This window comes from Zoogloea sp. LCSB751 (assembly GCF_002028455.1).
Lineage (GTDB): Bacteria > Pseudomonadota > Gammaproteobacteria > Burkholderiales > Rhodocyclaceae > Zoogloea.
On the sequence record NZ_MWUM01000021.1, the window covers coordinates 1 to 57,158 of the forward strand.

Consider the following 57,158-nt stretch of genomic DNA (forward strand, 5'->3'; position numbering starts at 1 on the left):
GCGACGGCCTCCACCGTCGCGCTCTCCGGCGGCAGCAATCGCGCCACCGCTCTATCCTTGAATTCCTGTCCGTATCGCGCCACGTCGTTCTCTCATCATCGCCCCCGAGTTCTTTAGGATTCTATCGAGGCGGCAACTATTCTGGCGCAGGGGGTACCGCCGCAGGAACTTCACGAGAAAATTCGTACGTTGTACTCGCGCACCTTTTGCAGGAAGTAACGAGGGGTAGTCGTTATACAACAGGAGAAATTTGATGAAGCCCAGTTTGATGCGTTTACTGATTAACTGTACTTCGGTTGCGACTGGACTTGTAGCCGCGCCAACCATCGGTTATGCGGTGGCAATACCAATGTCAGAGCTTTATTCGAATGTTGTGACAGGTTCTGGTGTACAGAGTTCAGTCTCTGATAGTTCAACCGTGTCATACACCAGTGGCTCATTGAATTCGTATGCTTCAACTGGCTTTGGCGTCAATCGTGCTTACGCACAAGCCGCGGGTCCTGGGGCAGTCGGAGCCAATTCCGTTTGGTATGACAGCTTTTCGTATAATGGCAGCGCGGGCCCCACGGTTAACGTAAATTACAGCGTTGTTCTGACCGGTAACAACCTTCGAGGGACGGGGGCGGGGGGCTTGGGTGGGGGTGAATACGATCTGATCCGTTATCAGTCGTACAACAGCGTTTCAACATTGTTGTCTTGGATCGAAGTACCAGCCAATGCCAGTAATTTGCGTTTGTTGGGCCCCGGCGCTGCATTGCTCGGATTCGCGAATCTCGATTCGCCAGGAAATTACGACTTGCTCTTTACCGGCTCTTTTTCTATCGCGGCAGGTGAGACTTGGTACATTGCGAGCATATTGTCGGTTGGTGCCGATACGGACCAAACCCTCGATTATGCGCACTCCGCTCATTTTGGCATCTCAACCACAAATGGCTTCCTAATCGATGCGGCTTCTGGTGCTGCGTACCCGAATGCAGTCTCGGCGGTCCCGGAGCCCGCCACACTTATATTGTCGTTAGTGGGATTGAGCGTTCTGGGTATGCGTCGCAATGCCCGCATGGGCTAAACTTGCCTTAGAGTTTCCCCCTTTCCACGCCGTCCCCGCATCCCGCCGTCGCCTGAACAGTGGCAACCGGGTTTGGAAGCCCGACGAATCCAGGAGGATACCGGCCGCATTGCGGCCGCTCTTGTTCGCCATGCTCTTGGAGCGCCCTGATTTCATGATCAATGGTGGATTGGCCCGACACGCTGCACGAATCGACCGGCAGTGCGAATGACGTTGGCCGTCACCGATCAGTTCATGGCCCGCCTTGCGCAGTTGCATGCGATGTTGGCGGTGACCCATAGCGATGCCGGCAACGCCTTCCGCCGCTGTCGGTCGGGTAGGCACTTGAAAGGTGGGTCGGATGCGTGGGAACCAAACCCTATGCATCCGATTCATGGGAAAACGAAAGCCGAATGGGCCGGAGAGTGGGTTTTCTCCTAATCCTGAGTGCCGTTTTTTTGCATCAACCTGCTGACCCAACAAGCAAGGCCATTTTATTTATCAAAATAGGCGTTGTTTTTGATAAATACCCAAAGAATTGGGGATATTAGCGCTGTCAGGAGAAACACCATCAAGGCGGTTTCTGCAGTAAAGTCCGCACCTTTTCTCATTCCGTCAGATTCGTAAAACATAATGCACACCGTTAGAAAGAACGCTATGCATGACGCGCGCCACGCAGAAAGTTGCTTCTTGCTCATTTCTTTCTCCCAGGCTTGCATGCCAAGTGTTGCCGTGATTCCTATTGCGCGGCTCAGGATTTCAGAACCGAATGCAATGGCCGTCTAATTTGTGCTCTCCAGCCCCAAGTTGCCAGCAGCTATCGCACGTAGTGTTCAGGCAGTTATCTTTCAGATAGGTTTCCATGGATCAATCCATTCCGCAAGACGCGCCAGCTAAAGATCCTAGGGTGCCACCCATTGCCGCCCCATCATCGTATTCGTTGCTCAAAATACCAAAAGGGAAACCGAGACTGCTACCCCAATAGATGCTATCAACGAAAAATGCCCTGGAGGCATCATCGTGAAATAGAGCTACGTCAATATGCTATTGACTTTATTCTGATGGGAAAATATGAATATTTGATATTCATATTTAAATGGCGAATATGGTGTAAGGATAATCGATTCCTGAGGGGCCAAGGCATGCCGGCAGTAGATGGTCTGGCAAGTTCGGGGCTGGTTATTCTTCAGGCGCTCTGGGGGGCATTCCGGTATGCAAGGGCTGTGGAACTACCTCGGTTTCGTCGTATTGCCCATCGGTGGCAGCTTGCCCGAGCACCGGATCGATCTCAGTGGCAAGGGCGCTGACGGAGAAACAGCGCCTTGCGGCGCTGTCGGTCGAATAGGCACTTGGATGAATCGGCCGGGGTAAACGGCAAGACCCGCCGTAGCGGGTCTCTGTCTTGAGCCGGGCGAACCGGATCAGGCGGCGTGCTTGGCCTTGCGGCGGCTGAGGCCGAGGCCGGCGAGGCCCATGGCGACGAGGGACAGGGAGACGGGCTCCGGCACCTTCGACGTGGATGTGACGTTCTTGACGTACAGCTGGCTGGACAAGCCGTTGTCCAGGCCGTTATTGACGCCAAAGGTCAGGTTGCCGGTGAAGGCGGTGCCGAAGTTGAAGGTGTGCCAGCCGGAGTTGCCGTAGTTGCCAACGGTGCTGATGTCCGACAGCACATTGATGGCGCCGCCGTCCAGCTGGTACCAGCTGTAATCGTTGAAGGGCAGGTAGTCGTTGGCCTGGAAGAACCAGTCAAACGAGGTCACGTTCGATACGTTGTTCGAGATGGCGCCGTAGGCGGTCAGGTTGGCCTGGTTGGCGGTGGCCGACGCATTGCCATTGGTGGTCCAGGTGCTCAGATCTGCAATGGAGGCCTGGGCGGCGGTGGCAGCGAACAGACCGATGGTGGCGAGGGCCAGCGTGAGTTTCTTCATTTTTCTGAATTTCCCGATTTAAGCAGCTTGTCGAACGGTGTGCGTCAATCTGCAGCGCTTGAAACAGTCCGGTTCATGTCTTCGGTCAAAGATGTTGAAGATATGAACTGGTCATCGGCTGCGGGCTGACATCGTTGTGTTGCCTTACTTGTAGCCATTCTGACCGATGCTTTCGGGGGCCACCGTCGACTAATTCACGCGGCCTGGGTCTGCTCGCGCGCGGGTGCGTGCTTTTTTCACGTTTGCCATTATTTGTATTTTCGCGGGATTGCCCGACCCGCTCTTCGTCGGGCAATCCCGCTCTGTGGAGGCTGGTGCCGGTGCGGATCAGAGCTTGCCGCTGACGGTGACGCCAAGCCAGCGGTCGGTGCCCGGGATGTACAGGTTCCACACTGGCTGGTAGCCGTAATCGACGTTGAACAGGTTCTTGGCCAGCAGGCTGACCTCGAACTTGTTGTCCGCCGTGCGGATGCCAACGGCCGCATCGGTGAGGCCGTAACCGTCCACCTTGCTGTAGCGCGACAGGGAGGGGTCGGTGAGGTAGCTGCTGGTGCGGTTGTAGTTGAAGTTGGCGAACAGGCGCTTGTCACCGAACACGTGCCAGATGTGCTCGGCGAACAGGTTGAAGCTGAAGGGGCCTACGCCGGCGACCCGCCGCCCGCTGACGTCGTAGTAGGGCACGCTGGTGCCGCCCAGTTCCAGCGGTTTGGCGGCGAACTTGAAGTCCACGTAGCGGGCGTCGTTGTAGGCGCCGGACAGGCGCACGCTGGTGTCGCGCACGGCGTAGGCCACGTCCACCTCGATGCCCTTGGTGCGCACCTTGGGCACGTTGCCGACGCCGCTGGTGTAGTACAGGGTGCCGTCGTTGTTGGCGCGGGTGCGGGCGTCGTCGTAGAAGTAAAGGTTGCTGATGTAGTCGCGGGTGTTCTGGTAGAACAGCGTGGTGTTGATGGTCAGGCTGCGGTCGAGCAGGGCCGAGCGCAGGCCGACTTCGAAGGAGTCGGTGCGTTCGGGCTTGACCGGCACCGAGGTGCCGCCGCTGGCGGTGGTGCCGACGATCTGCGAGATGCCGGCCTTTTCTCCGTGCTGCCACGAGAAATAGGCGGTCTGGGTGTCGCTGAGCTTGACGATCGGGCTGATGTTGGCGGCGTACAGCACTTTGCTGACGGACTCCGCCGCGGTCTGGCCGTACAGGCCGGTCAGCTGCGCGGCGCGGATGGCCTTGGCGTCGGCGATCTGCTGGCGCTGGGTGGGGTTCAGCGCGTCGTAGCTGGCCGCGCCGAAATACTTCTGTGCCGCGTAGTTGGCCAGCGCCAGCTGGGCGGCATTGTTGTTGCTGTTGAGGGCGCCGGTGGCGTTGCTGCTGAAGCCGCCGAGGGCCAGGTTGCTGACCGATACCGGATTGAGCTCGGCGGCGAAGCCCTGCTCGTAGATCTGGCTGTAGTTCACCTCATTGCGGCGCTTCTCGGCGGAGGCGCGCAGGCCGGTGTTGATGGTCAGCTGTTCGGTGGGGTGGAAATTCAGGCTGCCGTACAGTGCGGCGGTGGTGTCGTGTTTCTCGGCGTAGGAGTTGTAGCCCAGCCGGTCGAGGGAGTTGACCAGCAGGTAGCGGCCGGCACCGTCGGCATCAAGGCGCCGGTACTGGGTTACGTTGGCGTAGTAGGCGCCGGCGTCGGAGCCGAACTTGGTGCCGCGGCCTTCGCCACCGCTCGACTTGATGACGTCGGCGAGGAAGATCCCGGCCTGGTAGTCGAACAGGCCGCCGACCGGCGAGTTGATGCGCAGCTCCTGGGTCTTCTGGCGGAAGTAGCCGAGGCCCGAGGAGGGGCCGCGCAGGACGTCGAAGGGCGTCGGGTTACTGAAGTTGGGGCTGCCGAAGTCGAAGTGGTAGTCGCGCCAGGCGGTGATCGAGGTCAGCGTGTAGTCGTTGAGCTTCCACTTGAGCACGGCCGAGGCGCCCTTGGTGTCGTTGGCGATCGGGTAATGCTCGGCGCGATTGGATTCGTTGAGGTAGTTGTTGGCGTAGTTCCAGCTGCTGCTCTGGGTGAACCAGCGCCGGCTCAGGCGGCCTGTGTCCTGGAGGTCCTGATTGACGGCGATCGGCTTGCCGCTGGCGTCGAGGGTGTCGTAGAAGGCCGGGACGGCGCGTGGGTAGATGCCGCCATTGGAGGAGATGCCGTATTCCTTGCTGTTGGGTGTCACGTCTACGCTCAGGCGGGCGCTGAAGTCGCGGCTGGGGGTGAGCAGGAACTGCAGCTTGCCGAAAGTGCGGTCGATGTTGCCGTAGCTGACTTCGTTGCCGCCGCCGTTGCGGGCGCTGTAATACAGGTTATCGACGGTGCCGTTGGATTGCTCCCGGTACAGGGTGGCGCGCCAGGCCAGCAGGTCGTCGACGATCGGGCCGCCGAGCACGCCCTTGGTGATCAGCGTGCTGCGCTGGCCGTAGGTGATGGAAGCCTCGGCTTCGGGCACGAAGCGCGGCGCCTTGCTGGTGAAGGTGATCTTGCCCAGGCTGGCGCTGTAGCCACCGGTGGTGCCCTGCGGTCCGCGTGCCACGTCTACCGTTTCCAGGTCGTAGTAGCTGTTGAAGACGGCCATGTTCGACAGGATGTAGGGCACGTCGTCGACGGTGGTGTTCACGCTGGCATCGAAGCTCAGCGCACCGCCGGTGCCGAGGTAGCCCAGGCCGCGCAGGCTCAGCGCGGTGGTGGTCGGGTTGGTGCTGGAGCCGCCCCATTTCACGTTGCCGATGCGCTTCAGGATGTCCCGGTAGTTATTGACCTGCTGCTTCTCCAGTTCGTCGCCGGACACGACGGAGATCGATTTCGGCGTGTCCTGCAATTCAGCGAGCGGGGTCTTGCGACGGGATGAGATCACCACCGAGCCCAGGGTCTGGCCCGTTGCGGCGGGGGCCGCTTCGGGTTGCTCTGCTGCCACCGGTGCTGCGGTGGTGGGGGCGGCCACCGGTGCGGTGCCGTCGAGCTTCTGCTTCAGTGTGGCGTTCTCGGCACGCAACTGGGCGATTTCTGCCTGCAGGGCGCTGACCGACGGACTATCCGCGGCCACTGCTTGCAGCACCGGCCACGCCGCCAGCGCGGCCAGCAACGCAGCCCGTGCAGGAGACGGAAGGATGTGGCGCCCGGCCGGCAATCGTATGGCGTCGTGTGGAACGAAAGGATGGGGTCGATGCATGGACGTGCTCCCTTGTTGGCTTGCGTTGAATGAGGCAAGGCCATAGGCAAAACGCATGCCGGTGCTATTTCCCCGTGTCGAATATGGCTTTTTTCGGGCGGAAAGCGGGCTGGGATGAAAATGGATGGGTTGTTTGCTTATTTGGGAGCAAATGTTTCTGCCCGGAATCAAACAAATTAGATCGGCTCTATCTCAAATTCAACATGTCCCTCGGATGTTATTTTTTGATTTGAGTTTATTTGTTTTTCAAGAACCTATATGGAGTCGTGGGATTGTCGTATGGATATGAATTTATATTGAATGTGGGTGGTGGCCTTTATTGATAAAGGCCGGCTTATCTGGCCATTTGAATTGCGTTGTTGCCCGCCAGCCTGGGGGCTTTATTGGCCCGGTCCGAATCGTCGGCTTGCGTCCGGCCTATTACGCGGAATTGCGGGTCGTGCCGGCGGTCCGGTGGGTCACACCCACAGGCGATACATCCAGAACGATTCGTCCTCGATGAAGCGGCGGGCAAATTCGGTGGGGGCGAAGCCGGTGATGCGCCGCGATTCGCGGCTCATGTGGGCTTGGTCGGCAAAGCCTTCGTCCTGGGCGAGGGCGGCCCATTCAAAGGGGCGCCCGCTTTCGTAACGTTCCCGCGCCGCGAAGAAAATGCCCTCGGTACGCACCAGGGCCTGCCATTCGCGCAGGGAGCGTCCGCTGAAGGCCTTGATGCGTCGTTCGACCTGGCGTGGGCTGTGGGTTTGCCGCCATTCACGGGCCTGCAGCGCGAGGCGCTCGACCCAGTGGCGGCCGAGCTGGCGCAGTGACGGTGCAGTTGAGCTGCGCCCCTGCAGGGCCTGCCAGCGCGGCGCCAGATGCCGTTCCAGCACGGCCAGCGTGGCAGCATCGTCCGGAGCCCGGGCCAGCGCGTCGATGAAGGGGCGCCAGCAGGCGTCCAGCACCGCGTCGGCGGGGACGAAGCGATCATGGACGGCGGCCAGGTCCAGGCTGAACAGGGCCTGCGCCACATCGGGGGTGAAGCACACCAGACCGCCACGCCCGCAGCTCGGCGCCCAGCTCACCAAGGGACGCGACTGGCTGCCCGAGATGACCACCGCGGCGCCGAAGGGCTTCCAGCGGCCGCCGCCTGAATCCGGCTCGACGAGTCCGACATCCATCTCCTGGAACCAGGACAGGGAGATCAATGGCGAGGCCGGGAAATGGGACAGGCGCTGCGCATCGCTCAGCGCCACGCCGCGGGTGTCGCGGCACAGCACCGCCACGACCGCCGTCTGCAGGGTCGGCGGGGCGGGATACAGCCGGGACCGCGGTGCCTTGCCGTCGACAGGCAGCCGAGGTGCGCGGGTCAGCGGGTGGGGGCTGGCGGAGTGGGGCGGCGGCAATGACATGGGCGCACAGTATAGGCAGCCGCGGCGCTGCGGACATGTCGTTTGCGTTCAAGACGCGCCATACGGCCGAGCCAACAATGGCCGCCATGACTACACCGACCTCTTCCCGTTGCCCGCTCCATGCGGGCTCTCCGTCCCCGGCGCCGCTGTCCGGCGCGCCGGGATCCTGGCCACCCGGACCCGCCACTGGCCTCACCGGGTGGAGCCTGCTGCGGCGCATGTCGCGCGATCTGTTGGGCAACCTGTCCGCCTGGCAGGCACAGTTCGGCGACGTGATGCATCTGCGCATCTGGCCGGAGCATCAGATCGTCGTGACCGATCCCCAGCTGACGCGCGAACTGCTGGTGACCCACCACGATGCGCTGATCCGCTGGGAGCGCGGCATGCGCGTGTTCGCCCAGCTCCACGGGCACAGCGTGTTCATCGCCGAGGGCCAGGCCTGGCAGGACAAGCGCCACGCGCTGCAGCCGGCCTTCTCGGGCAAGGCCGTGGAGGCCTTCGTGCCGACCATTGCGGCCGCAACGGCGGCGGCACTGGAGCGCTGGCCGGCGGCTGGGGCGTGGCCGATCGAGAGCGCGCTGACATCGCTGACGATGGACGTGATCCTGCGCATGTTGTTCTCCAGCGAGATCGGCGACGAGGCGCGGATTGCCGAGCAGGCGGTGCGCACGGTCAGCGCGGCGGCCAATGCCGAATTCTACTGGCCGGCCAGCTGGCCCGACTGGATGCCCTGGAAGCGTGACAAACGGCAGGCGCTGGCGGCATTGAACGGTTTGATCGGGCGCCATGTGCACGCCCGTTTGACGCAGCCGGAAGATGCCTGGCCGGACGACCTGCTGGCGCGTCTGCTGCGCTTGCACCGGGAGGATGGACAAGCCTGGCCCTTGCAAGCCGTGCGCGACGAGTGCATGACGACTTTTCTTGCAGGACATGAAACCGCCGCCGCAACGCTGAGCTGGTGGGCCTGGTGCATGGCGGCCCATCCGGAGGCCCAGACGAAGGCTGCGGCGGAAGTCCGGCTCGGCCTCGGTGATCGGCCGCCATCCGCCGCCGATCTGCCGCAGCTGCCCTATCTGGCCCAGACGGTGCAGGAGACGCTGCGCCTCTACCCGACGGCGCCGATGCTCAACAGCCGGCGCTCGACCCGGCCGCTTGCGCTGGGGGACTGGCGTTTCCCGGCGGGGACGATGTTCATGCTGCCGGTGCTGCTGATGCACCGCGATGCGCGCTGGTTTCCGGAGCCGCTGCGTTTCCAGCCGGAGCGCTTCGGCCCCGCTGCGGCGGATTTTCCCCGCGGGGCGTATCTGCCCTTCGGCGCCGGCCCGCGGGTGTGCCTTGGTCAGCATCTGGCGCTGACCGAAATGAAGGTGATGACTGCGATGATCCTGCAGCGTTTTGCGCTGTCGGTGCCCGACGGCATGGCTGCGCCGCAGCCCCGCTTCAACGTGTCCCTGCGGCCGGCTCAGCCCCTGCAGCTGTGCATCTCCCGGCGTGTCGAGGCGGGGTGTTAGGGCCTGCCGGATCTCATCGGCCATCGGCCGAGCGGGTTGTGGCGACTGTTCAGGCCTGCTGCAACTCGGCTCTGGCGAGAAAACGTGCGAAATCGTCGGCCGTCAGCGGGCGGCTGTACAGATAGCCCTGCATCACGTCGCATTCGCAGGCGGCCAGGAAGCACCGCTGTGCTTCCGTTTCGATGCCTTCGGCAATGACTCGCAGGCCCAGGCTGTGGCCCATCGCGACGATGGCGCGCACGATGTTGCGATCGGCCTCGCTGGCGTCCAGATCGGTGATGAACATCCGGTCGATCTTCAGGGTGTCGATCGGGAAACGTTTGAGGTAGCCGAGGGAGGAATAGTCGGCGCCGAAGTCGTCGAGGGCGATGCGCACACCCAGGTGGCGCAGCGCGTCCATCACGGCGATCGTCTCGATCTCCCCATTGACGGCGACCCGCTCGGTGATTTCGAGCACGAGGCGTTCGGGCGGCAGCCCGGTCTGGGCCAGGATGTCCCGGATCATGTCGGTGAGACCGCGCTCGTGGAACTGGTTGGCGGACAGGTTTACCGCGATGTTGATCTGCGGCAGCCCATCCTCCCGCCAGCGGCAGATTTGCCGGCAGGCCTGCTCGATCACCCAGCGCCCGACGTCTACGATGAGGCCGGTGTCCTCCAGAATGGGGACGAATTCCAGCGGTGAGATCGGGCCCAGCGTGGGGTGCCGCCAGCGCAGCAGTGCCTCGGCGCCGACGATATGCCCGTCCGAAATGGAGGCCTTGGGCTGGTAATGGAGTTCGAACTCCTGGCGGGCCAGGGCCTGGTGCAGCGCGCTTTCCAGGATCAGCCGGCGTTTGCCGACCTGGTGCATGTCCGGGGTGTACAGCCGGTAGGTGCCGCCGCGGCGTGCCTCGACCTGCAGCAGGGCGGCGGTGGCGGCGAGCAGCATGTGTTCGGCGTCGTCTTCGCCGGTGCTGCGCGGACAGGCCCCGATCCGGCTGCTGATCGCAATGCGGTAGTCGCCGAGTTCGAAGGGGGCTTCCAGGGCGCGGTTCAGGCGCTCGGCGATGGCGGCCAGCGCCGCCTCCCCGTCGCAGTGGGGCAGGGCCAGCGCAAAGCTGCCGTCGTCCAGGTGGGCCAGGAAATCTTCCGGACCGACCTGCATGGCCAGGCGCCGGGCCATTTCCTGCTGCAATTTGTGGCCGGCGTCGGGCAGCAGCGCACGGATCGCATGGCTGCGGCGCCCCGCTTCGATGAGCAGCAGGGCCACGCTGCTGGGACCGCTCAACAGCGCTTGCAGGTGCAGTTCCAGGCGGGCCCGGTTGGGTAGGCCGGTGAATGGATTCTGTTCTGCGCGCTGTTGCAGGGTGGCCCGCGCCGTGCGCAGCTCGGCCTGGGCCCGGGCGTGGGCGATCTCCCGTTCGAGCACCGGCAGCAGCTTGGGCAGGTCGTGTTTGGCCATGCAGTCGCGGGCACCCCGGTGCATGGCCTCCACGGCCTCGGCGGTTTCCATCGTGCCCGACATGACGATCACCGGCATGGCGGGTTCGCCGCCGCCGGCCTCACCGATCATGTCGAGGGCGATGAGGGCATCCAGATCGGGCAGGTGGTGGTCGCAGACGACCAGGTCCCAGCCCCCCTCGCGCAGTGCGGCACTCAGGCCGGCGCGGTTGCCGACGCGGGTGAGGCGGGCCGAAATCGCGCTGTCGAGCAAGGCCAGGCGCAACAGCTCGGCATCGTCGTCCGAGTCTTCGACCAGCAGAATCTGCAGCACGGTGTTCTCCTTGGGCATCGGCTTGCCTACTCAGAGCAGGTACGGATTTGAATTGTCGGCGATCTTCTCACGCCTGGGCTTGCGTGTGGCTGACCCCACGGCGCAGGCCGCCCCCCACCGGCAGCTCGTCGAACCAGTTGATGAAGCGCATCACGTCGGCGCCCTGGTAGATGGCGCCGTGTTGCGGACAGAGCATGTCGATCGGCAACTGGCTGACCCGTTGGCACCAGTCGCGCTTGGCTTCGGTGGAGCCCATCCAGCGGCGGTGGAAGCCTTCGGCCTGGCGGATGTGGCGATCGAAGTCCTCCACGAACAACGGGTAGTCGCCGGACAGGCGGGCGGCACCCACGTCGCCGCTGAAGAGGATGCGGGCTTTGCGGTCGTACAGGTGGAAGTTGCCCGACGAGTGCAGATAGTGGGCCGGTACGGCTTCCAGGTTGAGGCGGCCGAGGCGGATCGTACAGCCCTCGTCGGGGATGTGGATGAAAGTGTCGCCCTTGCCGCCGAAATGGGGGACGAACTCGGACCACAGCCAGCTCAGGTGGCATTTGAGGTCCGGGTTGAACTCCAGCCACAGGGCCAGCGACGAGATGATGTCCGGGTCCTGATGGGAGGCGAACAGGGTTTCGATGTGGCGCGGATCGACGGCGGCGGTGAGGGCCGAGAAGACCGCCGAGAAGATCTCCGAGCCGCCCGGGTCGGTGAGCAGTGCGCGCTGGCCGTCGACGATCAGGTATTCGTTGGTGTCGATCAGGTAATCGGGGCGCGCCGGGTCGCGGGCGACAACGATCCACTGGTGGTCGCCATCCTGGAAGATGGGGGTGGTTTTTTTCATTGTTGTTCCTGTCTGTGTGGGGATGGCCTAGCCGGCGTGCTGGGTAAGGGCCCGGCGCAACTGCTTGATGGTCCCCAGGATGGCGAGGATGGCGTCTTCGATCTCGTCGGCGACCTGGCGCAGGCTGGCGGCCAGGGCCTGACCATAGACGGCCTCGATCTTGGCCGCCCGGGACAGGGCGATGCCGGTGTTGCACAGGCGCAGCGCATGGTCGAGCCGGTTGCCGAGGCCGAACCAGCGTTCGCTGCCATCGCTGTCGATGCGCGCCTGGCGGGCTTCGATGCGGGTCGCGGCGCCGGCCAGACGCGGCTGGATGTCGGGCGGGACCTGGTCGAGGTGGGCTACGTGCAGCTTGATGCGGGTGGATTCGGCGACCGAATGCACCAGGTCACCGATGAAGTCGCCTAGCTCGTGCATCTGCCGGTCGAGCTGGCCGCTGAACTGGCGCAGTTCGCCGGAGACGATGCCGAAGCCGCGGGCCTGGCTGCCAGCCTGCTTGGCGGCCAGCATGGCGTTGAGGGCCACCAGGTTCACCTGGCGGGACAGAGCCGTGACCTGGCGGATGCCGGCGCTGATCTCGACGACCAGTTGGAGGGGACGTCCGCCGGCGTGTGCGGGGGGAGGGACAGGTTCCATTGATATCTTATTGGGAGTGGCCGGCGGGCGGCGCGGTGCGGAAGTAGGCCACCAGCTGTTGCAGCTGCTCGGCCTGGGCGCTCATTTCTTCCGCGGTGGCGGCCAGCTCTTCGGAGGCCGCCGCGTTCTGCTGGGTGACCTGGTTGAGCTGGTGCATGGCGGTGCTGATCTGGCCGACGCCGCCGGATTGTTCCTCGGAGGCGGCGGCGATTTCCTGGACCAGCTCGGAGGTCTTGCGGATCGCCGGGACCATGGCCTGCAGCAGGTGGCCGGCCTGGTCGGCGAGGCGCACGGAGCTGCCGGCGACTTCGCCGATTTCCTGGGCGGCTTCCTGGGAGCGTTCGGCCAGCTTGCGCACCTCGGCGGCGACGACGGCGAAGCCCTTGCCATGCTCGCCGGCGCGGGCCGCTTCGATGGCGGCGTTGAGGGCCAGCAGGTTGGTCTGGTAGGCGATGTCGTCGATGATGCCGATCTTGTCGGCGATCTCCTTCATCGCGGCAACGGTCTGGGACACCGCGTCGCCGCCGGAAGCGGCTTCCTCGGCGGCCTTGGAGGCCATGCTGTCGGTGAGCTTGGCGTTGTCGCTGTTCTGGTTGATGGAGGCGGAGGCCTGCTCGACGGTGGCGGAGACTTCCTCGACGCTGGCGGCCTGCTCGCTGGTGGCCTGGGAGAGGCTCTGGGCGGTGGCCGAGACCTCTTCGGAGGCACTGCCGAGGCTGTCGGCGGTGCTGCGTACCTGGCCGATGATGTCGGACAGTTTCTCGCTCATGTCGCGCAGGGCGGCCAGCAGTTGGCCGGCTTCGTCCTGACCATGGACTTCGATGCGGGTCGTGAAGTCGCCGCGGGCGATGACCTGGGCTGTGCTCACGGCCTGCTGCAGCGGGCGGCGCACCAGGCGGCGGATCATGCCGTAGAGCACGACATTGAGGGCCAGCACCAGCAGCGCGGTGCCACCGAGGATCACCGCCGCCAACTCGCGGGATTCGCGGGTGAATTCGTCGCGGTAGGTGGTGACCATGATCTCCCAGCCCCACGGGGCGTACACATCATGCACGGCAACCTTCTCGCGGGCCTCGGTCTCGCCGAGTTCCTTGTTGAGCCAGGGATAGAAGGTGGTGCCCTTTTTCCTGGCGAGGACTTCGCGGATGAACTCGCGGCCGCTGGAGTCCTTGGCGCTGAGGATGTTCTTGCCCTCGGCGGCGGGGTGGATATAGACCATGCCCGGATCGAAGCTGTTGTCGAGCACGGCGGCGTAGCCGGTGTCGCCGATCTTCATGCTCAGGAACTTCTCGCGCAGGCTCTTCATGCCGTCGGTCATGTTCATCCCGATGGCGTAGGCGCCGATGATGGCGCCGCGGGCATCCTTGATCGGCTGATAGTAGGCGTAGTTGAACATGCCGTCGCGCTTGGATGGGCCGGCATAGGTTTCGCCGCGCAGCAGGCGCTCGTAGGCCGGGTGCTTGCGGTCGAGGCGGGCGCCGGTGTTGCGCACGCCGCTGGCGTCCTTGCCCGAGCTGGCGACGAAGAAAAAGTCGTCGCCCTGGCGCACCGAGATGGTGGCGACGAGGCCGGTGAGGGCGCTGAAGCGGTCGGCGGCCTCGTTGTCGTTGTTGAGGACCAGGCTGCCGCTCTTCAGCTGCGGAAGCTGCTGGCTGCCGGACGGGATCAGATGGCTGGCATCGACGCTCATCGGGCCGTTGTAGGGCGCGCGGTAGAGGGCCAGATTGCGTTCCATGCCGAGGCGCAGGCTGTCGTCGGCAGTGGCGATCATGTCGAGCAGGCGCTGGGTGGTGCGCTGCATCTCGGCAATGCCGCGATCCTCGAGATAGCGTTCGGCGTAGTGGCCGATGACGCCCGCGAGGAGTAGCACCATGAGCAGGGACAGCGCGCTTTGTACCGCGATCAGGCGGCTGCCGATTGCCATGTCCTTCCAGGACTTGAGTTGCATGACGGTCGTTCCTTGTGGGCGTCGGGGGCCGCGCTTCAGGCGGCCAGGGTTTCGGGTTCGCTGGCAGCCACCGAGGCGAGGCCGGCCAGCTCTTCCACCGAGAAGGTGCGGGCCACGTCAAGCAGGATCACGAAGCGCTCCCCGATCTTGCCCATGCCACGGATGAACTCGTTGCGGATATGCACGCCGAAGGAAGGCGGCGGCTCCACGTCGGTGGCGGGGATCTCCAGCACCTCGTTGACGGCGTCCACCAGCACGCCGAGCTGCTGGATGCCATCCTCGGTGTCCACCTCGACGATCACCACGCAGGTGCGCCGCTTGGGTTCGGTGAGGCCTTGGCCAAAGCGGGCCAGCAGGTCCACCACCGGCACCACCGAGCCGCGCAGGTTGATGACCCCACGGATGTAGCGCGGCATCATCGGGACCTGGGTGAGCTGGGCGTACTCGATGATTTCGCGGATCGACAGGATGCCGATCGCGAACAGTTCGCCGCTCAGGTTGAAGGTGAGGTACTGCTCCCGTTCGGCGGCGTGCGCGGGGGCGCCGGCGTTATCGTGTCTGGGTTGCATGCGGTGTCTCCGTTGGGGGGGCGGGGTATGCCGCTCAGAAGCGGACGAAGTCCTGCGGGGACAGGCCGGCACCGGCAACGGCCAGGTCGGCTTGAAGGTTGTCGGACTTCGCGAGCACGCGCTTCTTGTTTTTCTCGCCGCGGGGTTGCTGACGCAGGCTCGGCGCTGCGCCGGTAGTCTTGAAGAACTGGATCAGCTGTTGCAGCTGCTCGGCCTGGGCGCTCATTTCTTCTGCGGTGGCGGCCAGTTCCTCGGAGGCGGAGGCGTTCTGCTGGGTGACCTGGTTGAGCTGGTGCATGGCGGTGCTGATCTGGCCGACGCCGCCGGATTGTTCCTCGGAGGCGGCGGCGATTTCCTGGACCAGCTCGGAGGTCTTGCGGATCGCCGGGACCATGGCCTGCAGCAGGTGGCCGGCCTGGTCGGCGAGGCGCACGGAGCTGCCGGCGACTTCGCCGATTTCCTGGGCGGCTTCCTGGGAGCGTTCGGCCAGCTTGCGCACCTCGGCGGCGACGACGGCGAAGCCCTTGCCATGCTCGCCGGCGCGGGCCGCTTCGATGGCGGCGTTGAGGGCCAGCAGGTTGGTCTGGTAGGCGATGTCGTCGATGATGCCGATCTTGTCGGCGATCTCCTTCATCGCGGCAACGGTCTGGGACACCGCGTCGCCGCCGGAAGCGGCTTCCTCGGCGGCCTTGGAGGCCATGCTGTCGGTGAGCTTGGCGTTGTCGCTGTTCTGGTTGATGGAGGCGGAGGCCTGCTCGACGGTGGCGGAGACTTCCTCGACGCTGGCGGCCTGCTCGCTGGTGGCCTGGGAGAGGCTCTGGGCGGTGGCCGAGACCTCTTCGGAGGCACTGCCGAGGCTGTCGGCGGTGCTGCGTACCTGGCCGATGATGTCGGACAGCTTGTCGACCATGTCGTGCAGGGCCTGCAGCAGCTGGCCTGCTTCGTCCTTGCGGTTTACCTCGATGCGGGTGGTCAGGTCGCCGTTGGCGAGGGCACGGGCGATCCCCACCGCCTGGGCCAGCGGGCCGGTGATCGAGCGGGTTACGGTGACCGCCAGTGCAATCCCGATTGCAATCGCGATGGCACTCAGCACCAGCATGCTGGTGAGGGCTGCATCATAGGTTTCGCTGGCCTTCTTGGCGGCGATCTGCGTAGCCTTGGTCTCCTCGTCGACGAACTTGGCCAGGCTGTCCAGCCACTCCCGCTGGGCCGGGCGGACTTCCTTGAACAGGAGCGCGGTGGCTTCCGCCATGCGGCCCTGGCGGGCGGTGTCGAGCACCTGGACCTGCAGGCGCAGCACGGTCTGGGCGAGGCCCTTGATCTTGGCGGCGAGGGCGCGCTCCTCGTCGCTGGCGTTGGCGGCGAGCAGCTTGTCCAGCTCGGCTTCGCCTTCCATGTAGCTGTTCTTGCGGGCTTCGAGGCGGGCCGTCTCGGTCTTGGTGACGCTATCGTCCTGGCTCAGCAGCAGGTTGCGCAGGGCGATCGCCGAGTCACGCAGGTTATCGACCATGGCGTTGGTGACGCGGGTCTTTTCGTTGTAAACGGCGGTGATCTGCTGCACGCTGTCGTTGATGGTCATCATGCGGGTGGTGCCCGTGTAGACGATGGCGACGAGCAGGACCAGGACGAGCCCGAACCCGAAGGCCAGGCGTTGGCTGATTTTCAGATTGCTGAACATGGATGTTCTCCGGCTGGGAATTCAGGAAATGAGGGGTCAGGCGGCGGCGCGGTCGGTGACTTGCTGCATGAGGCGCGGAACGTCGAGGATCAGGGCGACCGCGCCGCTGCCCAGGATGGTCGACCCGCTGATGCCCTGGACGCGGCTGAAGACGCGGCCGAGGGGCTTGATGACGGTCTGGATCTCGCCGTGCAGGCTGTCCACCACCAGCCCGGCGCGTTTGCCGCCGTACTGCACGACCACCAGGTTGCGGTCGGTGTTGCGCCCGTCCTTGCCGGCCGGCAGATCTAGGGCGTCGCGCAGGCGGGCGTAAGGCAGGATCTGACCGCGCTGGTTGAGGTAGTCGCGGCGTTGGCCGGACTGGCGCTCGCCGGCAGGCAGTTCGATGCACTCGACCACCTGATCCAGTGGAATCACGAAGGAGGCGTCGCCGACGCCGACCAGGAAGCCGTCGATGATGGCGAGGGTCAGCGGCAGGCGGATGCGCATCGTGCTGCCCTGGCCTTCGATGCTGTCGATCTCGATGCTGCCGTGCAGAGCCTCGATGTTCTTCTTGACCACGTCCATGCCGACGCCGCGCCCGGAGATGTTGCTGAGCTGCTCGGCGGTGGAGAAGCCGGGGGCGAAGATCAGCTTGTAGACGTCTTCGTCGGCGAGGTTCTGCTGGGGGCTGACGAGGCCTTTTTCGACGGCCTTCTTCAGGATGCGCTCGCGGTTGAGGCCGTTGCCGTCGTCGCTGACTTCGATCAGCACGCCGCCGGAGTCGTGGCGGGCGTCGAGGCGGATCGTGCCCTGAGCCGGCTTGCCGCGGGCCACGCGTAGCTCGGCGGCCTCGATGCCGTGGTCCATGGCGTTGCGGACCAGGTGCATCAGGGGGTCGCCGATCTTCTCGACCATGGTCTTGTCGAGCTCGGTTTCGGCGCCGTTGATGACCAGACGGATGTCCTTGCCCAGGTCGCGGGCCACGTCGCGCACCACGCGCTGGAAGCGGTTGAAGGTCTCGCCGATCTGCACCATGCGCAGGTTGAGGGTGCTGTCGCGGACCTCCTCGATCAGGCGCGCCATCGTGGCGGTGGCTTCGAGCATGCGGCGGGCCTTCAGCTGGCCGGCGATCATGTTGGCGCCGGCGCCGGCGATGACCAGTTCGCCGACCAGATTGATCAGTTGGTCGAGCTTGTCGGCATCCACGCGCAGGGTCTTGGCGCGGCCGCTGTCGCGGGCCGGCTTGCTGCCGGCCGCGGGGGGCGCGTCGATGAGGGTGGGCAGGGCCGGCGCGTCGTCGGCGATGACGGGCACCAGGGCGGTCGTCGCGACAGGGGCGGGCGCCAGGGCCCGTTCCAGCTCGGCGGCCTCGAGGGTGCCGCAGCGCACCAGCACTTCGCCGAGGCTGGCCGGCTCCGGCGACAGCGCCGTCAGCATGTCGGCGTAGGCTCGCAGCGGGCTGTGGGGCGGCAGGATGTGGATGGTGGCGTCGTCGCGCACGAAGTCGAAGGCGCCGTCGATGTCGGCGTGGCTGGCTTCGCTCTTCAGGCTCAGTTCGAAGCCCAGGTAGCAGGTCTCCGGGTCCAGCTCGCCGAGGGCCGGCAGCGCATCCTGCAGGGTGACGATGCCCTCGATGTCGCCGAGGCTGCCCAGATAGCGGATGAAGGACAGCGGGTCCATGCCGTGCTGCAGGACTTCGTGGCTGAAGCGCAGGGAAACATGCCAGTTGCCGGTGACGGCGCTGTCGTCGCTGCCGCTCGCGGTGGGGGCGGCAGCAGGTGCTGCTGCGGCGGCGACGGGGACCGGCAGGGTGCTGGCAGTGGTGAAGCGGGCCAGCTGGCCGAGCAGGTCGTGGCCGATCGCGTTGACCACCGGGTCGTGGCCGTGGGCTTTGTCGGCGACGCGCTGGAGCAGGGTGCCAATATGGTCGCCGCTGGCCAGCAACAGTTCGGCCAGTGGGCGGTCGATGGCGAGTTCGTTGCCGCGTACGCGGTCGAGGACGTTCTCGACGGTGTGGGTGAAGCCGACCACCTCGTCGAAGCCGAAGATGCCGGCGGAGCCTTTGATGGTGTGGGCGGCACGGAAGATGGCGTTGACGGTCTCGCCGTCGCCCTCGCCGTTCTCGATCTGCAGCAGGCCGTCCTCCATCTGCTCCAGCAGTTCGCGGGCTTCGAGGAGGAAGGTCGGGATGGCCTGATCGATGTCCATGTTCATTGCTCTCCGCTGGAGGGGTCGGCGGCTGGCAGCAGCGCCTCGAAGCCGCACAGGGTGAGGCTGTCGCGGACCGGCGCGCTGCAGCGTTCAAGGGTGCTGGCCGGCAGGCTGCGCAGGGCGGCCAGCACCAGCTGCAGGCCGGCGCAGTCGATTTCGATGACGTCGCCCAGGTCGAGGCGGCAGGGGGGGGCGTCCGCCGGCAGGGCCAGCAGGGCGTCCCGGACGGCGGCGGCGGTGTAGATGTTCAGCTCGTCGCTGAAGCGGACGCGGGTCTGTCCGTCGTCCCGGGCGATGTCGAGGCTCATGGCGCTTTCCTGGATGCCGGCCGGCTGCTCAGGGCAGGACCAGCTTGGAGACGGCGTTGAGCATTTGCGCCGGGGCGAAGGGCTTGACCATCCAGGCCTTGGCGCCGGCGGCCTGGCCTTCGGCCTTCTTGGCTTCCTGGTTTTCGGTGGTCAGCATGACGACGGGGGTGAACTTGTAGCTGGGCAGCTTTTTCATCTCTTTGACGAAGGTGATGCCGTCCATGTTGGGCATGTTCACGTCGCTGATGACCAGATGGACCTTGCGGCCGTCGAGCTTGCCGAGGGCGTCCTTGCCGTCGCACGCTTCGACCACGTCGTAGCCGGCGCCCTTCAGGGCAATGCTGACGACCTGGCGCAGGGAGGCGGAATCGTCCACCACGAGAATGGTTTTAGCCATGGATGTACTCCTAGAAGAAGGTGATTTCTGACGGGTCGTCGCCGGCGGCAGTGCCACCGCCGGCGTGGATCTGGCGTTCTTCGGCGGTGGCGTAGCTGCCGGACAGGCTGGCCAGCATGCGGTCCACCGGCAGGGGCTGCGGCCAGCCGCCGTGGGCGACGTCGGCGTGGCTGGCGGCCAACTGGGCGGGCAGGGCGTCGATGCTGTCGCGGACGTGGCTGAGGATCTGGCTGACCCGGTCCTGGAACTGGAGCTGGACGAGGGCGTCGGAGACGTCGGACTTGATGCCGGCACTCTCGTTGCGCAGCGTGTGGCTGGACTCGACGAGGCCGTCGATGATGCCGCGGAAGCCGCCGAGCACTTCGCCGATGGCATCCTCCGAGGCTTGCAGCGCGCGGGCGTCATTGACGGCGGTGCTCTCGGCGCTGGCGACGGCGGTGGCGATGGCCTTGCTGATGGCATCCACCGCGGTGCCCATGTTGACGCCGGTGGTCTTGGACTGGCCGGACAGTTTGCGCACTTCGTCGGCCACCACCGCGAAGCCGCGCCCGGCTTCGCCGGCGCGGGCCGCCTCGATGGCCGCGTTGAGGGCCAGCAGGTTGGTCTGGTCGGCGATGCCGGCCACGTCCACCGCCATCTTCTGCAGTTCGACGATGAACTGCTGCAGGCGCTTCACTTCGGAGACCATCTCTTCCTTGTGGCGGTTGGCGGTCTGCAGGGATTCGATCAGGGATTGCAGGCGGGTTTCGCTGCGGGTGAACACGCCGAGCAGGCCGCCTTGGCCGTCGGCCGCACCGGAGGCCGCGTCGGCCGTGCGTACCGACACGTCGAGGCGGTCCACGATGGCGGAGAAGGCCAGGGTCAGGCCGACCACGGCGCTTTCCATCTGGGAGCGGCCGCTCTCGATCTGGCGGCTCCACAGGGGGAACAGGCGTTCGGCCAGTTGGTCGAGGCTGGCCACGTAGGGCGTCAGTTTTTCCACTTGGGTCGTTTCCGTTTGGCGATGGAGTTGCTGGGTTGCGCTGGCAGCGTCCTGGCGCAGGCCGTGGCGGATCGCCCAGCCGATGCCGCCGCCGACCAGCAGCGCCGCGCCTGCGGCGACGAAGGTCGGCCAGGCGGGCGCGCCGACCGCGGCCACGGCGACGGCGCCGGGCAGGCCGGCGCCGAGGGCCAGCAGCGGGGAGGCGGCGAGGCGCGTCATGGCCGCGCTCCGGCGTGAAGGCGGCTGGTGGGCGCGCTGTCGATGTGTCCGCTGACCGTCATTGCTGGGCTCTCCTCGGGTGGATCCGCCGCCTGCGCTGCCGCAGGGAATGGATGCCGTGCTGAATTTATCTGCGCGCATCTGCCGGTCGGATTGGGGGCCACCGTCATGCGCCTGGATTACGGACGCAATGGTGCCGATCGCCGCTGCTGGCGAATATCGGCGGAGGCTTAAAGTTTTTGTCGGAAGCGACCGGTCGCGTGTAGGAGGATTCCTAGGGCGAGCGGGGGGAAGGGAGGGATTTCAGCGGGATGCCGCGGAGCAGACGCCTGCGGCGGGGCTGTGGGGGCGGACGTCTGTGAGGGCGAATTCATTCGCCCGCCGCCGCTTCAGCGCAATTCGACGAGTTGGTGTTCTATGGCGTAGTGGATCAGCTCGGCGCTGCTGCTCATGCCCATCTTCTGCAGGATGCGCGACTTGTGGGTGCTGACGGTCTTGACGCTGAGGGACAGGCGTTCGGAGATGGCGGTGATGGTGGCGCCGGCGACGATCATCTGGAAAATCTGGTATTCGCGGTCGGACAGTGTGGTGTGGGGCAGTTCGTTGTGGCGGGCGCTGTATTCGAGGGCCAGGCGCTCGGCGACGGCCGGGCTGATGAAGACGCCGCCGCCGGCGACCTTGCGCAGCGCCCCGATGAGTTCCTCGCCGGCGTGCTCCTTGGTCAGGTAGCCGGCAGCGCCGGCCTTTATGGCGCGGACGGCGTACTGCTCTTCCTTGTGCATGCTGAGGACCAGGATCGGCAGCCGGGGGTACTCGCTCTTCAACTGCTTGATCAGCTCGATGCCGCTGCGGCCGGGCATCGACATGTCGAGCAGCAGCAGGTCGGGCGGCGCCTGGCGGACCTGGGTGATGACCTCGTCGCCGGTGGCGGCTTCGGCGCAGACCGTGAATTCCGGCGCGTCGCTGAGGACCTGCTTGAGGCCGGTGCGGACGATGCTGTGGTCGTCGGCCAGCATGAGACGGATCATCGGGGGCTGTCCTTGTCGTCTGGAGCGGATTCGCCGAGGGGCAGGCGTACCGCGATGGTGGTGCCGTGGCCGGGTGCGCTGCGGATTTCGCAGCTGCCGCCGAGGGCTTCGGCGCGCTCGCGGATGCCGAGCAGGCCGAAGGACGAGCGGGTACCGGCGGTGGCCGGGTCGAAACCTTTACCGTTGTCGCTGACGGCGATCTCGATGGCGTCGGTGTCCCGTTCGAGGGTGACCAGCACGCGGCTGGCGGCGGCATGGCGGGCGATGTTGGTGAGGCATTCCTGAATGATGCGAAAGGCCGCGGTGGCGCGGGGTTTGTCGGTCTGCAGGTCTTCGGCCGCGGCGGCGTCGAGCTGGCAGTCGATGCCGTGGCGGTGGCCGAAACCTTCGAGGAACCATTCGACGGCGTCGCGCAGGCCGAGGTCGTCGAGCATCACCGGGCGCAGTTCGGACGACATGCGGCGCACCCAGTCGACGGTGTCGTCGATCAGGCGCTTCATGTCGGTGAGCTTGTCGTGCAGGGGCTGGGCATCGGCGGGCAGGCGGGCGCGCAGCCAGGCGGCGTCCATCTTGATGGCGGTGAGCATCTGGCCGAGTTCGTCGTGCAACTCGCGGGCAATGTGGGTGCGTTCTTCCTCGCGTACCGATTGCAGGTGGGCCGACAGTTCCTGGGAGCGGCGGCGGGCGTCGCGCAGTTCCTGCTGGACCTGCTTGCGGGCGCCGATGGCCTGGGCCGCGCTGACGGCGCCGACGATGCGGCCGTCTTCGATGAGCGGCGTGGCGACGAAGGACACCGGCACCGGCGTGCCGTCCTTGTGCAGGTAGATGTCGTCCTCGATGCGCTGGGTCTGGCCGCTGCGCAGTGCCAGCAGGGTGCCGCAGCAGGCTGGGTCGGACGGCGGCGCGTCGGCGGCGGCGCGGTGGATGATGAAGTGGATCTGCTGGCCGAGCAGTTCCTCCTCGCTCCAGCCGAGCAGGCGCTCGGCTTCGGGGTTCATCCACAGCAGCGCACCGCGGGCGTCGGTGGCGAACAGGGCTTCGCCGACCGCGTTGGTGATGGCGCGCAGGCGCTTCTCGCTGAGGCGCAGAGCCTCCTGGGCGTGTTCGTGGTCGCGCCGGATGGCGGCCTCGCGCAGGGCCCGCTCGATAGCGGGCTGCAGGCGCGGCAGGTTGTCCTTGACGACGAAGTCGGAGGCGCCGGCCTTGATGAGGGCGGCGGCGGATTCCTCTCCGACGAAACCCGAAACGGCGATGAAGGGCAGGTCGCAGCCCAGTTCGCACAGCAGCCCGAGGGCCGCGGTGGCGCTGAATTGCGGCAGGTGGTAGTCGGAAATCACCACGTCCCACGGTTGGGTGGCCAGCGCCTCGCGCATGCGGGCTTCGTTGTCGACCCGCTGGACGACGATGTCCGGCCAGTGCATTTCGAGCTCCAGCAGGATCAGGTCGGCATCGTCGGGGGAGTCTTCGACCAGCAGGACGTGCAGACGGGCGGGTGGGCTCATGAAGGTTGGCGGTGGCGTGGCATCAGGCTTTATTGTCCCTTGGGCTTTCCCGCTGCGGCAAGGTGAAGTGGATCGTCGCCCCGGCACCGACGGCGCCTTCCGCCCACACCTTGCCGTGGTGGCGGCGGACGACTCGTTCGACGGTAGCGAGGCCGATGCCGGTGCCTTCGAATTCGCTTTCCGGGTGCAGGCGCTGGAATTCCTTGAACAGCTTGCGGGCGTAGGTGGGATCGAAGCCGGCACCGTTGTCGGCGACGAAGAAGACCCGGCGTTCTTCTTCCGTCCGGCAGCCGAAGCGGATCAGCGGCTGCGGGGTCGGGCGGGTGAATTTCCAGGCATTGCCGAGCAGGTTGTCGAGCAGGATGCGCAGCAGGCCGGCGTCGCCGAAAACCACGAGCCCGTCTTCGATCTGGGTCTGGAGCGGGCGGTCGGGATCGCTGCGTTGCAGTTCGTCGAGAATCTGGCGCGCGAGTGCGCTCAGATCCACCCGCTGCCGGCGCACGGGGCCGCGGCTCACGCGGGACAGCTTGAGCATGTCGTCGATGAGTCGGCTCATGCGCTGGGCGGCGCGCCGTACCCGGTCGAGATAGTCGCGGCCGGCCTCGTCGAGCTGGCCCTGGTGGCGGCGCTGCAGGGCCTGGCTGAAGCCGTCGATGCTGCGCAGCGGTGCGCGCAGGTCGTGGGAGACGGCTGAGCTGAAGGATTCCAGCTCACGGTTGACGTCCTCGAGGGCGCGGGTCCGTTCGGCGACCCGCCATTCCAGTTCTTCGTTGAGCTGGCGCAGTTCGGCCTCGGCCTTCTGGCGCTGGGCGTTCTGGTGGGCCGCGTCGAAGGCGAAGGCCAGGTCCTGGCACAGGTCGTCGAGGAGGGCGACGATCTCGGCGGTGAAGAAATGGGCTTCCGGCGCGTACAGATTGATGAGGGTGATTTCGTCCTGGTGGCGGATCTGGAAGGCCGCCGACGAGCGATAGCCGCGGCTCAGGGCGAGGCCACGCCAGGGGGCCAGGTTGGGGTCGGTGGCGATGTCGTCGCACAGCACATGGCGGCCTTCGCGGATCGCTCGCCGTGTGGGGCCCTGGCCGTCGGCCAGGACTTCGTAGATGGCCAGGGTCGCGTCGATGTAGCCGTCCTCGTGGCCCCAGTGGGTGATTTGAGTCGGTTTGCCGCCTTCCATGCGGCAGGTCCACGCCATCGCCAGGCCGCCGTCCTCGACCATGATGCGACACAGGGCCTGCAGCAACTGTGCGCTGTCGCGGATCCGCACGATAGCCTGGTTGGCCTTGCTGAGTACGGCGTAGAGGCGCGCCAGGTGGGCCAGTCGCTTCTTGGCCAGGACTTGTTCGGTGATGTCGAGGTTGGTGCCGATCAGACGTTGCCGGCGCCCGTCGACGTCGGCCGTGATCTCGGCGTGGCAGTCCAGGTAACGGATCTCGCCGTCCGGGCGGCGGATGCGCATCTGGTAGGTGCACGGCTGACGGGTGGCGATGACGGTGTTGATTTGTTCGAGTACGGCAGGCAGGTCCTCCGGAACGACCAGGCTCTTGAAGTGCTCCAGGCTTGCCACTGTTTCGTTCGGTTCATGGCCGAACAGCCGGAAACACTCGTCGGACCACAGTTGCTCGTCGGTATCGAGGCGCCATTCCCAGCTGCCCAGATGGGCGATGCGCTGGGCTTCGTTGAGGAAGGCGTCGCGGCGGCGGATCTTGTCTTCGGCGCGGATGTGTTCGGTGATGTCGTGGGTGACGCCGATCACGTTGCGTGGCGTGCCATCGGCACGGCGGAACACCTTCCCCTGCACGTGGACCCAGCGGCGGCTGCCGTCCGGCAGGATGAACTGGTGATTGATGTCCAGCGGGACGCCGCCGTTGAGTGTCGCCCCCAAGGCCAGTCTGACCTCCGGGTGTTGTTCTGGGGGGATGTGCCTGAAGATCGCGTCGATGGTGGACAGGTCTGCGGCCGGACCGAGCCCGAGTACCTCGGCGGCGTCTTGAGCCCAGGTCAGGGTGCCGCGGGCGATGTCGTATTCCCAACTGCCGATGCGTCCGATGCGCTGGGCCTCGTCAAGATGCAGGCGGGTGCGGGCCTGCTTGCTGACGGCAGGGCTGATGCGGCTGTACAGGAAGAGGGAGCCGGCGAGTACCAGGACGCCGGTCAGCAGCGCGGAGATCCGCAGTTGTTCGAGCAGGAGGTCGTGGATGTCTCCGGTGTCCAGCTTCTGCACGATGCCCAGGCCGAATTCGGGCAGTGGTGCATAAGCCGCAAGGACGGCATGTCCCCGGTAGTCGCGGGCGAGACCGAAGCCGGACTCCCCGTCCAGGGCGCGGGCGACCGGAATTCGCTCGCCGTTCACCACCTTGAGCGTCGTGAATACGTAGGGGGTCAGGCGGGTCGGGAAACAGTCTGCATGCGCGCCACTGGCTTTGCAGGCGACCAGTTCTCCGGAATGGCCAAGGGTGTCGGTATCGTTGAGAACGTCGGCGAGATGATCCAGGCGTACCTGGACGATGATTTCGTAGGGGGCCGGCGTGTCGGCGCCAACCGGGACGCGCACTTCAACCCAATAGGCCTCGTTCCAGAATAACCAGGTGCGACGGTCGATGCGCATGCGGTTGCGCTCGATGGTGGAACGGGCGCCGGTGGCGGCGAGCGTCCGGCCGTCCCTGCCGGTGACCCACAGGGCTTTCAGGCCCGAGCTCTGGCCGGCGTTCAGGATGCGTTGTAGTTCGGCGTGCAGTACCGGACCACCGATGCCGAGGCGGACAAGGTTTTCCAGGCGGGTCAGCTGGAGGCCTTGTTCGGCGATCGAGGTGGCGTGATGGATCGTGTTGCGCAGGACGCTGATGTTGGCCCCCAGGGCCGATTGCAGGGTGTGCCGGAAAAGGGACAGGGTCTGGCCGGCAAAGGTGCTCACGCCGATCAGCCAGGCGGCGATGGCGGCGATCAACAGCATCGAGCTGCCTACGGCGAACACCTGTCGATCCTGGCGATGGCGATAGAAGTTGCGCAGACCCGTGAGCTGCAGCAGGGTCCGGCCGAGCCCTACGGAGAGCGTTGCCAGGGCGAAGGCCGATGCCCAGTCCAGCGCAAGGTGCCGTCCGCCGAAGTCGAACAGGTCGAAACCGACGACACTGTTCAGTACCTGGGCGGCAGCGCCGAGCAGGATCAGCAGGCATAGCCACTGCAGCAGCAACTGCAGGGCGATGTGGGAGAACGGGCTGCGGGCTCTCGGGAGGCCGGCGAGGATGACCGCGGCGAGGAGCAGTGCGACGGCGCTGGTCGGTGATGGCAGGTCTGCCGCCGGAGGCGCCGTCTGCAGGGCGCGAATCAGGCTCAGGATGGCCAGGGTGCCGAGGGCGACGGCCAGCAGGGTTTGCCATGCCCTTTGCCGTGGGCATGCGGTGTTGGCGATGAGCAATCCTGCACCCGCCAGCACGAAGCCGATGAGGGCCGTACTGCCGGGAGAGCCCAGGACGGAGGACCCCACGCTCAGGTATGTGCTCCATGCAACGAGCATCAGGCCGGAAAGTGCTCCCGTCCAGCCGCGTCGATCTGCATGCACTAGCACACTCGGGTATCCATCCTTGGTCGCAGGGGTCGCAGACTACCACCTGCACAGGAGACCGGCAAAAGTGGCCGCTTTCCGCACGGTGATTTTGTGAACGTCGACAAGTGGGTCATAATTCTGCGGCTTTGTTGCGAATGAGCCTCGGCAAGTATTCGAAACTGCCGCTTCAACCGTGACAAAGTCAGTCTTTTCAATGCCTTCGTGCCCGTGCCCCTCATCTGACCGCGCGCCTCATTCAGGATGCCCGGCTGCGCCTTTGACATGACAACGGCGAAATGTCGAGGTTGGAATGGCACTTGCATGGGGACGACGTTTTTTTAGGTGATCTCTTCAATCCTCGCGGACTGGCGATCCTACGCCCAATTGTGGCGCATAGATCGTGAGCTTTTCGTCATGTCCGGCTAAACTGATAAGATCGTTTGCAACCGCCATTCGTATTGCCCGACTGATCCATGGCCGCTACGCCCGAATCCCCTGAAAAGGAATATTGCAGTACCTCCGAAGCAGCCCAGCGACTGGGCTTGTCCTTGGGGACCGTTCAGCAGATGGTCGAGAACGGCCAGCTTGAGGGCTGGAAGACTGCGGGGGGGCACCGTCGGATTCGCGTCAGTTCGATCGAGGAATTCCGCGCCCGCTCGATGGCGGGGGGCGGGCAGGGGCAGCAGAGCCGTGCGCCGGGCAGTGCGCTCCAGGTGCTGGTCGCGGAGGATGACCGCATTCTGCAAAAGCTCTATGAGCACACCTTCTCGTCATGGGGCCTGCCTCTCCAGGTGCGCCTGGTGTCCAGCGGGATCGACGGTCTGCTCGAGATCGGCCGGGAGGCACCGGATCTGCTGATCACCGACTTGCGCATGCCTGGCATCGACGGTTTCGAGATGATCCGCCGGCTGCGCGCCGATCCCCAGCTGCAGGATCTCGACATCGTGGTGGTCAGTGGTCTGACCGACGACGACATCGCTGAGCAAGGCGGCTTGCCGCCGGACGTCATTCTCTATTCCAAGCCGGTTCCTTTCCGCGAGCTCAAGGGCTACGTGCAGGCCAAGATCATGGCCTTGCAGCGGCGCGGACGAGGGGCCTGAGCAAGTCCCTCCCGTAGTGTGACCGAGAATTGATCGGCCCCGGCAGACCAGCGCTGCCGGGGCCGATCTTTTTGGCGTTGCCTTTGTTTGAGCGCTGACCCGCGGGATGTGCGGCGGGTGCCGCTGCAACCTGTCGACGTCCCGGTGGTTGTCGTCGCGGGCTGGATCTCGTCCTGTTCGTCGGGAATTGAAATCGATCAAGGTGCGGGCCTCGCGATGTGTTGATGCTGTGACCGTGTTGTTGCCTGACGGTACGAAAGTGGATGTATATGTCAGGATCTTATGTGACGATTCTGTTTGTGCGGTAGAATTTAACGATAATGATATATTTTGTGTTTATGCTTTTGTCGTTGTTGTGTAAGCTTCATGGTGCCACGTCCCGTGTTCCTGCTCATGTGCAGGTGAGGTATGGCCGGTGCTGCGGACCGTCTAGGTACCGCGCTTGATGAATGGTGACCAGGGGAGTCGATGAACCTGTCCGATGAGGTTGCCCGTGGGTGACCCTGTTTCCGAAGCGGCCATTACCGGTGCGGCGCTGGTGCGTCATCTGAACGATGCGCGTTTTGCCAGTTTGCGCGCGCTGCGTCAGTTGCTGCGTGCCCTCGATGCGGAACGGATCGCCATCGGGGTCCTGAGTCCGGACGGCTCCAGCCTTCAGGAGGAACTGGTGTGGGCCAGCGGTTTTGGCCGTTGCGGGGAGTCGGAGCGGATCTTGTCCTGCGCGGCATTCGCCAATGAAATCCGCGGCTGGCTGGCGTCGACGAAGGACGCACTGAGCATTGCCATCGATACGCGCTCGCCGGCCTGGCATGAGGTGCCCTGCGACCAGTTGTTGCTGGTGCGCGATTGCGCTGGTGCGAACGAGGGGGGCAGCCTGGTGCTGGCAGCCCAGTTGCGGGGCAGCGTTGTGTTGCCTGACGAAGCGGCACGGGCGATTGCCATCCTGCTTCGCGAATATGCCTGCCGGCGGGAGCCGGCCACGCTGCATGCCGGGGCGTAGTTTCTGTCGTTTCCCTTAGCCCTGTTTTCCCGAAACCTGCACTAGCCCAGTTCGCTGACGCCAGTAAGCCACGTCGATGGTCGCCAGGCAGTCCAGCAAGTGATTCCGGGCCGCCGTCAGGTGGGCTGCGGCAATTCCACTCAGCTCCGCGCCGAGCTGGAAATCTTCGCCACGCACGCATAGTACGAAGGCCGGGGGCGGCGGCCGGCGGATCTCCTCATACACGTGCAGCACGGCTTCCGGCGAGAGGGCGTGGGAGCTGATCGAGCGATCGGGAGCGGGATGGATCTCCCGGAACGAGTAGGGGGCCGGCGTACCGGTGCCCGCATCGATGAACAGCGCCAGATCCCGGTCGTCCAGGTCCAGGGCATGTTCGATCTGCAGCTGGAAATCGCTGACCAGTCTTACGTCCGGCAGATTCCAGCTTTCCAGTTCGGCCATCAGGCGCGGGCCGAGGGCATCGTCGCCCCGCGACGGATTGCCGATGGCGAAAACCACCAAGGCCATGGCTTCAGCCCCCGCTGACGGCCCGATCCACCAGGCACTCATCCTCGTCCACCAGTTCGACGGCCAGCGGCATCTTGCCAAGGGCGTGGGTGGCGCAGGACAGGCAGGGGTCGAAGGCGCGGATCGCCACCTCGATGTGGTTCAGCAGGCCTTCGGTGAGCTGGCGGCCGTCCAGGTAGCGGCGGGCGACCTGGCGCACGGCTTCGTTCATGGCCTGGTTGTTGTGGGTGGTGGACACGATCAGGTTGCAGTAGCTGACCAGATCGTCCTCGCCGACGCGATAGTGGTGGATCAACGTGCCGCGCGGTGCCTCGATGATGCCGACGCCTTCGCGCCCTTTCGGCCCGCTGGCGAGGCGGTCGTCGGACAGCAGGTCCGGGTCGTCCAGCAGGTCGCGCACCACTTCGGCGGCGTGCAGCATCTCGATCATCCGCGCCCAGTGGTAGGCCAGCGGTGCGTGGATCGGTTCGCCGTCGCCGCGGGCGATGAAGTCCTGGCGTTCGGCTTCGGCCAGCGGGCTGGGGATGAAGTCGCAGTTCTGCACACGGGCCAGCGGGCCAACCTTGTACCAGCCCTTGGCCGGGCCCAGCTCGCGGATGAAGGGGAACTTCATGTAGCTCCAGGGCTTCACCTCCTCGACGATGTACTGCTCGTAGTCGGCGCAGGGCAGGCCGTCGCGGACGATCTGGCCACGGGCGTCGCGCAGGCGCAGGTGGCCGTCGTAGAGGTCCATCGCGCCGTCGGCCCGCACCAGACTGAACAGGTGGCTGCGAAACAGGCCGAATTCGTCGTACAGCGGGCCGTTGGCTTCATGCAGGCGGCGGGCGAGGTGCACTGCGTCGCGGCTCCAGCTCACCACCTGGTCGGCGTCCTTGCGCAGCAGGTCGCGATCGTCCGTGCTCAGCGACTTGTTCACGCCGCCGGGGATCGCGCCGGTGCCATGCACGCGCTTGCCGGCGGTGACGCGGATGACCTCCTGACCGAACTTGCGCAGCAGTACGCCTTCCTTGGCCACGTGGGGATAGGCGGCGGCGACGCCGACGATGTTGCGCTGCTGAACCGGCGACTCGAAGCCGAACAGCAGGTCCGGTGAGGACAGGTGGAAGAAGTGCAGTGCGTGGGACTGCAGGATCTGGCCGTAGTGCATCAGGCGGCGGATCTTCTCGGCGGTGGGGGGGATCTGCATGGCGCCGACCACCGGGTCGAGGGCTTTGGACGCGGCCAGGTGGTGGCTGACCGGGCAGATGCCGCACAGGCGCTGCACCATCACCGGCACCTCCCAGTAAGGGCGGCCCTGGATGAATTTCTCGAAGCCGCGGAATTCGACGATGTGCAGCCGTGCTTCCTTCACATGGCCGGCGTTGTCGAGTCGCAGCGTGACCTTGCCGTGGCCTTCGACCCGCGATACGGGGTCAATGGCAACCCGGCGCAGGCTCTCCCGGTTGGCGGCAGTTTCCAGTTCGAAGCTCATGGTGCGAACCTCAGTCGTAATGCAGCAGCCCGCCGGCCAGCCGCGGCGTGCGGCCGGCGATCAGGTCGGTGAGGAACTTCCAGATCGCCGGGCCGGACGGCGGGCAGCCGGGCAGGAAGTAATCGATGCGGACCACTTCGTGGATCGGCCGTACTTTGTCGAGGGGCAGCGGTAGTTCCGGGTCGTTGGGGATCTGGCCGTTCTCGAGGCCGGGGCGGAACTGGTAGACCTCCCGCAGGCATTCGGACAGCGGTAGGTGATTGCGCTGCGCCGGCAGGCCGCCATTCACCGCGCAGGCGCCGAGGGCGATCAGGGTCTTGCAGTGGCGGCGGAATTCGCGCAGCACGTGGACGTTTTCGGCGTTGCAGACGCCGCCTTCGATGAGGCCGATGTCGCAGGGCCCGACGTCCTTGATGTCGGTCAGCGGCGAGCGGTCGAACTCGATGAGCTCGACCAGCTCGAACAGGTGCTCGTCGATGTCCAGGAAGGACATGTGGCAACCGAAGCAGCCGGCCAGCGAAGTGGTGGCGACGCGCAGCTTGCGGGCCGGGACGGGAGCCGGGCTCATGATTCCTCCTCCTTCAGCGTCTTGCTGCGGATCGTCTCGGTGTCGAAGGTCCGCTCGCCGATCGGCACCGCGAAGCCGCGGCCCTTGGGAAGGATCACGCCGACCGGGCAGATGCGGGCGGCCAGATCGTCCTTCGAGAAATCCGTGTCGGCCAGCCGGCCGGATTCCGCATTGACCGCCAGGTGCTTGTGGATGCCGCGGCCGGTCAGCGCGAACACCGACTTGCCGTCCACATCGCGGCTGGCGCGCACGCACAGTTCGCAGAAGATGCAGCGGTTGAAGTCGAGCAGCATGTCCGGGTGGGACGCATCCACCGGGCGCTCCGGAAAGAAGTGGCGGAAGCGCGGCGTGAGCATCTCGTACTCGTAGCCGAGGGCCTGCAGCTCGCAGTTGCCGCTCTTTTCGCAGGACGGGCAGAAGTGGTTGCCCTCGACGAACAGCATCTGCAGCAGGCCGCGTCGTTCGCCGTTCATCTCCGGGGTGTTGCTCTCCACTTCCCAGCCTTCCTTGGCTGGCGTCGCGCATGCGGAAACATGGCGGCCAGCGGCCTTGACGATGCAAAGCTTGCAGCTGCCGTGGGGCGGAAAGTCCTGGTGCCAGCACAGGCTGGGGATGTAGTGGCCGGCCTTGCGGGCGGCTTCGAGAATGGTTTGGCCGTCCTCAAAGGGCACCGGCTGGCCGTCGAGGAGAAACTGCTTGGTCATTTTTCTTCCTCCTCGTGGGTCTGCAGGTGGGCGCCGGGGTCGTCGCGGGCGGTGAGCTGGCGGGCTTCGGCCAGCGCGGCGTCGAGGTCGAAGGCCGGTTCGAAGTCGAGGGACACCAGGCGCCGCTCGTAGGCCGGACGGAATTTCTGCAGGGTGTCGATGACCGGATTCGGCGCGGCGCTGCCGAGGCCGCAGTGGCTGGCGTTCTTCAGCAGGCGGTCGAGCCAGTCGATGTCGGCCAGGTCGGCCTTGGCTCCATGGCCGTCGGCCAGCTTGTCCATGAAGCCCTGCAGCAGCGAGGTGCCGACCCGGCACGGGGTGCAGAAGCCGCAGCTCTCATGGGCGAAGAAATGCACGAAGGCGCGGGCCACGTCGAAGAGGTCGCGCGTGCCGTCGAAGATCATGAAGGCGCCGGCGGTGGGCACGTCCTCGTAGGCAATGCGGCGCTGAAACTCGTAGCCGGCCAGGCACACGCCGGCCGCGCCACCGACCTGCACTGCCTGGGTGTCGCTGGCGCCGCAGTCTTCGAGGATGCGCGCGATCGGCACGCCGAAGGGATATTCGTAGATGCCGGGTTCGGCGCAGTCGCCGGAGATGGACAGCAGCTTGGTGCCGGCCGACTGGGCGGTGCCGCTGGCGGCGAAGGCCTCGCCGCCGCCGAGGGCGATCAGGCAGGTCTTGGCCAGGGTCTCGACGTTGTTCACCACCGTCGGGCGGCCCAGGTAGCCCTTGGTGACCGGGAAGGGCGGGCGGATCCGTGGCGTGCCGCGTTTGCCTTCGAGGGATTCGATCAGCGCCGTTTCCTCGCCGCACACGTAGGCGCCGGCGCCCAGGTGGATGCGGATGTCGAAGTCGAAACAGGGCTCGTGCAGGATATGGCGGCCAAGCAGGCCGGCTTCACGGCGGCGGGCCAGCACGGCCTCCAGTTGCGGCAGTAGGTAGCGGTATTCGCCGCGCAGGTACAGGAAGCCTTCCGACGCGCCGACCGCCCAGGCAGCCAGCGTCATGCCTTCGAAGACCAGGTCGGCGTAGCTGTTGAGCAGCACCCGGTCCTTGAAGGTGCCAGGCTCGCCTTCGTCGGCATTGCAGACGATGACCTTGGGTTCGCCGGATGCATTGCGTGCGCTGGCCCACTTGACTGCGGTGGCGAAGCCGGCGCCGCCGCGGCCGCGCAGGTTGGAGGTCTGGACTTCCCGCAGCCAGCCTTCGCGGCCCATCTCGACGACCGCGCTCAGCGCCGCGCCCGGTTTCATGTCCAGGTTGAGCAGGCTGTCCTTGCGGCGGATGTTGTCGCTGATCTGGAAGTACTCGGCGGGCCACAGGTCGAGGGGGCGCTGCTGGCGGATCATCTCGGCGATCTCGTTGATGCGCCGGTGGGTCAGCTGGCCGATTGCCCGCCCATTGACGAGCATGCCCGGGCCCTGGTCGCACAGGCCGGTGCACGAGGTGGTGGCGATGCTCACCAGACCGTCCTCCGACAGCTTGCCCGGCTCGATCCACAGTTTGCGGCACAGTGCATCCATCAACTCGGCGTTGCCGAGCATGCGGTCGGTGATGTTGTCGGAAAACAGCACCCGGTAGCGGCCGACCGGCTGCGTGTAGAGGAAGCTGTAGAAACCGGCGACCCCTTCCACCCGGCTGCGCGGAATGTGCAGGGCCTGGGCGATGTGGGTGAGGGTTGGAGCCGGGAGCCAGCCTTCGAGATCCTGGGCTTCGATCAGGATCTGCAGCAACTCGGTCGGGTAGTGGCCGTGGCGCTGCAGAATGCCGTCGAGGGCGTCGGTCGGGGTGGCAGGGAGAGCACTCACAAGAACCTCCGGCTGCAGGAAGCAACGCGCCCAGTATGCGCGCCGGGAAGCCGGAATTCTTGCGCTAGATCAGGAAATTCAGGAAATCACCGCGCGGCGGATGCGTACCAGGCCTTCCTCCAGGCGGGCCGGCGGGCAGCCGAAGTTGAGGCGCACGAAGCCCGGCAGCCCGAAGTCCTTGCCGTCGGACAGGCCGACACCAGCCGCTTCGAAGAAGGCGGCCACGTTGGCGATGCCGCGGGTGGCGAGGAGTTCGCGGCAGTCTATCCAGGCCAGGTAGGTGGCCTCGACGGGCGTGGTGGACAGGCCAGGCAGGCTGTTGATGACGTCCACGACGCGTGCCGCATTGGCGCGCAGGGTGTCGAGCAGGGCCTCGCGCCATGGGCCGCAGTCACGGTAGGCGACTTCGGTGGCGACCAGCCCGAGCACATTGACGTGGGGCACGATGCCCGCCATCGCGCGCTTGTAGCGGGCGCGCAGGCCTGCGTCGGGGATGATCGCGAAGGCGCAGTACAGGGCCGGGATGTTCCATGTCTTGGACGGCGCCATCAGTGTGATGGTGCGTTTAGCCACGGACTCGTCGAGAGATGCGATGGGAATGTGCGGCTTGGCGGGATCGAGGACCAAGCCGCAGTGGATCTCGTCGGAGCAGATCACGAGATCGTGACGTTCCGCCAGCGCGGCGATGCGGCCGAGTTCGTCCCGGTCGAAAACACGGCCGACCGGGTTGTGCGGATTGCACAGCATGAACAGGCGCACGCCGTCGGCCATGGCAGCCTCGGTGCGGCTCCAGTCCCATTCCCAGCGCGTGCCGTGCTGGAGCAGCGGTGTGGTGACCAGGCGCTGCTCGAAATTGCCCGGCGCGTGCAGGAAGGGCGGATAGACCGGCGTGGCAGTGAACACCCCGTCACCCGGCTGGCCGACCGCGCGTACCGCGACGTTGAAGCCGGTGACGACCCCTGGCAGCCACACCAGCCACTCCGGCTTGATCTGCCAGGCGTGGTCGCGGGCGATGCCGTCGATGACCGCCTCGGCAACGCTGGGCCACGGATCGGCATAGCCGAATACGCCGTGGTCGATGCGCGTGTGGAGGGCTTCCAGTACCGCCGGCGGGGCAGCGAAGTCCATGTCCGCCACCCACATGGGAATCACGTCGCGGTCGGCGTAGCGCCGCCACTTGATGCTGTCGGAGCCGGCACGCTCTGGGCCGGTGCTGAAGTCGAAGGTCGTCAAGCCGGGATCTCGCTGAAGTGGAGGGTCAAACTTCCAGATGCTGGTAGAGCACGGTGGACAGGTAACGTTCCCCGAAGGACGGGATGATCACCACCACCAGTTTGCCGGCGTTCTCGGGGCGCTCGGCGACCTGAAGCGCGGCCCATACGGCGGCGCCGGAGGAGATGCCGACCAGCAGGCCTTCCTCGGTGGCCAGCTTGCGGGCGGTGTCGAGGGCGGCGTCGTTGGGCACCTGCACGATCTCGTCGTAGATCGAGGTGTTGAGGATGGCCGGCACGAAGCCGGCGCCGATCCCCTGGATCGGGTGCGGGCCACGCTGACCACCGGACAGCACCGGGCTGGCGGCCGGTTCGACGGCGATGACCTTGACGTCCGGTTTGCGCTCCTTGAGCACTTCGCCGACACCGGTGATAGTGCCGCCGGTGCCGATGCCGGACACGAAGATGTCCACCTGGCCGTCGGTGTCGGCCCAGATCTCCTCGGCCGTGGTCTGGCGGTGGATGGCCGGGTTGGCGGGGTTCTCGAACTGCTGCGGGATGAAGTAGCGGGAATCGGCGGCGGCCAGTTCGGCGGCCTTCTTCAGCGCGCCGGGCATGCCTTCGGGGCCGGGGGTGAGGATCAGCTCGGCGCCGTAGGCCTTGAGCAGCAGCTTGCGCTCGCGGCTCATGGTCTCGGGCATCACGAACGCACACTTGTAGCCGCGCGCCGCACAGACCATTGCCAAGCCGATGCCGGTGTTGCCGGAGGTGGGCTCGAGGATGATGGTGTCGGGCTTGATCTTGCCGGCCGCCTCGGCGGCATCGAGCATCGCTGCGGCGATGCGGTCCTTGACGCTGTGGGCCGGGTTGAAGAACTCCAGCTTCAGCGCGAGGGTCGAGCCGTTGGCGGGAGCCAGCCGGTTGAGCTTGACGAGCGGGGTGTGGCCGACCAGTTCAGCAACGTTGTTGGCGATACGCATGGTGGTTCTCCTTGTCGGGAAAGTGGTTATTGTTTCTCTAATTCATTCTAGAGCCGTTAGCCAGCATTCCATAGATCGAAAGCGCATATGCAAATAATTGCCAGGGTGCCTCGACAGGAGCATCGGGGCGGGTTTGCAGGGGGGCGAATGAATTCGCCCCCACAGCAAGTAGCCCACTGCAGGGCCTGCGTTTACAACCGCCGGATCTTTTCGAGCAGGGCGGTGGTGGAGCGCTGATGCTCGAACGGAATCGAATGCACCGAGCCGCCGCGGGCCAGGGTTTCGGGGGCGCCGACGATGCGCTCCGGGGCCCAGTCGCCGCCCTTGACCAGTACGTCGGGCTGGCATTCGAGGATGCGGGCGATGGGCGTGTCTTCGTCGAACCAGGTGACGACATCGACACAGCCGAGGGAGGCCATTACCGCGAGGCGATCCTGCAGCGTGTTGATCGGCCGGTCGTCTCCCTTGCCCTGGCGGCGCACCGAGTCATCGCTGTTGAGGGCGACGACCATCGCCGCGCCAAGCGCGCGGGCCTGGGCCAGGTAGGTGACGTGGCCACGATGCAGGATGTCGAAGCAGCCGTTGGTGAACACCAGCGGGCGCGGCAGCGCGGCGATCCGTTCGCGCAGCTGGTCGGGAGGGCAGATCTTGGCTTCGAAGGTGGGGGCGGAATACATGAGGGATGGACGGGTCGAGGTACTCGGAAGGTCTGTATGTTAGCTGCTGCCACGCTATGTGGCGCTGCGCGGACAGGGGTCAGTGATGGTTGCCGTAGCCGGCGAGGCCGATCATCAGCCGCACCAGCCCGTAGGCTGCCCAGTTGAGCAGGCGTTGCAGGCGCGGTCCGCGCTGCCAGCTGGCGGCGGAGATCTCCTGTCCGCCTTCGTGGATGGCGCGGATCAGGCAGGCGCGCAGGCGCTCGGCAAAGCCGGCGTCGCGGACCACGACGTTGGCTTCGCGTGCCAGCAGCAGGCTGAACGGGTCGATGTTGGAGGAGCCAACGGTGGCCCAGCGTCCATCGATGACGGCCACCTTGGCGTGCAGGTAGCTGCGGTGATATTCGACGATGCGCAGGCCGGCGGCCAGCAACTGGCCGTACAGGGCGCGGGTGGCGCGGTGTTGCAAGGGGTGGTCGGCGAGTCCCTGGACCAGCAGGGTGATCATCACGCCGCGGCGGGAGGCGTCCAGCAGCGCGTGGCGAAAGCGCCTGCCGGGCAGGAAGTAGGCGTTGGCGAGGATGATCTCCCGTCGTGCACCGGCAATGCCGAGCAGGTAGGCATCCTCGATGTCGCGCCGATGGCGAATGTTGTCGCGGACCAGAAAGGCGGCCTCCACGTCGCCGCAGGGCTCCGGCGTGACGGGCGGGCTGGCCGGCAGGCGCAGGCGCTGGCGGAAGGAGGCCCAGGCCACCAGCTCCCACACGTGGCGCACGCCGGCATGGATGGGGCCGAGCAGGGGGCCTTCGACGCGCACCGCATAGTCATGGCGGGGGGCGTCGAGGCTCGGCGCCTCGTAGTCGCTGATGATGTTGATGCCGCCGACAAAGGCGACCCGACCGTCGATGACCGCCAGCTTGCGGTGCAGGCGCCGCAGCCGGCGGCGGCGCAGGGACAGGGTGCCGACTTCGCGGCGGTAGATCAGTACGGTGACGCCGGCTTCGGTCAGCGGGGTGAGCAGCTCGGCGACAAATTCCCGGCCACCGAAGCCGTCGACCAGCAAGCGCACGGTGACGTCGCGGCCGGCGGCGCGCACCAGCGCGGCGGCGATGGACTGGCCGATATCGTCGTTGGCGAAGATGTAGGTCTCGAGGAAAACCTCGTGACGGGCGGCGTCGATGGCAGCCAGCAGGGCCGGAAAAAACTCGGTCCCGTTTTCCAGCAGGGTCAGCGCATTGCCGCGCAGCCAGGCGGTGCTCATGGGGTAGCGTGGTTCAGCGGAGGCGGATCTGGGCGGTCAGCGGGGCGTGGTCGGAAATCTGGCTCCATGGCGTGCCGTAATGCACTTCGGCCCGGTCGACGGCAAAGCCGCGCACGTAGATGCGGTCCAGGCGCAGCACCGGCAGGGTGCTGGGAAAGCTGCGCGCAGGGCGGCCGCGGATCGACGTGAAGACTTCGGTCACGCCAAGCGGCATGGTCAGGCAGTCGTCGGCGTGGTTGCGCCAGTCGTTGAAGTCGCCGGCGATGATCAGCGGTGCGCCGTCGGGAGCCAGGGTGTCCAGGCGTTTGACCAGGGCCGCCATCTGGCGCCGCCGGCTGCCGGCGGTGAGGCCCAGATGCACGCAGACGCAATGCACCGGCTGTGCCACGCCATCGACGCGGATCTCGCAATGGAGCAGGCCGCGGCTTTCGAAGCGGTGGTCGGAGACGTCCTGGTTGGCCTGGGACAGGATGGGGTGGCGGCTGAGGATCGCGTTGCCGTGGTGGCCGTGGTCATACACCGCGTTGCCCCCATAGGCGGTTTGCTGCCACACGTCGTGGGCGAGGAACTCATGCTGCGGCAGTTGCGGCCAGTCGGGGTGGCGGCTGGCGTGGCGCAGGTGCATGCCCTGGACTTCCTGCAGGAATACCACGTCGGCGCCCAGCAGGCGCAGGCGGTCGCGCAGTTCGTGGATGGCCAGGCGGCGGTTGAACTGGGAGAAGCCTTTGTGGATGTTGTAGGTGCAGATGCGCAGCGTGGTGCTCATTGCGATCTCCTTTTGTTGTGCATTCTGCGCCTGTCGCCGGCATGCTGCATCTTGCGCCGCTCCATGTAAAACGGCGCCCGTGGGCGCCGTCGTGGGCTGACGAGGGGGACGCTCAGGATACCGCGAGCATGCGCTCGAGGGCGACCTTGGCCAGCGCGGCCTCGTGTTCGGGCACCGTGATGCGATTGACCACCTTGCCGTCGGCGAGGTTCTCGAGGGTCCAGGCCAGGTGCTGCGGGTCGATGCGCTGCATCGTCGAGCACATGCACACGGTGGGCGCCATGAACTGGACGATCTTGCCCTCGTGCTTCACTTCTTCGGCGAGGCGGTTCACCAGGTTCAGCTCGGTGCCGACCAGCCAGCGGGTGCCGGGGGCGGATTCCTTGACGACCTTGATGATGTACTCGGTGGAGCCGACGAAGTCGGACTGGCGGCACACTTCCAGCGCGCTCTCCGGGTGGGAGATGACCTTGCCGTCCGGGTACTGGTTGCGGAACTTGATGATGTGGGCCGGCTGGAACATCTGGTGCACCGAACAGTGGCCTTTCCACAGCAGGATCTTGGCCTTCCTGATCTGTTCGACGCTGAGGCCGCCGTATTCCTGGTCGGGATCCCACACCACCATCTCGTCGAGGGGGATGCCCTTGTTGAAGCCGGTCCACCGGCCCAGGTGCTGGTCGGGGAAGAACAGCACCTTCTCGCGCTGCTTGAAGGCCCAGTCGAGGATGGTGGGGGCGTTGGTGGAGGTGCACACGATGCCGCCGTGTTCGCCGCAGAAGGCTTTCAGGTCGGCCGCCGAGTTGATGTAGGTGACCGGCGTGATCAGCGCGTCGGGGGTGTCCAGCACCTCGGACAGCTCGCGCCAGCAGCGCTCGACCTTGGCGAGGTTGGCCATGTCGGCCATCGAACAGCCGGCGGCGAGATCGGGCAGGATGGCCTGTTGGTGCGGCTTGGACATGATGTCCGCCACTTCGGCCATGAAATGCACGCCGCAGAACACGATGTATTCGGCGTCGGTTTCGGCGGCGAGGCGCGACAGCTTGAGGGAGTCGCCGGTCAGGTCGGCATACTGGTATACATCGGCGCGCTGGTAATGGTGGCACAGCAGTACGGCCTTGTCGCCGAGGCGGGCGCGGGCGGCGCGGATGCGCGCGTGGGCGTCGGCGTCGGCGAGGGTGTTGAAACGGTCGAAACTGATCGGTACGGCTTGCATCGATTGAGTCCTGTTGGTTCAGCCCTGGGTCCATGGCAGGCCGGCATGGCGCCAGCCGCCGACAACGTTGCGGTGCCCGCTGGCGTCCTTGTCGCCTTCGAAGCCTTCCAGGATGTTGTAGGCATTGGTGAAGCCCGACGCCGCGGCCAGCGTGGCGGCCGCGTTGGAGCGGGCGCCGCTGCGGCACAGGAACATCACCAGCGCTTCCTGATCGACCTGACGCTTGAACTGGGCGAGGAAGTGCGGGTTGGGCTCATTGCCCGGGTAGAGCATCCATTCGATCTCCACCGCGCCCGGCACGCGCCCGACCCAGTCCCATTCGGCACGGGTGCGCACGTCCACGAGCTTGGCGCCGGGGGCGAGCTGCAGCACTTCCCAGGCTTCTTTGGGTGTGAGGCTTCCCGCGTAGGGAGCGCTCAGGCCGCGGCCGCGCTCCTGCGCGAGGGCAAGGGTTTCGCTTAATTTTCCCATGGCGGACATCCGGCTAGAATGGCGGGCCTGCGAGTATACCCCCGGCCCTATGGGCTGCAAGTCATGTCTTTCGAAGCCCCTTCCACCGCCGCGCCGGGCGAGACCCTCGATGCCGAGCGCGCCCTCAAGGCCCAGCAGGCGACCTGGGTCAGCGTAGCCGTCAACGTCGTGCTGACGGTTCTGCAGATCACTGTCGGCCTGTTCTCCCATGCTCAAAGCCTGGTGGCCGACGGCATGCACACCCTGTCCGACCTGCTCGGCGACTTTCTCGTGATGTTTGCCAGCCGTCACGGCGCCAGTCCGGCCGACGAACTCCATCCCTATGGCCACGGACGCTACGAGACGGCCGCGTCGCTGGTGTTGGGGTTGATCCTGGCTGGCGTCGGGGCGGGCTTTCTGCTCACTGCCGCCGGGCGCCTGCAGAGCCTGGAAGTGTTGCCTGAACTGCATCCGATGGCCTTGTGGATGGCTTTGCTGACGCTGGCCGGCAAGGAAGGCCTGTTCCGCTACATGCTCGCGGTGGCCCAGCGCCTGCGCTCGCCGATGCTGGTGGCCAACGCCTGGCATGCGCGGGCGGATGCCGCCTCGTCGCTGGTGGTGGCGGTGGGCATCGGCGGCAGCCTGCTCGGCTACCGTTTCCTCGAGCCCCTCGGTGCTGCCTTGGTGGGCTTCATGATCCTGCGTATGGGGGCGATGCTCGGCTACGAGGCGCTGCGGGAACTCATCGATACTGGCGTGCCTCCCGATGAGGTGGCCAAGATCCGCGCGACGGTGACCGGGACGCCCGGCGTGCTTGATGTTCATGAGTTGCGCACTCGCCGCATGGCCCATCGGGTGCTGGTGGATGCGCACGTTCGTGTCGATGCGCGGATCAGCGTGTCGGAGGGGCATCGGATTGCCGAGTTGGCCCGTCACCGGGTGCGCAGCCGTCATGAGGACGTGCTCGACGTGCTGGTGCATGTGGATACAGAGGAAGATCAGATCGCTGCAGTGGGGCGCACGCTGCCCGGCCGAGAGGTGCTGGTTAGCGAACTGGAGACCTTGCTCGGCGATGTGCCGCAGGCTGCGCCAGCTGTCTTCCACTATGTTGGCGAGCGGGTTGAGGCCGAGGTGTATCTGCCTTTCGAGTGGTGTGCGGACGCCGATCGGCTGGCGTCCCTGCAGCAGCGGCTGCGGGATTACTGCAATGGTGCATCGTCCCACTGGGGGCGGATCGCGCTACTCTGCAAAATTGCACCATAATAGTGCCACATTTGTACTTATGCACTTTTGTGGTGCGAGTTTTTTTAAGAGCCCTGCGCATTAGCCTTGTGGCACAATGAAGTGTTTTCAATCGCGCACTGGCACGCTTGCTGCTTGTTGGTTTCGCCGACTGAATTGTCGTAATAATTGACCTTTATCCACTGCGCAGCAGCTTCAACCCGTTAGGAGTGAGTTATATGACCCCGCAAGACGTCATGAAGATCGTCCAGGAGAACGAAGTCAAGTTCGTCGACTTCCGCTTCACCGACACCAAGGGCAAGGAACAGCACGTCGGCGTGCCCATCAGTGCTTTCGATGAAGACAAGTTCGAAAGCGGTCATGCCTTTGACGGTTCCTCCATCGCGGGCTGGAAGGGTATTCAGGCCTCCGACATGCTGCTGATGCCGGATCCCAACACCGCCTACATCGACCCGTTCTTCGACGAGACCACCCTGGTCCTGACCTGTGATGTGATCGATCCGGCCGACGGCAAGGGCTACGACCGCGATCCGCGCTCCATCGCCAATCGCGCCGAGGCTTACCTGAAGTCCTCCGGTATCGGCGACACCGCCTTCTTTGGCCCCGAACCCGAATTCTTCATCTTCGACTCCGTCGAGTGGAAGGTTGGCATGTCCGGCGCCTACCACAAGATCTTCTCCGAAGAAGCCGCTTGGTCGTCTGATGAGAAGTTCGAAGGTGGCAACACCGGCTACCGTCCCGCTGTAAAGGGCGGCTACTTCCCGGTTCCCCCGGTCGATTCCTTCAACGACATGCGTGCCGCCATGTGTCTGGCCCTCGAAGCCTGCGGCGTGCCGGTTGAAGTGCATCACCACGAAGTGGCTACTGCTGGTCAGAACGAAATCGGCACCAAGTTCAACACCCTGGTGCGTCGTGCCGACCAGACCCAGATCACCAAGTACATCGTCCAGAACGTCGCCCACCAGTACGGCAAGACCGCGACCTTCATGCCGAAGCCCATCGTTGGCGACAACGGTTCCGGTATGCACGTGCACCAGTCCATCTGGAAGGACGGCAAGAACCTGTTCGCTGGCAACGGCTACGCTGGCCTGTCCGAGACCGCCCTGTACTACATCGGCGGCATCATCAAGCATGCTCGTGCCCTGAACGCGATCACTAACCCGCTGACCAACTCCTACAAGCGTCTGGTTCCGCACTACGAAGCGCCGGTCAAACTGGCCTATTCCGCCAAGAACCGTTCCGCTTCCATCCGTATCCCGTTCGTTAACAGCGAAAAAGCTCGCCGTATCGAGACCCGCTTCCCGGATCCGGGTGCCAACCCCTACCTGTGCTTCGCCGCGCTGATGATGGCCGGCCTCGACGGTATCCAGAACAAGATCCACCCGGGCGACCCCGCCGACAAGAACTTGTACGACCTGCCGCCGGAAGAAGACGCGCTCATCCCGACCGTCTGCTCCAGCCTCGAACAGGCTCTGGAAGCCCTGGACAAGGACCGCGAGTTCCTGACCCGTGGTGGCGTGTTCAGCAATGACTTCATCGACTCCTTTATCGCCCTCAAGAGTGAAGAAGTGAACCGTCTGCGCGTCGAAGTGCACCCGGTCGAGTTCGAGATGTACTACGCCATCTGATCTCCGGATCGGAGCCGGTCAGCGTGCTGGCCGGCTCGTGCGTTGAAGAAGGACGGGATTGCTCCCGTCCTTTTTTGTTTTTGGATCATGTGTTTGTATTTGCTCCGCCCGGCCCCTAAACTAGCTCCCGCTTCTGGTTTTCACCTGTGCCACCGATGAGTCTACGAATAACTTTGGTTCTGGCTGCGTTGTTGTGTTCGCCGCTGGTGCGTGCCGATATCTTCAAGTGTGTCGATGAAGCGGGGCATGTGACCTATACCAATAGCAAGACCTCTTCCAAAGGGTGCAGCGTGCTGGCCCGCGATCAGGCCGTGTCGTCGGTGTCGGGGGGAGGGCGTCCCGCAGTCCCTGCGCCGTCTTCGGGTGGGGCGGCCGGTGGTTCGGGTGGATTTCCGCGAGTGGATGTAGGGACACAGAAGGCGCGCGATTCGGATCGCCGCCGTATCCTGGAAGAAGAGCTGCATTCGGAGCAGGGTGCTCTCGATGCCGCCAACCGGCAACTGGCCGAGCAGGATGGCGCGCGTCGTGGTAGTGGTGATCGACAGCCGCCGCTGCGGGACAAGGTCCAGTTGCATGAGCGCAATATTGAGGCGCTGAAGCGCGAGATCTCCAATCTGCGCTGAGTTCAGGATGGGGCGAGGGGAGCCGAATGCAGTATGCTCGCCTGGTCTGCTTCTTGCATTGGGCCCTCGTATGCAAAACGATCAGCTCGACACAACGCCCCCCGCCTTTGCCGGTCTGGAGTTGCTGTCCTCGGCAGTAGTCCTGATTGACGACGAATTCGTGGTCCGTTACCTCAATCCGGGGGCGGAGAACTTGTTCGCGGTCAGCAGTCGGAAGATCGTTGGTTTCTCCCTGCGGCGCCTGCTCGGTGAGCCCGCCGGGCTCGACGGCGCGTTGAACAACGTGTTGCGCGATAACTGGAGTTATACCGGGCACAATCTGACGGTCAGCCGCCCCGGAATGGTGGCCCTGCACCTGGATTGCACCGTCACGCCGGTCGAGGCGGCCGATGCGCGACTCCTTCTGGAGTTTCGGCCAATGGACGCGCACCTGAAAGTGGCGCGCGAAGAGCAGCTTGCGCACCAGCAGCAGGCAAATCGAGAGTTGATCCGCAATCTGGCCCACGAGATCAAGAACCCCCTCGGTGGCATTCGCGGTTCGGCCCAGTTGCTGGAGCGGGAACTGGACGATCCCCAGTTGAGGGAATACACCCAGGTCATCATCGCCGAGGCGGATCGCCTGCAGGATCTGATGAACCGCCTGCTTACGTCGCACCGGATGATGCAGCCGTCGCAGCTGAATCCGCATGACGTGCTGGAGCGGGTCCGGCGCCTGATTCTGGCGGAGTTTCCGTCGGTTGAGGTGCGCCGCGATTACGACACCAGCCTACCCTATATTACCGGTGACCGGGAGCAGCTGATCCAGGCCATTCTGAACATCGCCCGCAATGCGGCTCAGGCGATGCAGGGGGAAGGGGAGATCGTCTTGCGTACCCGCGCGGCCCGGCAGATCACGCTGGCCAAGCGCCGCTTCAAGTTGGCATTGCAGTTGCAAGTCATCGATAACGGGCCTGGCGTGCCGGAGGAGATTCGCGACAAGATCTTTTACCCGCTGGTTTCCGGGCGCGAGAACGGCAGCGGGCTGGGGCTCTCGCTGGCGCAGAGCTTCATCGATCAGCACCAGGGCGCCATCGATGTGGACTCCCGTCCGGGGCGTACCTGTTTTACCGTTTTCCTGCCCATTACGCGGGAAGCGGATGGCTAGGATTTGTATAGTCGATGCACCTTAATGGTGCGTGAATCGTGAGGCAGAGTACTGCCGTGTTTCACTCTTGTGCGTGTGAATGATATGAATGCAGCCGTCTGGATAGTTGATGATGACCGCTCGATCCGTTGGGTGCTCGAAAAGGCCCTGGCTCGGGAGGAGATTCCGTACAAGAGTTTCGGTACTGCCGGTGAAGTGATGTCGGCGCTGGAGGGGGCATCCCAGCCGCCGCGGGTGTTGTTGTCGGACATCCGGATGCCGGGTGAGTCGGGTCTGGCCCTGCTGAGCAAGGTCAAGGCACGTTTCCCGCACATGCCGGTCATCATCATGACCGCCTACTCCGACCTGGATAGCGCCGTGGCGGCCTTCCAGGGGGGCGCCTTCGAATATCTGCCCAAGCCCTTCGATGTGGATCAGGCCGTTGAGCTGGTGCGTCGTGCCATCGACGAGAGCGCGCATCAGGCCGGCACCGAGGAGGTGCTCAGCGCGGTACCCGAGATCCTTGGTCAGGCACCGGCAATGCAGGAGGTCTTTCGCGCCATCGGACGTCTGTCCCAGTCCCACGCGACGGTGCTCATCAACGGCGAGTCGGGTACCGGCAAAGAACTGGTGGCGCGAGCACTGCATCGGCACAGTCCGCGTCGGGACGCCCCCTTCATCGCGATCAATACCGCGGCGATTCCGCGGGATCTGCTCGAATCCGAACTGTTCGGTCACGAGCGGGGGGCCTTCACCGGTGCCCAGACCATGCGCCGCGGGCGTTTCGAGCAGGCGGAAGGCGGAACGCTGTTCCTCGATGAAATCGGCGACATGCCGGCCGAGCTGCAGACGCGGCTGCTGCGCGTGCTGTCCGACGGCAACTTCTACCGGGTTGGCGGGCATCAGCCGATCAAGGCCAACGTGCGGGTCATCGCAGCCACTCACCAGAACATGGAGGACCGCGTCCGCCAGGGCCTGTTCCGCGAAGACCTTTTTCATCGCCTGAACGTGATCCGGCTGCGCCTGCCGCCGCTGCGCGAACGGCGCGAGGACATCCCGCCACTGGCGAAGCACTTCATCGCCCTGTCGGCGCAGGAGTTGGGCGTCGAGGCCAAGCGCCTGTCCGATGCGACCCTGAAATATCTGCAGAGTCTCGACTTTCCCGGCAACGTGCGTCAGCTGGAAAACCTGTGCCACTGGCTGACCGTGATGGCGCCGGGCCAGACTGTCGAAGTTGCCGATCTGCCTCCCGAACTGAAGGATCAACCGACCCGCGAGCTGCCCGCCAACTGGGGCGATGCCCTGATGGCGGAGGCGGATCGGGCGCTGGCCCAGAACCCGGGCGAGGTCTTCGACCGCCTCAGTCGGGACTTCGAGCGCATCCTGATCCGCCGGGCGCTGGCGGCCACCGGTGGGCGCCGGATAGAGGCGGCCCAGCTGCTGGGTATCGGGCGCAATACGATCACCCGCAAGATCCAGGAGCTGGGGCTCGAAGAGCCCGATCACGCCTGAGCAGGCAGGAGCGCAGTGCGCGACGGGTCGGACTCTGCCTGCCGGGGGCTTGTCGCCGCTCCGGCAGGGCGGCTGCGCCGGCTGCAGGTACTTCGTTTCTCAGCTTTCCTGCCTTGGCTCATAATGACCGGCTTGTTTTCAACTGCCGGGTAGTGATCCTTGGACCATTCAGCTTACGAGGCCCTCGACGGGGCAGAGGTGGCGGCCGCCCTCGGGGGCGATGCCGTCGGGTTTTCCGTGGTGCTCCTGCCGGAGTGCGATTCCACCAACAGCCGCTTGCTGGCCGACCCTCCGCCGGATGATGGGCGCGTGCACGTGCTGGCCACCGACTTGCAGACGGCCGGCCGTGGTCGCCGTGGCCGGGTCTGGCAGTCGTGGCCCGGCGCCAGCCTGACCTTCTCGGCCCTGTGGCGTTTTGCGCCGGGGGCACCGGTTCCTGCCGGGCTTTCCTTGGTCGCGGGGCTTGCTCTGGCGCGTGCGCTGGAGGATCTGGGCGTACAGGGCGTGCAGCTCAAGTGGCCCAATGATGTCCTGATCCATGGCCGCAAGCTGGCGGGTATTCTGGTGGAGTTGCTGCCGGGGCGCGGTAGAACGCCGGCCGCCGTGATCGGGATCGGCATCAACCGGCGCCTGCCGCCGGATGCCGGTGTCGACTATCCGACCGGGGTGACCGATCTGGCAGACTGCCTGAGTCAGCCACCGGGGCCGGGCCGGTTGCTCGGCCTGGTGCTGGTTCAACTCAATCGCCTGCTCGACATCTATGCCGCGGCTGGCTTTGGCGCACTGCGTGGTGCCTGGCAGCAGCGCAACGCATTTGCCGATCTGCCGGTGCGCATTCTCGGGGAAGCCGAGGAGCTGGCGGGAATCTGCGTGGGCGTGGACGAGGACGGAGCCTTGCTGTTGCAGACCGCCGGTGGTGTGCGCCGGGTGTTGTCGGGTGACGTGTCCCTGAGGGTGGTCTGATGGATCTGTTGCTTGACGTGGGCAACACCCGCCTCAAGTGGGGGCTTCATGACGGCGTCGGCTGGCAGGGGCAAGGGGCTGTCCTGCTGAGCGCACTGGATGGCTTCCGTGATGTGCTGGCGGGTCTGGGGCCGATCCAGGGCATGCTGGGTGCCAATGTGGCGGGTGCAACGGTTGGCGGACGACTCGGCGCGATGCTGGAGGCCTGTGCGCTGAGGTCCGCGTGGATCCAGCCCTTGGCGGAAGGCTATGGTGTCGTCAATCGCTACGTGGAACCTGCCCGTCTCGGTGCAGACCGGTGGGCGGCACTCGTCGGAGCTCGCGCCCTGCATGATGGCGGAGCGCTGGTGGTGACCTCGGGGACGGCCACGACCGCCGATGTGCTCGACGCCGCTGGTGTCTTCCAGGGCGGCGTGATCCTGCCGGGGCTGGACCTGATGCGCCTGTCCCTGGCCCGCGACACCGCTCAGCTGCCCTATTCGGACGGTCGCTTCGTCACGGCTCCGCGGCGTACTGCGGATGCCATCGTCAGTGGCTGCCTGCAGGCCCAGCTGGGGGCCATCGAGCGCATGTTCCGCCTTGTTGGCGGCGAGCCAGGGGCGGTCTGCCTCCTCAATGGTGGCGCGGCGGCGACGCTGGCGCCGCACCTCGAATGTCCGGTCCGGGTGGTGGACAACCTGGTTCTCGAGGGTCTGGCCCGCATGCGGGTGGTGGCCTGAAGTACCGCGCGGCGTTCCGCCAGACGGTGGTGCCTTTTCCGCGTGCGGCGGATACGTTAGTCTTGCGGACATGGTCCCACTGCGTGTGTTCGTCATCATCCTTCTGTTCGCCAATTTGCTCGCCCTGTCCTTGTGGAAGGGCTGGCTGGGTGGAGAGCTCCACCACGGGGAGCCGGAGCGGCTGAGCAACCAACTCAACCCGGACAGCATCCGCCTGGTTGGCGAGGAGCCGCGACCTCCGGTTCGTCGCACACCGGTGCCAGCGCCAGTGGTGGAGAGCAAGGTCGAGGAGGTGCCCATACAGGAAACCGTCGCGCCGCAGGCCTGCGTGATCTTCAGTGGCCTGAGTGCCGATCAGACTCGGGAATTGTCGGCCCGCATCGCCAAGGCCGGCTCCGGGTTCAAATTGACCGAAGGGCGCGGGGAAGCGCCCTCGTCCTGGTGGGTGCACATTCCATCGCTGGGCAGCAAGGACGCGGCGGACAAGAAAGCGGCCGAGCTGCGCAAGCTGGGCATCGCTGATCTCTTCATCATGCAGGAAGCCGGGCCGACCCAGTTCGCCATCTCCCTGGGCCTTTACAAGAGTGAAGTGGCAGCTGGTCGTCAGCTCGACGCCCTGAAGGAAAAGGGTGTGCGCAGTGCGCAGGTACTGGCGCGCGGAGGTGGTTCGTCCCGCCTCGAAGTGCGGGGTCCCAGCGACAGCCTGGCCACCGTGGTCAGCGATCTTTCCGAACGCCTGCGCGGCGTCAATCGTCTTGAGTGCACGCCATGAGCGGACAAGCTTTCGTTGTCGGACTGACTGGCGGAATCGGCAGCGGCAAGAGTGCAGCAGCCGATCTTTTTGCTGAGCTGGGGGCGGCGGTCGTCGATACCGATCGGATCGCCCATGCGCTGACCGCGCCGGGAGGCACGGCGATGGCGGCGCTGCGCGATGCTTTCGGCGCCGGGGTGATCGCTGAAGATGGTTCGCTGAACCGCCCGGCGATGCGGGCGCTGGCTTTCGAGGATCAGGACGTCCGCAAGCGCCTTGAAGGCATTCTCCATCCGATGATCCGCGCAGAGAGTGACCGTCAGTGTCGGCAGGCACAGGCGCCCTACGTGGTGCTGGTGGTGCCTCTGCTGATCGAGTCGGGCACCTACCGCGGGCGGGTGCAGCGTCTGTGCGTCGTCGACTGCCCGGAAGAAGTCCAGGTGGAGCGCGTCATGCGCCGCAGCGGCCTCGAGGCCTGCCAAGTACGGGCCATCATGGCCGTGCAGGCCTGCCGCGCCGATCGCCTGGCGGCAGCCGATGACGTGGTGGATAACGGCGATGGCCTGGCGCAGTTGCGCGAACAGGTTGTCGACCTGCATCGCCGCTATCTGGCGCTCGCCGCGCAGCTGGAGGGGGTGTGATATGATTCGCGCCGGTCAGACCGACACCTTCTCATTCGACATTCAGGCGCGCGCGTGATCACTTACGAATATCCGCTCAACGAGAGGATCCGGACGCTCCTGAGGCTGGAAGACCTTTTTGACAAGGCTGCGCATTTCCTGGCGTCCGATGGCGCTTTAGAGCACCACATCGCGCTGTTGACCGTGTTCGAAATTCTCGAGGTCGCCAGCCGGGCGGATCTGAAGGTCGATCTCGTGCAGGAACTGGAGCGCCAGCGGCAGATCCTGCTGTCTTTCCGCAACAACCCCCAGATTTCCGAAGATGCGCTGTCGGGAGCCCTTTATGAGATCGAGCAGGCATCGGCCTCCCTGCTGGCAATGGCGGGCAAGACCGGCCAGTATTTGCGCGAAAACGAATGGTTGATGAACATCCGCAGCCGTGCCGCCATTCCGGGTGGCGCCTGTGAATTCGATCTGCCGTCCTATCACCATTGGTTGAACCGGGATCCCGAGCTGCGTCGCCATGACCTGCATGCCTGGCTGCAGCCCCTGCTGCCGATCCGCGATGGTCAGGCGATCGTGCTGCGGCTGCTCCGTGCCAGCGGTCAGCCGGAGGAGCTGACCGCCCTGCGCGGTGCCTTCCAGCAGACCATGGGTGGCCGCACCGTGCAGATGATCCGCATCCGCCTGCAGAGCGGCGCCCAGTGTGTGCCGGAAACCAGTGCCAATAAATACGCCCTCAACATCCGTTTCATGAATGCCGAAACCGTCACCCGCCCCGGGCAGGTCGACATGGATGTGGCGTTCCAGCTGACTTTCTGCAATCTCTGATGGAAACGCCGCGCGCACCTCGTGAGGTGAAATGCCCGACCTGCGGGGCGCCCGTGGTGTGGGGCCCGCAGAGCCCCCATCGTCCGTTCTGTTCCGAACGCTGCCGGAAGATCGATCTGGGCGCATGGGCGTCCGATGCTTACCGGGTGGAAGGGGAAACGCCTCTGGATGACGAGGCGGATCCCATGCAGCGTTTCGGCCGCTGATCAGTCTTTCCAGATCGACCGGATTGCCGCGATGCCGTGGGCGCCAGCCGCCTTGGCGATATTGAGCTCGTCCACGTCCAGACCGCCGACGGCGAAGACCGGCAGAGGCAGGCTGCGTACCCGTTCCGCAAAAACGTCCCAGCCCAGGCCCGCCTGACCAGGATGGCTGGCGGTGGGTTTCACGGCGCCCAGCATCGCGTAGTCGAGGCCCAGCGCTGCCGCATGTTCGAGTTCCGCACGGCTGTGGCAGGCGGCGCCGACCCACTCGAAATCCGGCCGCGTCGCCGTACTGGCCAGCAGATGGCCCGGCAGGTGTACGCCGTGGGCGTTGCTGCGGCGGGCCAGATCCACGTCGCCATTGATCAGCGCGATGGCGCCCGCGGTGCGGCAGCGGGCGACGACCTCGCGGACAAAGTGTTCCCGCTCGCTTTCGGCCAGCCCGGCTTCACGGATCTGGACCAGGCGCAGCCCGTTGGCGAGGGCCTTGTCGAGACGCGCCAGCTGGCTGGTTACGCCGACTTCAGCCGCCTGGGTGATGCCCATCGTGCGAGGCAGGCGCAGTGCCTTCAGGATCGGGCCATTGGCGGGCAGCATCGGTTCGACGGTCATTCCGTCGGCTTGCTGCCACGACAGCGCGGCATGCACGCGGTCGTGAATTTCTCCGTGCCAGGCTGGCACCTCGAAGAAGTGCAGGCTGACATGGGCGTGCTCATAGACGTGTTCGCGGGTCAGCCACGGCCAGGCTTCGTCCACCTGCATGTCGAGTTCTTCGTGCAGTTCGCGGATCAGTGCATCGCGCGGGGTTTCGCCAGGCTCGACCTTGCCACCCGGGAATTCCCAGTAGCCGGCGTAGAAGGTGTCGGCGGCGCGCTGGCCGACCAGGAAACTGCCGTCAGGCCGGGTGATTACCGCAGCCGCTACATGGACGATCTTTTTCATGCTTCGAAGCGCCCTGCGTAGTCACGCGCAAACTGCCAGGCCACGCGTCCACTGCGCGAGCCGCGCAGCAGCGCCCATTGCAGCGCGTCGCCGCGTGCGGCCGGAATGGCCTCGGCGGGTACGCCGAACTCGCCCAGCCAGTGATTCACCACTGCCAGGTATTCGTCCTGGCTGAAAGGGTAGAAGGAGATCCACAGGCCGAAACGCTCGGACAGGGAGATCTTTTCCTCCACAGCCTCGGCGGGGTGGACTTCGCCATCCTTGTGCACGGTGGCGGCGTTCTCGGCGAAATACTCCGGCATCAGGTGGCGCCGGTTGGACGTGGCGTAGATCAGCACGTTGTCCGGTACTGCGGCGAGGGAGCCATCGAGGATGCTCTTGAGCGCCTTGTAGGCCGGCTCGCCGTCCTCAAAGGAGAGGTCGTCGGTGAACAGGATGAAGCGTTCGGGGCGCCCTTCCAGCAGTTCGACGATGTCCGGCAGGTCTACCAGGTCGTCCTTGTCCACCTCGATCACGCGCAGGCCGTCGGTGGCGAATTCGTTGAGCACCGCCTTCACCAGCGAGGACTTGCCGGTGCCGCGGGCGCCGGTCAGCAGCACGTTGTTGGCGCGCTTGCCGGCCAGGAACTGGCGGGTGTTGGCGACGATGCGTTCCTTCTTGTCGTCGATGTCCTGCAGGTCGTCGAGGCGGATCTGGTGCGGATGCGTCACCGCTACCAGCCCCGCAGCATTGCGCCGGCGGCGCCAGCGGAAGGCAATCGCGGCGTTCCAGTCGGGGGGCGTCGGGGCGGCGGGGAGGATGGCTTCGAGGCGTTCGAGCACCCGCTCGGCGCGGGTGAGAAACTGGTTCAGGTCAGTCATGGGGAGGGGGATCCGAATTCTTGTTCCTGGGGCTGCGCAGGGCCAGTCCGACGATGGCGAGCAGCACGGCGACGATGCCGAGTTCAAGACCGATCAACCACATGGAGTGTCCTTCTGTGCGCCCGGCCGGCGAACCGGTGGTTATACTGAAATGGTTGTTCTGCAAGCCGTGAGTGTACTCCATCCATGTTCCGTGCTTTTCCCCGCCTGTCCATCGTCCTGGTTTCGTCCCTGCTGGCCGCTTGTGCGAGCGCGCCCAAGCCGGTCAGCGATGCCGGTTGCACCAGCTGTGCCCCGGCCGCTCACCCTCCGTCTGCGCCGCCCTCTGCCTCGCCGCCTGCCGGGGCGCCTGCCGCGCGTAGTGGCGGCATCGTGCCGCAGGCCCTGAGCCGTCCGCTGTTGTCATCCTCGTGGTCCGACTTGCCGGGCTGGGGCAGCGATTCCCAGGACGAGGCCTGGCCGGCTTTCCTGGCCTCCTGCCGTGCGCTGGCGCGCCAGCCGGTATGGCAGGCGCCGTGCGATGCTGCCAAGTCCCTGGGGGCGCGTCCCAGTGCTTCGGCGGTGCGCAGTTTCATGGAGGCCCGCTTCAACCCGTGGCGGGTGGTCAATCCCGATGGCACCCAGGAGGGGCTGGTGACGGGGTACTACGAACCGTTGATCAAGGGTAGCCGGACTCGCTCGAGAGCTTTCCAGTGGCCGGTGCTGGGGGTTCCGGAGGATCTGCTGACCATCGAGCTGGGTGATCTCTTCCCCGAGCTTAAAGGGCAGCGGGTGCGCGGCCGCCTGGTCGGCAACAAGGTCGTGCCGTATTTCTCCCGTAGCGACATGGCGCGCCAGCCGGACAAGTTCGCCGGCAAGACGATCCTCTATGCGGAGGACCCCATCGAGCTGTTCTTCCTGCAGGTGCAGGGCTCGGGCCGGGTGCAGTTGCCGGATGGCGGCGTGGTTCGCCTGGCGTATGCCGATACCAACGGCTACGCTTATCAGTCGATAGGGCGCTGGCTGGTGGATCGCGGCGAACTCAAGATGGAACAGGCCTCGATGGACGGCATCAAGAACTGGGCGCGGGCCAATCCGGCGCGTCTGCAGGAATTGCTCAATGCCAATCCGAGCTACATCTTCTTCCGGGAGGTGGCCAGTTCCGCTGCGGGGCCGGTGGGGGCCATCGGGCAACCCCTGACGGAAGGGCGCAGCATGGCGGTGGATCCGCGTAGCGTGCCGCTGGGCGCGCCGGTTTTCCTGGCGACGACCTATCCCAACAGCGCCCAGCCCCTGCGCCGCCTGATGCTGGCTCAGGATACCGGCAGTGCGATCAAGGGCGGCGTGCGCGGGGATTTCTTCTGGGGCTTCGGCGCCGAGGCGGGTATCCAGGCCGGGAGGATGCGCCAGAAAGGCGAGATGTGGGTGCTGTGGCCGAGGGATCAGGTTCCGCGCTGAGCCGGCCGGGAGGCCGCCGCAGCAGGGAATAAGTTTTGCGTTATTTCATTGTTGGCTGGCACGGGGGGCGCCGGTATCGTGCTCCGGTTTGGAGCCGGCTTGCCGGCGCCGCAGGAATCACTCGCGGGAGAACATTGTGCCCCTCACCGAACTCGTCCATTACTTCAATAAACGCAACCAGCTGGCCTGCCCGTCGGCGCCGGAGCAGAGCTTCGTCATTGCCGATGGCCGGGTGCGGGCGCGCTTCGGCTCGATGTTGCTGGGGACACTGTTTCAGCCGGTGATGGCGCGGGACGGCGGTACGGTGATCGGCCACGAGGCGCACCTGGAAGTGCTGGAGGGCGATGCCGTTGGGCTGTCGCCGCAGGCGGTGTTTCTCGATGCCCGCGACGACGCCGAGCTGGTGCATCTCGACCGGCTGGCGCGCACGCTGCATGCGCTGAATTTCCTGCAGGAGCGCAACCAGCAGGGTGGCTTTCTGGCGCTCAACGTGCATCCCCAGCACCTGCGTACGGTCCGGGAACACCATGGGCATGTCTTCGAATCGATCCTGGCCCGTTGCGGCCTGACGCCGGACCGCATCGTGCTGGAGGTGTCGGACGATGGTTTCGAGGCCCTGCCTGGCCTGCTGCGGGCGATCTCCGGCTATCGGGAGCGGGGCTACCGGATCGCCATCGACAATTTCGGGCGCCACACGTCCGATCTGGAGCGCCTGGAGGCGCTGGCGCCGGATGTGGTCAAGCTGGACCGCAGCCTGATCGGCCACTCGGGCCACCTGAGTCTGGCCAGGAAGGTCATGACCGATCTGGTCTTGGAAATCCGCCGCCTCGGGGGGCTGGTGGCATGCCAGTGCATCGAGCATCCGCTGCAACTGGATGTCGCCCAGGAGGCTGGTGTTGACTGGCTGCAGGGCTATCTTTTTGGTCAGCCGGCCGCTGGTTGCCAGCCCATCGTCAAGCCGCGCCGTTCTCGCGCGGCGGCCTGAGCCGGGCCGGCGGGCGCGGCCTTCCGTCTGCCTCTTGCTCTACTTGCTGCCTGTGGCCTGGGTCATCGCCTGCTCGAGCTGTGCCAGGGGCACGGCGCCAGGCAGGCGGTTGCCGTCGGCGGTGAAGATCGTAGGGGTGCCGCTAACCTTCAGCTTCTGGCCGAGGGCCACGTTGCGGTCGATGGCGCTGGTGTCGCAGTTGGCGGCAGCGGCCGGTGGCACCTTGGCGGCGGTCATCCAATCGTTCCAGGCGGCGGCCCGGTCCTTGGCGCACCAGATATTCTTCGACTTCTCGGTGGAGTCGGGGCTCAGGATCGGGTACAGGAAGGTATAAACGGTGGCGTCTTTGAGACCCTGCATGTCCTTGGCGAGGCGCTTGCAGTAGCCGCAGTTGGGGTCCTCGAAGGTGGCGATGATGCGCTTGCCGTTGCCGCGTACCTGCTTGATGGCGTGGTCCAGCGGCAAGGTGCCAAAATCGATCTTCATCAACTGGGCCATGCGGGCCTGGGTCACGTTCTTGCGCGTCTTGGCATCGATCAGGCTGCCGTCGATGATGAAGCTGACGCCCGCATCGGTGTACAGCAGTTCGCCGGATTTGAGCACCACTTCGTACAGATTGCCGTAAGGGGTTTTCTTGACACTGTCGACGGCCGGGGCGTTGAGGAAGCTCTCCAGGTTTTTCTTGACCGAGACTTCGTCGGCCGCGTGGGCGACACCCGCTGCGAAAAGAAGGGCGGTGAGCAGCGAGCGTACGAAGGGGAATTTCATCCAGGATCTCCAGGAACTACGGGTTCAGTGGGCGGCAGGTTCAGAACCGGCCAGCGATGGCATAGCGCATCAGCGCATTGCGTACGACCGGCAGGCGGTTGGTGAGGTTCAGTCCGAAGTTGCGCAGTCCGGACAAAAGCGGGTCGGCGGGCTTGAACAGGCGGTTGAGACCGTGGGTGGTGTATTGCAGTAGAGCGGTTTCCTCGGCGCGTGCGCGGGCGTAGGCGCGCAGGATGGATAGCTCGCCCGGGTCGCGCCAGGCTGGCAGCGTGGCCAGTTGCTCGGCAAGTACGCGGGCGTCCTGGTAGCCGAGGTTGATGCCATGCCCTGACAACGGGTGGATCGCATGGGCGGCGTCGCCTATGAGGGCCAGGCGCGGTCGCACGACGGTTTCGACGCGCATCAGGCGCAGGGCGAAGGCGGCTGCCGGGGTGACCAGTTCGAGGGCGCCGAGGCGGTGTTGGCCGGCTTCGGCGACGCGGGCGCACAGCTCCGTCGGCGGCAGGGCCGCCAGTTCGTCGGCGAGGGCATCCGGGGCAGACCACACGATCGACATCTGTTGTTCGGGCAGCGGCAGGTAGGCGAGCACTCCGTCCTTGCGGAACCACTGGAAGGCCGTGTTGCGGTGGGGTTTTTCGCAGCGGAAGTTGGCGACCACGCCCTTTTCGCCGTAAGGGGTGTTGCGAGCCTCGATCGTGGCTGCCTGGCGAACCCACGAGTCTCGACCGTCGGCCGCGACGATCAGCCGTGTTTCCAGGTGCCGTCCGTCGGCCAGCGTGAGCCGGGCGGTATCGTCGTCAATGGCCAGGGTCGATGGTTCGGCAGGGCACAGCAGCGTGACGTTGTGCTGGCGCTTTACGGTTTCCCACAGTTCCTGCTGCATCAGGCTGGATTCGACGATCCAGGCCAGTTCGCGCAGGCCGCAGTCGTACGCTGAAAGGTCCAGTCGCCCGCCGGCGTCACCGTGGATTTCCATGTCGTATACGGGGGTGATGCGGTTGGCATTCAGATGGGGCCAGATGCCGATGGTGGCCAGGAAGTCCGCGTTGCTCGGGCTGATTGCGTAGATACGGGGGTCCCAGCCGGGCGGTCGGTAGGGGGGGCGGGCTTCGATAATTCCGATCTTCAGGCTGCTGCCACGCAGTGCGGCGGCGAAGGCTGCGCCGGCCAGGCCGGCACCTACAACGAGTACATCGAGTTTCATGCAAGGTTCTCCTGCGCCGGATTGTGCCGGACGGCGCAGGGGAAGTCATCCGCGACAGGGGCGATCAGCGTGGCGGCGGCGGTGGTGGGTAGTAGTAAGGCGGCGGGCTGGCGGGGGCCTGCCGATAGCCGTACCCCGGTAGCTGGTTGCCCTTGGCGTACATGCATTGCTGGTAGGCGATGTCGTAGCGCCGCTGGGCGTCCGCGCCGGCGTAGGTGGCCTGCGAGGCGCCACTGGCAGTACCGGCGACCATCCCGATGGCGGCACCCGTTGCCGCGCCGTTGTGGCCGCCCCCCAGCGCACCCACTGCGGCGCCGACAGCGGTGCCCACGGCCGCATTGTTGATCATGTTCTGGGTGGCCAGATCCTGCGGCGCGATGCCGATGGCCT

51 protein-coding genes (1 of these 51 running past the window's edge) are annotated in these 57,158 nt (G+C 65.5%); 17 read left to right on the plus strand and 34 right to left on the minus strand.

The genetic code is table 11. From position 1 onward, the window contains the following. Positions 1-253 precede the first annotated feature (253 nt). Complete coding sequence (locus B4920_RS19340; RefSeq protein WP_079436323.1) at positions 254-1,066, plus strand: PEP-CTERM sorting domain-containing protein; 813 nt, start codon at positions 254-256, stop codon at positions 1,064-1,066. A 473-nt stretch (positions 1,067-1,539) separates the two neighbouring features. On the opposite strand, the gene B4920_RS19350 is transcribed toward B4920_RS19340, so the two are convergent. The 4 genes from B4920_RS19350 to B4920_RS19365 all read right to left on the minus strand — a co-directional run bounded on the left by B4920_RS19350 (position 1,540) and on the right by B4920_RS19365 (position 7,559). Further along, entirely contained in the window at positions 1,540-1,743 is a 204-nt protein-coding gene (locus B4920_RS19350) for a hypothetical protein (RefSeq protein WP_139379565.1), read from the minus strand. A gap of 723 nt (positions 1,744-2,466) precedes the next feature. Next, a complete protein-coding gene (locus tag B4920_RS19355; RefSeq protein WP_079436326.1) occupies positions 2,467-2,976 on the minus strand; it encodes a PEP-CTERM sorting domain-containing protein in 510 nt (169 codons plus the stop codon). 327 nt (positions 2,977-3,303) lie between these two features. After that, the gene (locus B4920_RS19360; RefSeq protein WP_161493344.1) at positions 3,304-6,168 is read right to left on the minus strand and encodes a TonB-dependent receptor; all 2,865 of its coding nucleotides are present in this window, start codon (positions 6,166-6,168) and stop codon (positions 3,304-3,306) included. Positions 6,169-6,626: 458 nt separating this feature from the next. Then, positions 6,627-7,559, minus strand: a complete 933-nt coding sequence (locus B4920_RS19365; protein WP_079436328.1) for a helix-turn-helix domain-containing protein — start codon at positions 7,557-7,559, stop codon at positions 6,627-6,629. 86 nt (positions 7,560-7,645) lie between these two features. Here B4920_RS19365 and B4920_RS19370 point away from each other — a divergent pair, with 86 nt between their 5' ends. Further along, entirely contained in the window at positions 7,646-9,070 is a 1,425-nt protein-coding gene (locus tag B4920_RS19370) for a cytochrome P450 (RefSeq protein WP_079436403.1), read from the plus strand. 49 nt (positions 9,071-9,119) lie between these two features. Here the strand turns inward: B4920_RS19370 and B4920_RS19375 are convergent, their stop codons facing one another. The 13 genes from B4920_RS19375 to B4920_RS19435 all read right to left on the minus strand — a co-directional run bounded on the left by B4920_RS19375 (position 9,120) and on the right by B4920_RS19435 (position 26,602). Next, on the minus strand, positions 9,120-10,841 hold the full coding sequence (locus B4920_RS19375) for a bifunctional diguanylate cyclase/phosphodiesterase (RefSeq protein ID WP_079436329.1): 1,722 nt from the start codon (positions 10,839-10,841) through the stop codon (positions 9,120-9,122). Between the two features lie 49 nt (positions 10,842-10,890). Beyond that, entirely contained in the window at positions 10,891-11,658 is a 768-nt protein-coding gene (locus B4920_RS19380; protein WP_079436330.1) for an MBL fold metallo-hydrolase, read from the minus strand. 27 nt (positions 11,659-11,685) lie between these two features. Beyond that, positions 11,686-12,294, minus strand: coding sequence for a methyl-accepting chemotaxis protein (locus B4920_RS19385; RefSeq protein ID WP_079436331.1), 609 nt, complete (start codon positions 12,292-12,294; stop codon positions 11,686-11,688). A gap of 7 nt (positions 12,295-12,301) precedes the next feature. Next, a complete protein-coding gene (locus B4920_RS30550; protein WP_254050996.1) occupies positions 12,302-14,242 on the minus strand; it encodes a methyl-accepting chemotaxis protein in 1,941 nt (646 codons plus the stop codon). Between the two features lie 35 nt (positions 14,243-14,277). After that, a complete protein-coding gene (locus tag B4920_RS19395) occupies positions 14,278-14,811 on the minus strand; it encodes a chemotaxis protein CheW (RefSeq protein ID WP_079436332.1) in 534 nt (177 codons plus the stop codon). Between the two features lie 34 nt (positions 14,812-14,845). After that, positions 14,846-16,489, minus strand: a complete 1,644-nt coding sequence (locus B4920_RS19400) for a methyl-accepting chemotaxis protein (RefSeq protein ID WP_079436333.1) — start codon at positions 16,487-16,489, stop codon at positions 14,846-14,848. Positions 16,490-16,525: 36 nt separating this feature from the next. Continuing rightward, the gene (locus B4920_RS19405; protein ID WP_079436334.1) at positions 16,526-18,679 is read right to left on the minus strand and encodes a chemotaxis protein CheA; all 2,154 of its coding nucleotides are present in this window, start codon (positions 18,677-18,679) and stop codon (positions 16,526-16,528) included. A gap of 2 nt (positions 18,680-18,681) precedes the next feature. Then, positions 18,682-18,990, minus strand: coding sequence for a lipid asymmetry maintenance protein MlaB (locus tag B4920_RS19410; RefSeq protein ID WP_079436335.1), 309 nt, complete (start codon positions 18,988-18,990; stop codon positions 18,682-18,684). 28 nt (positions 18,991-19,018) lie between these two features. After that, positions 19,019-19,387: a response regulator gene (locus B4920_RS19415; protein WP_079436336.1), complete on the minus strand. Its 369-nt coding sequence runs from the start codon at positions 19,385-19,387 to the stop codon at positions 19,019-19,021. 10 nt (positions 19,388-19,397) lie between these two features. After that, positions 19,398-20,588, minus strand: a complete 1,191-nt coding sequence (locus B4920_RS30555) for a methyl-accepting chemotaxis protein (protein WP_079436337.1) — start codon at positions 20,586-20,588, stop codon at positions 19,398-19,400. 389 nt (positions 20,589-20,977) lie between these two features. Beyond that, the gene (locus B4920_RS19425) at positions 20,978-21,616 is read right to left on the minus strand and encodes a response regulator transcription factor (protein ID WP_079436338.1); all 639 of its coding nucleotides are present in this window, start codon (positions 21,614-21,616) and stop codon (positions 20,978-20,980) included. Continuing rightward, positions 21,613-23,118, minus strand: a complete 1,506-nt coding sequence (locus B4920_RS19430) for a PAS domain S-box protein (RefSeq protein WP_079436339.1) — start codon at positions 23,116-23,118, stop codon at positions 21,613-21,615. The genes B4920_RS19425 and B4920_RS19430 overlap by 4 nt, the downstream gene beginning before the upstream one ends. Positions 23,119-23,140: 22 nt before the next feature. After that, complete coding sequence (locus B4920_RS19435) at positions 23,141-26,602, minus strand: PAS domain-containing protein (protein ID WP_161493345.1); 3,462 nt, start codon at positions 26,600-26,602, stop codon at positions 23,141-23,143. Between the two features lie 533 nt (positions 26,603-27,135). On the opposite strand from B4920_RS19435, the gene B4920_RS19440 reads away from it, so the two are divergent. Together B4920_RS19440 and B4920_RS19445 are read left to right on the plus strand one after the other, a co-directional pair. Next, on the plus strand, positions 27,136-27,762 hold the full coding sequence (locus tag B4920_RS19440; protein WP_079436341.1) for a response regulator: 627 nt from the start codon (positions 27,136-27,138) through the stop codon (positions 27,760-27,762). A 493-nt stretch (positions 27,763-28,255) separates the two neighbouring features. Next, positions 28,256-28,762, plus strand: coding sequence for a hypothetical protein (locus B4920_RS19445; protein ID WP_079436342.1), 507 nt, complete (start codon positions 28,256-28,258; stop codon positions 28,760-28,762). 15 nt (positions 28,763-28,777) lie between these two features. Here the strand turns inward: B4920_RS19445 and B4920_RS19450 are convergent, their stop codons facing one another. From B4920_RS19450 to B4920_RS19505, 12 genes are all read right to left on the minus strand, one after another. Then, positions 28,778-29,311 (minus strand): hydrogenase maturation protease, encoded by a 534-nt coding sequence (locus B4920_RS19450; RefSeq protein ID WP_254050997.1) that lies wholly within the window; start codon positions 29,309-29,311, stop codon positions 28,778-28,780. After that, positions 29,274-30,740, minus strand: coding sequence for a Ni/Fe hydrogenase subunit alpha (locus B4920_RS19455; RefSeq protein WP_079436344.1), 1,467 nt, complete (start codon positions 30,738-30,740; stop codon positions 29,274-29,276). Before B4920_RS19455 ends, B4920_RS19450 begins: the two co-directional genes overlap by 38 nt. Positions 30,741-30,750: 10 nt before the next feature. Then, positions 30,751-31,308 (minus strand): NADP oxidoreductase, encoded by a 558-nt coding sequence (locus B4920_RS19460; RefSeq protein ID WP_079436345.1) that lies wholly within the window; start codon positions 31,306-31,308, stop codon positions 30,751-30,753. Beyond that, the gene (locus B4920_RS19465) at positions 31,305-32,012 is read right to left on the minus strand and encodes a 2Fe-2S iron-sulfur cluster-binding protein (RefSeq protein WP_079436346.1); all 708 of its coding nucleotides are present in this window, start codon (positions 32,010-32,012) and stop codon (positions 31,305-31,307) included. The genes B4920_RS19460 and B4920_RS19465 overlap by 4 nt, the downstream gene beginning before the upstream one ends. Beyond that, on the minus strand, positions 32,009-33,820 hold the full coding sequence (locus tag B4920_RS19470; RefSeq protein ID WP_088179509.1) for an NAD(P)H-dependent oxidoreductase subunit E: 1,812 nt from the start codon (positions 33,818-33,820) through the stop codon (positions 32,009-32,011). Before B4920_RS19470 ends, B4920_RS19465 begins: the two co-directional genes overlap by 4 nt. Positions 33,821-33,898: 78 nt before the next feature. Further along, on the minus strand, positions 33,899-35,053 hold the full coding sequence (locus tag B4920_RS19475) for a MalY/PatB family protein (protein WP_079436348.1): 1,155 nt from the start codon (positions 35,051-35,053) through the stop codon (positions 33,899-33,901). A 25-nt stretch (positions 35,054-35,078) separates the two neighbouring features. Continuing rightward, complete coding sequence (gene cysK / locus B4920_RS19480; protein WP_079436349.1) at positions 35,079-36,011, minus strand: cysteine synthase A; 933 nt, start codon at positions 36,009-36,011, stop codon at positions 35,079-35,081. Positions 36,012-36,202: 191 nt separating this feature from the next. Then, positions 36,203-36,688 carry a D-glycero-beta-D-manno-heptose 1-phosphate adenylyltransferase gene (gene rfaE2 / locus B4920_RS19485; protein WP_079436350.1) on the minus strand — a complete coding sequence of 162 codons (486 nt, stop codon included), beginning with the start codon at positions 36,686-36,688 and terminating at the stop codon, positions 36,203-36,205. Between the two features lie 79 nt (positions 36,689-36,767). Beyond that, positions 36,768-37,928, minus strand: a complete 1,161-nt coding sequence (clsB, locus tag B4920_RS19490; RefSeq protein ID WP_079436351.1) for a cardiolipin synthase ClsB — start codon at positions 37,926-37,928, stop codon at positions 36,768-36,770. A gap of 13 nt (positions 37,929-37,941) precedes the next feature. Then, positions 37,942-38,694 carry an endonuclease/exonuclease/phosphatase family protein gene (locus B4920_RS19495; protein WP_079436352.1) on the minus strand — a complete coding sequence of 251 codons (753 nt, stop codon included), beginning with the start codon at positions 38,692-38,694 and terminating at the stop codon, positions 37,942-37,944. Between the two features lie 112 nt (positions 38,695-38,806). Then, the gene (nadA, locus tag B4920_RS19500) at positions 38,807-39,907 is read right to left on the minus strand and encodes a quinolinate synthase NadA (RefSeq protein WP_079436353.1); all 1,101 of its coding nucleotides are present in this window, start codon (positions 39,905-39,907) and stop codon (positions 38,807-38,809) included. An 18-nt stretch (positions 39,908-39,925) separates the two neighbouring features. After that, entirely contained in the window at positions 39,926-40,378 is a 453-nt protein-coding gene (locus B4920_RS19505; protein WP_079436354.1) for a rhodanese-like domain-containing protein, read from the minus strand. 63 nt (positions 40,379-40,441) lie between these two features. On the opposite strand from B4920_RS19505, the gene B4920_RS19510 reads away from it, so the two are divergent. From B4920_RS19510 to B4920_RS19560, 11 genes are all read left to right on the plus strand, one after another. Further along, on the plus strand, positions 40,442-41,620 hold the full coding sequence (locus tag B4920_RS19510; protein ID WP_079436355.1) for a cation diffusion facilitator family transporter: 1,179 nt from the start codon (positions 40,442-40,444) through the stop codon (positions 41,618-41,620). A gap of 197 nt (positions 41,621-41,817) precedes the next feature. Beyond that, a complete protein-coding gene (glnA, locus tag B4920_RS19515; RefSeq protein WP_079436356.1) occupies positions 41,818-43,227 on the plus strand; it encodes a type I glutamate--ammonia ligase in 1,410 nt (469 codons plus the stop codon). 155 nt (positions 43,228-43,382) lie between these two features. Then, on the plus strand, positions 43,383-43,850 hold the full coding sequence (locus B4920_RS19520; protein ID WP_079436357.1) for a DUF4124 domain-containing protein: 468 nt from the start codon (positions 43,383-43,385) through the stop codon (positions 43,848-43,850). A 70-nt stretch (positions 43,851-43,920) separates the two neighbouring features. Then, positions 43,921-44,994, plus strand: a complete 1,074-nt coding sequence (gene glnL / locus B4920_RS19525; protein ID WP_079436358.1) for a nitrogen regulation protein NR(II) — start codon at positions 43,921-43,923, stop codon at positions 44,992-44,994. 84 nt (positions 44,995-45,078) lie between these two features. Then, positions 45,079-46,485, plus strand: coding sequence for a nitrogen regulation protein NR(I) (gene ntrC, locus B4920_RS19530; RefSeq protein ID WP_079436359.1), 1,407 nt, complete (start codon positions 45,079-45,081; stop codon positions 46,483-46,485). A 198-nt stretch (positions 46,486-46,683) separates the two neighbouring features. After that, positions 46,684-47,448 (plus strand): biotin--[acetyl-CoA-carboxylase] ligase, encoded by a 765-nt coding sequence (locus B4920_RS19535; protein WP_254051000.1) that lies wholly within the window; start codon positions 46,684-46,686, stop codon positions 47,446-47,448. Then, complete coding sequence (locus B4920_RS19540; protein ID WP_079436361.1) at positions 47,448-48,167, plus strand: type III pantothenate kinase; 720 nt, start codon at positions 47,448-47,450, stop codon at positions 48,165-48,167. The genes B4920_RS19535 and B4920_RS19540 overlap by 1 nt, the downstream gene beginning before the upstream one ends. 70 nt (positions 48,168-48,237) lie before the next feature. After that, positions 48,238-48,939 carry an SPOR domain-containing protein gene (locus B4920_RS19545; RefSeq protein WP_139379566.1) on the plus strand — a complete coding sequence of 234 codons (702 nt, stop codon included), beginning with the start codon at positions 48,238-48,240 and terminating at the stop codon, positions 48,937-48,939. Beyond that, positions 48,936-49,559 carry a dephospho-CoA kinase gene (coaE, locus tag B4920_RS19550; RefSeq protein WP_079436363.1) on the plus strand — a complete coding sequence of 208 codons (624 nt, stop codon included), beginning with the start codon at positions 48,936-48,938 and terminating at the stop codon, positions 49,557-49,559. Before B4920_RS19545 ends, coaE begins: the two co-directional genes overlap by 4 nt. Before the next feature lie 54 nt (positions 49,560-49,613). Further along, positions 49,614-50,369 (plus strand): cell division protein ZapD, encoded by a 756-nt coding sequence (gene zapD, locus B4920_RS19555; RefSeq protein WP_079436364.1) that lies wholly within the window; start codon positions 49,614-49,616, stop codon positions 50,367-50,369. Then, the gene (locus tag B4920_RS19560; protein WP_079436365.1) at positions 50,369-50,575 is read left to right on the plus strand and encodes a DNA gyrase inhibitor YacG; all 207 of its coding nucleotides are present in this window, start codon (positions 50,369-50,371) and stop codon (positions 50,573-50,575) included. Before zapD ends, B4920_RS19560 begins: the two co-directional genes overlap by 1 nt. Here B4920_RS19560 and B4920_RS19565 read toward each other — a convergent pair whose 3' ends face one another. After that, entirely contained in the window at positions 50,576-51,514 is a 939-nt protein-coding gene (locus B4920_RS19565; RefSeq protein WP_079436366.1) for a Nudix family hydrolase, read from the minus strand. Continuing rightward, entirely contained in the window at positions 51,511-52,374 is an 864-nt protein-coding gene (locus B4920_RS19570) for an ATP-binding protein (RefSeq protein WP_079436367.1), read from the minus strand. The genes B4920_RS19565 and B4920_RS19570 overlap by 4 nt, the downstream gene beginning before the upstream one ends. A 186-nt stretch (positions 52,375-52,560) precedes the next feature. Here B4920_RS19570 and B4920_RS19580 point away from each other — a divergent pair, with 186 nt between their 5' ends. Both B4920_RS19580 and B4920_RS19585 read left to right on the plus strand, forming a co-directional pair. Then, positions 52,561-53,811, plus strand: a complete 1,251-nt coding sequence (locus tag B4920_RS19580) for a murein transglycosylase A (RefSeq protein WP_079436369.1) — start codon at positions 52,561-52,563, stop codon at positions 53,809-53,811. 136 nt (positions 53,812-53,947) lie between these two features. Further along, complete coding sequence (locus B4920_RS19585; RefSeq protein WP_079436370.1) at positions 53,948-54,796, plus strand: EAL domain-containing protein; 849 nt, start codon at positions 53,948-53,950, stop codon at positions 54,794-54,796. 39 nt (positions 54,797-54,835) lie between these two features. On the opposite strand, the gene B4920_RS19590 is transcribed toward B4920_RS19585, so the two are convergent. From B4920_RS19590 to B4920_RS19600, 3 genes are all read right to left on the minus strand, one after another. Next, positions 54,836-55,564 carry a DsbC family protein gene (locus B4920_RS19590; protein WP_079436371.1) on the minus strand — a complete coding sequence of 243 codons (729 nt, stop codon included), beginning with the start codon at positions 55,562-55,564 and terminating at the stop codon, positions 54,836-54,838. 40 nt (positions 55,565-55,604) lie between these two features. Then, the gene (locus tag B4920_RS19595; RefSeq protein ID WP_079436372.1) at positions 55,605-56,768 is read right to left on the minus strand and encodes a UbiH/UbiF family hydroxylase; all 1,164 of its coding nucleotides are present in this window, start codon (positions 56,766-56,768) and stop codon (positions 55,605-55,607) included. A 64-nt stretch (positions 56,769-56,832) separates the two neighbouring features. Beyond that, a protein-coding gene (locus B4920_RS19600) for a YMGG-like glycine zipper-containing protein (protein ID WP_079436373.1) crosses the window boundary here: on the minus strand, positions 56,833-57,158 show its 3' portion. Its footprint extends 151 nt past the window's final position; only the last 326 of its 477 coding nucleotides appear in the window; its start codon lies beyond the right edge, outside the window; it ends in the stop codon at positions 56,833-56,835.

Bases quoted from the DNA above. Each gene is read 5' to 3' on its own strand.
- B4920_RS19340 (WP_079436323.1), top strand. From the start codon at position 254: ATGAAGCCCAGTTTGATGCGTTTACTGATTAACTGTACTTCGGTTGCG.
- B4920_RS19350 (WP_139379565.1), bottom strand. From the start codon at position 1,743: ATGAGCAAGAAGCAACTTTCTGCGTGGCGCGCGTCATGCATAGCGTTC.
- B4920_RS19355 (WP_079436326.1), bottom strand. From the start codon at position 2,976: ATGAAGAAACTCACGCTGGCCCTCGCCACCATCGGTCTGTTCGCTGCC.
- B4920_RS19360 (WP_161493344.1), bottom strand. From the start codon at position 6,168: ATGCATCGACCCCATCCTTTCGTTCCACACGACGCCATACGATTGCCG.
- B4920_RS19365 (WP_079436328.1), bottom strand. From the start codon at position 7,559: ATGTCATTGCCGCCGCCCCACTCCGCCAGCCCCCACCCGCTGACCCGC.
- B4920_RS19370 (WP_079436403.1), top strand. From the start codon at position 7,646: ATGACTACACCGACCTCTTCCCGTTGCCCGCTCCATGCGGGCTCTCCG.
- B4920_RS19375 (WP_079436329.1), bottom strand. From the start codon at position 10,841: ATGCCCAAGGAGAACACCGTGCTGCAGATTCTGCTGGTCGAAGACTCG.
- B4920_RS19380 (WP_079436330.1), bottom strand. From the start codon at position 11,658: ATGAAAAAAACCACCCCCATCTTCCAGGATGGCGACCACCAGTGGATC.
- B4920_RS19385 (WP_079436331.1), bottom strand. From the start codon at position 12,294: ATGGAACCTGTCCCTCCCCCCGCACACGCCGGCGGACGTCCCCTCCAA.
- B4920_RS30550 (WP_254050996.1), bottom strand. From the start codon at position 14,242: ATGCAACTCAAGTCCTGGAAGGACATGGCAATCGGCAGCCGCCTGATC.
- B4920_RS19395 (WP_079436332.1), bottom strand. From the start codon at position 14,811: ATGCAACCCAGACACGATAACGCCGGCGCCCCCGCGCACGCCGCCGAA.
- B4920_RS19400 (WP_079436333.1), bottom strand. From the start codon at position 16,489: ATGTTCAGCAATCTGAAAATCAGCCAACGCCTGGCCTTCGGGTTCGGG.
- B4920_RS19405 (WP_079436334.1), bottom strand. From the start codon at position 18,679: ATGGACATCGATCAGGCCATCCCGACCTTCCTCCTCGAAGCCCGCGAA.
- B4920_RS19410 (WP_079436335.1), bottom strand. From the start codon at position 18,990: ATGAGCCTCGACATCGCCCGGGACGACGGACAGACCCGCGTCCGCTTC.
- B4920_RS19415 (WP_079436336.1), bottom strand. From the start codon at position 19,387: ATGGCTAAAACCATTCTCGTGGTGGACGATTCCGCCTCCCTGCGCCAG.
- B4920_RS30555 (WP_079436337.1), bottom strand. From the start codon at position 20,588: ATGACGCGCCTCGCCGCCTCCCCGCTGCTGGCCCTCGGCGCCGGCCTG.
- B4920_RS19425 (WP_079436338.1), bottom strand. From the start codon at position 21,616: ATGATCCGTCTCATGCTGGCCGACGACCACAGCATCGTCCGCACCGGC.
- B4920_RS19430 (WP_079436339.1), bottom strand. From the start codon at position 23,118: ATGAGCCCACCCGCCCGTCTGCACGTCCTGCTGGTCGAAGACTCCCCC.
- B4920_RS19440 (WP_079436341.1), top strand. From the start codon at position 27,136: ATGGCCGCTACGCCCGAATCCCCTGAAAAGGAATATTGCAGTACCTCC.
- B4920_RS19450 (WP_254050997.1), bottom strand. From the start codon at position 29,311: ATGAGTGCCTGGTGGATCGGGCCGTCAGCGGGGGCTGAAGCCATGGCC.
- B4920_RS19455 (WP_079436344.1), bottom strand. From the start codon at position 30,740: ATGAGCTTCGAACTGGAAACTGCCGCCAACCGGGAGAGCCTGCGCCGG.
- B4920_RS19460 (WP_079436345.1), bottom strand. From the start codon at position 31,308: ATGAGCCCGGCTCCCGTCCCGGCCCGCAAGCTGCGCGTCGCCACCACT.
- B4920_RS19465 (WP_079436346.1), bottom strand. From the start codon at position 32,012: ATGACCAAGCAGTTTCTCCTCGACGGCCAGCCGGTGCCCTTTGAGGAC.
- cysK (WP_079436349.1), bottom strand. From the start codon at position 36,011: ATGCGTATCGCCAACAACGTTGCTGAACTGGTCGGCCACACCCCGCTC.
- rfaE2 (WP_079436350.1), bottom strand. From the start codon at position 36,688: ATGTATTCCGCCCCCACCTTCGAAGCCAAGATCTGCCCTCCCGACCAG.
- clsB (WP_079436351.1), bottom strand. From the start codon at position 37,928: ATGAGCACCGCCTGGCTGCGCGGCAATGCGCTGACCCTGCTGGAAAAC.
- B4920_RS19495 (WP_079436352.1), bottom strand. From the start codon at position 38,694: ATGAGCACCACGCTGCGCATCTGCACCTACAACATCCACAAAGGCTTC.
- nadA (WP_079436353.1), bottom strand. From the start codon at position 39,907: ATGCAAGCCGTACCGATCAGTTTCGACCGTTTCAACACCCTCGCCGAC.
- B4920_RS19505 (WP_079436354.1), bottom strand. From the start codon at position 40,378: ATGGGAAAATTAAGCGAAACCCTTGCCCTCGCGCAGGAGCGCGGCCGC.
- B4920_RS19510 (WP_079436355.1), top strand. From the start codon at position 40,442: ATGTCTTTCGAAGCCCCTTCCACCGCCGCGCCGGGCGAGACCCTCGAT.
- glnA (WP_079436356.1), top strand. From the start codon at position 41,818: ATGACCCCGCAAGACGTCATGAAGATCGTCCAGGAGAACGAAGTCAAG.
- B4920_RS19520 (WP_079436357.1), top strand. From the start codon at position 43,383: ATGAGTCTACGAATAACTTTGGTTCTGGCTGCGTTGTTGTGTTCGCCG.
- glnL (WP_079436358.1), top strand. From the start codon at position 43,921: ATGCAAAACGATCAGCTCGACACAACGCCCCCCGCCTTTGCCGGTCTG.
- ntrC (WP_079436359.1), top strand. From the start codon at position 45,079: ATGAATGCAGCCGTCTGGATAGTTGATGATGACCGCTCGATCCGTTGG.
- B4920_RS19540 (WP_079436361.1), top strand. From the start codon at position 47,448: ATGGATCTGTTGCTTGACGTGGGCAACACCCGCCTCAAGTGGGGGCTT.
- B4920_RS19545 (WP_139379566.1), top strand. From the start codon at position 48,238: ATGGTCCCACTGCGTGTGTTCGTCATCATCCTTCTGTTCGCCAATTTG.
- coaE (WP_079436363.1), top strand. From the start codon at position 48,936: ATGAGCGGACAAGCTTTCGTTGTCGGACTGACTGGCGGAATCGGCAGC.
- B4920_RS19560 (WP_079436365.1), top strand. From the start codon at position 50,369: ATGGAAACGCCGCGCGCACCTCGTGAGGTGAAATGCCCGACCTGCGGG.
- B4920_RS19565 (WP_079436366.1), bottom strand. From the start codon at position 51,514: ATGAAAAAGATCGTCCATGTAGCGGCTGCGGTAATCACCCGGCCTGAC.
- B4920_RS19570 (WP_079436367.1), bottom strand. From the start codon at position 52,374: ATGACTGACCTGAACCAGTTTCTCACCCGCGCCGAGCGGGTGCTCGAA.
- B4920_RS19580 (WP_079436369.1), top strand. From the start codon at position 52,561: ATGTTCCGTGCTTTTCCCCGCCTGTCCATCGTCCTGGTTTCGTCCCTG.
- B4920_RS19590 (WP_079436371.1), bottom strand. From the start codon at position 55,564: ATGAAATTCCCCTTCGTACGCTCGCTGCTCACCGCCCTTCTTTTCGCA.
- B4920_RS19595 (WP_079436372.1), bottom strand. From the start codon at position 56,768: ATGAAACTCGATGTACTCGTTGTAGGTGCCGGCCTGGCCGGCGCAGCC.